50 protein-coding genes (1 of these 50 cut by a window edge) are annotated in these 57,136 nt (G+C 71.6%); 34 read left to right on the top strand and 16 right to left on the bottom strand.

Features of this window, described 5'->3' with window-relative positions; all coding sequences use genetic code 11:
* From Msi02_RS24755 to Msi02_RS24715, 9 genes are all read left to right on the top strand, one after another.
* Positions 1-195: the 3' portion of a tautomerase family protein gene (locus Msi02_RS24755; RefSeq protein WP_143737309.1), read on the top strand. Its footprint begins 30 nt before the window's first position; the window shows 195 of its 225 coding nt (coding positions 31-225); its start codon lies off the left edge, out of view; the stop codon is at positions 193-195.
* Positions 195-2,126 (top strand): serine O-acetyltransferase EpsC, encoded by a 1,932-nt coding sequence (gene epsC, locus Msi02_RS24750; protein ID WP_204050469.1) that lies wholly within the window; start codon positions 195-197, stop codon positions 2,124-2,126. The genes Msi02_RS24755 and epsC overlap by 1 nt, the downstream gene beginning before the upstream one ends.
* Positions 2,123-3,397, top strand: a complete 1,275-nt coding sequence (locus Msi02_RS24745) for an ATP-binding protein (protein ID WP_204050468.1) — start codon at positions 2,123-2,125, stop codon at positions 3,395-3,397. The genes epsC and Msi02_RS24745 overlap by 4 nt, the downstream gene beginning before the upstream one ends.
* Positions 3,394-4,686 carry an MFS transporter gene (locus Msi02_RS24740; RefSeq protein WP_204050467.1) on the top strand — a complete coding sequence of 431 codons (1,293 nt, stop codon included), beginning with the start codon at positions 3,394-3,396 and terminating at the stop codon, positions 4,684-4,686. Before Msi02_RS24745 ends, Msi02_RS24740 begins: the two co-directional genes overlap by 4 nt.
* Positions 4,686-5,366: a TRM11 family SAM-dependent methyltransferase gene (locus tag Msi02_RS24735; RefSeq protein WP_204050466.1), complete on the top strand. Its 681-nt coding sequence runs from the start codon at positions 4,686-4,688 to the stop codon at positions 5,364-5,366. Before Msi02_RS24740 ends, Msi02_RS24735 begins: the two co-directional genes overlap by 1 nt.
* Positions 5,363-6,298 carry a PLP-dependent cysteine synthase family protein gene (locus tag Msi02_RS24730; protein ID WP_239108671.1) on the top strand — a complete coding sequence of 312 codons (936 nt, stop codon included), beginning with the start codon at positions 5,363-5,365 and terminating at the stop codon, positions 6,296-6,298. Before Msi02_RS24735 ends, Msi02_RS24730 begins: the two co-directional genes overlap by 4 nt.
* Positions 6,299-6,395: 97 nt before the next feature.
* Complete coding sequence (locus Msi02_RS24725) at positions 6,396-6,794, top strand: ArsR/SmtB family transcription factor (RefSeq protein WP_373308297.1); 399 nt, start codon at positions 6,396-6,398, stop codon at positions 6,792-6,794.
* Complete coding sequence (locus Msi02_RS24720) at positions 6,727-7,209, top strand: SRPBCC family protein (RefSeq protein WP_204050465.1); 483 nt, start codon at positions 6,727-6,729, stop codon at positions 7,207-7,209. The genes Msi02_RS24725 and Msi02_RS24720 overlap by 68 nt, the downstream gene beginning before the upstream one ends.
* On the top strand, positions 7,196-7,798 hold the full coding sequence (locus tag Msi02_RS24715; RefSeq protein ID WP_204050464.1) for a TIGR03086 family metal-binding protein: 603 nt from the start codon (positions 7,196-7,198) through the stop codon (positions 7,796-7,798). The genes Msi02_RS24720 and Msi02_RS24715 overlap by 14 nt, the downstream gene beginning before the upstream one ends.
* Here the strand turns inward: Msi02_RS24715 and Msi02_RS24710 are convergent.
* Positions 7,762-8,616: a PAC2 family protein gene (locus Msi02_RS24710; protein ID WP_079315266.1), complete on the bottom strand. Its 855-nt coding sequence runs from the start codon at positions 8,614-8,616 to the stop codon at positions 7,762-7,764. The two genes, Msi02_RS24715 and Msi02_RS24710, sit on opposite strands and share 37 nt — an antisense overlap.
* 219 nt (positions 8,617-8,835) lie before the next feature.
* Here Msi02_RS24710 and metH point away from each other — a divergent pair, with 219 nt between their 5' ends.
* The 8 genes from metH to Msi02_RS24670 all read left to right on the top strand — a co-directional run bounded on the left by metH (position 8,836) and on the right by Msi02_RS24670 (position 19,926).
* A complete protein-coding gene (metH, locus tag Msi02_RS24705) occupies positions 8,836-12,300 on the top strand; it encodes a methionine synthase (RefSeq protein ID WP_204050463.1) in 3,465 nt (1,154 codons plus the stop codon).
* Positions 12,301-12,381: 81 nt separating this feature from the next.
* Positions 12,382-13,023 (top strand): HAD family hydrolase, encoded by a 642-nt coding sequence (locus Msi02_RS24700; RefSeq protein WP_079315265.1) that lies wholly within the window; start codon positions 12,382-12,384, stop codon positions 13,021-13,023.
* Positions 13,024-13,092: 69 nt separating this feature from the next.
* On the top strand, positions 13,093-13,572 hold the full coding sequence (locus Msi02_RS24695) for a cellulose synthase (protein ID WP_204050462.1): 480 nt from the start codon (positions 13,093-13,095) through the stop codon (positions 13,570-13,572).
* A 366-nt stretch (positions 13,573-13,938) separates the two neighbouring features.
* Positions 13,939-14,931 (top strand): ABC transporter permease, encoded by a 993-nt coding sequence (locus Msi02_RS24690; RefSeq protein ID WP_079315263.1) that lies wholly within the window; start codon positions 13,939-13,941, stop codon positions 14,929-14,931.
* 53 nt (positions 14,932-14,984) lie between these two features.
* Positions 14,985-16,760: an ABC transporter substrate-binding protein gene (locus Msi02_RS24685; RefSeq protein WP_204050461.1), complete on the top strand. Its 1,776-nt coding sequence runs from the start codon at positions 14,985-14,987 to the stop codon at positions 16,758-16,760.
* Positions 16,761-16,850: 90 nt separating this feature from the next.
* Positions 16,851-17,870: an ABC transporter permease gene (locus tag Msi02_RS24680; RefSeq protein WP_079315261.1), complete on the top strand. Its 1,020-nt coding sequence runs from the start codon at positions 16,851-16,853 to the stop codon at positions 17,868-17,870.
* A complete protein-coding gene (locus Msi02_RS24675; RefSeq protein WP_204050460.1) occupies positions 17,867-18,892 on the top strand; it encodes an ABC transporter ATP-binding protein in 1,026 nt (341 codons plus the stop codon). Before Msi02_RS24680 ends, Msi02_RS24675 begins: the two co-directional genes overlap by 4 nt.
* Complete coding sequence (locus tag Msi02_RS24670) at positions 18,889-19,926, top strand: ABC transporter ATP-binding protein (protein WP_204050459.1); 1,038 nt, start codon at positions 18,889-18,891, stop codon at positions 19,924-19,926. The genes Msi02_RS24675 and Msi02_RS24670 overlap by 4 nt, the downstream gene beginning before the upstream one ends.
* A gap of 211 nt (positions 19,927-20,137) precedes the next feature.
* On the opposite strand, the gene Msi02_RS24665 is transcribed toward Msi02_RS24670, so the two are convergent.
* The 4 genes from Msi02_RS24665 to Msi02_RS24650 all read right to left on the bottom strand — a co-directional run bounded on the left by Msi02_RS24665 (position 20,138) and on the right by Msi02_RS24650 (position 24,092).
* On the bottom strand, positions 20,138-20,821 hold the full coding sequence (locus tag Msi02_RS24665) for a response regulator (RefSeq protein WP_079315259.1): 684 nt from the start codon (positions 20,819-20,821) through the stop codon (positions 20,138-20,140).
* Positions 20,822-20,920: 99 nt separating this feature from the next.
* Entirely contained in the window at positions 20,921-22,135 is a 1,215-nt protein-coding gene (locus tag Msi02_RS24660) for a sensor histidine kinase (RefSeq protein WP_204050458.1), read from the bottom strand.
* 85 nt (positions 22,136-22,220) lie between these two features.
* Positions 22,221-23,081 carry a RecB family exonuclease gene (locus Msi02_RS24655; RefSeq protein ID WP_079315258.1) on the bottom strand — a complete coding sequence of 287 codons (861 nt, stop codon included), beginning with the start codon at positions 23,079-23,081 and terminating at the stop codon, positions 22,221-22,223.
* A 66-nt stretch (positions 23,082-23,147) separates the two neighbouring features.
* Positions 23,148-24,092 (bottom strand): sensor histidine kinase, encoded by a 945-nt coding sequence (locus Msi02_RS24650; protein ID WP_204050457.1) that lies wholly within the window; start codon positions 24,090-24,092, stop codon positions 23,148-23,150.
* Positions 24,093-24,293: 201 nt separating this feature from the next.
* On the opposite strand from Msi02_RS24650, the gene Msi02_RS24645 reads away from it, so the two are divergent.
* Positions 24,294-25,424, top strand: coding sequence for a site-2 protease family protein (locus tag Msi02_RS24645; RefSeq protein WP_239108670.1), 1,131 nt, complete (start codon positions 24,294-24,296; stop codon positions 25,422-25,424).
* A gap of 187 nt (positions 25,425-25,611) precedes the next feature.
* Positions 25,612-27,099, top strand: coding sequence for an FHA domain-containing protein (locus Msi02_RS24640; RefSeq protein WP_204050456.1), 1,488 nt, complete (start codon positions 25,612-25,614; stop codon positions 27,097-27,099).
* Positions 27,100-27,207: 108 nt separating this feature from the next.
* Here the strand turns inward: Msi02_RS24640 and Msi02_RS24635 are convergent, their stop codons facing one another.
* Entirely contained in the window at positions 27,208-27,810 is a 603-nt protein-coding gene (locus Msi02_RS24635; RefSeq protein ID WP_204050455.1) for a TetR/AcrR family transcriptional regulator, read from the bottom strand.
* A 52-nt stretch (positions 27,811-27,862) separates the two neighbouring features.
* On the opposite strand from Msi02_RS24635, the gene Msi02_RS24630 reads away from it, so the two are divergent.
* Both Msi02_RS24630 and Msi02_RS24625 read left to right on the top strand, forming a co-directional pair.
* Complete coding sequence (locus tag Msi02_RS24630) at positions 27,863-28,798, top strand: carbohydrate kinase family protein (RefSeq protein ID WP_204050454.1); 936 nt, start codon at positions 27,863-27,865, stop codon at positions 28,796-28,798.
* A 49-nt stretch (positions 28,799-28,847) separates the two neighbouring features.
* Entirely contained in the window at positions 28,848-30,071 is a 1,224-nt protein-coding gene (locus Msi02_RS24625; protein WP_204050453.1) for an aminotransferase class III-fold pyridoxal phosphate-dependent enzyme, read from the top strand.
* A 125-nt stretch (positions 30,072-30,196) separates the two neighbouring features.
* Here the strand turns inward: Msi02_RS24625 and Msi02_RS24620 are convergent, their stop codons facing one another.
* A complete protein-coding gene (locus Msi02_RS24620) occupies positions 30,197-31,309 on the bottom strand; it encodes a GNAT family N-acetyltransferase (protein WP_204050452.1) in 1,113 nt (370 codons plus the stop codon).
* A gap of 267 nt (positions 31,310-31,576) precedes the next feature.
* Here Msi02_RS24620 and Msi02_RS24615 point away from each other — a divergent pair, with 267 nt between their 5' ends.
* The 4 genes from Msi02_RS24615 (at position 31,577) to dop (ending at position 37,481) form a co-directional block, all read left to right on the top strand.
* Complete coding sequence (locus Msi02_RS24615) at positions 31,577-32,440, top strand: tRNA (adenine-N1)-methyltransferase (RefSeq protein WP_079315254.1); 864 nt, start codon at positions 31,577-31,579, stop codon at positions 32,438-32,440.
* A gap of 205 nt (positions 32,441-32,645) precedes the next feature.
* The gene (gene arc / locus Msi02_RS24610; RefSeq protein WP_079315253.1) at positions 32,646-34,409 is read left to right on the top strand and encodes a proteasome ATPase; all 1,764 of its coding nucleotides are present in this window, start codon (positions 32,646-32,648) and stop codon (positions 34,407-34,409) included.
* A 246-nt stretch (positions 34,410-34,655) separates the two neighbouring features.
* Positions 34,656-35,888, top strand: coding sequence for an acyltransferase family protein (locus Msi02_RS24605; RefSeq protein WP_204050451.1), 1,233 nt, complete (start codon positions 34,656-34,658; stop codon positions 35,886-35,888).
* Positions 35,889-35,963: 75 nt separating this feature from the next.
* Positions 35,964-37,481 carry a depupylase/deamidase Dop gene (gene dop, locus Msi02_RS24600; protein WP_179155174.1) on the top strand — a complete coding sequence of 506 codons (1,518 nt, stop codon included), beginning with the start codon at positions 35,964-35,966 and terminating at the stop codon, positions 37,479-37,481.
* 28 nt (positions 37,482-37,509) lie between these two features.
* On the opposite strand, the gene Msi02_RS24595 is transcribed toward dop, so the two are convergent.
* Positions 37,510-37,989 carry a hypothetical protein gene (locus Msi02_RS24595; RefSeq protein ID WP_204050450.1) on the bottom strand — a complete coding sequence of 160 codons (480 nt, stop codon included), beginning with the start codon at positions 37,987-37,989 and terminating at the stop codon, positions 37,510-37,512.
* Positions 37,990-38,083: 94 nt separating this feature from the next.
* Between Msi02_RS24595 and Msi02_RS24590 the strand changes: the two genes are divergently transcribed.
* From Msi02_RS24590 to Msi02_RS24580, 3 genes are read left to right on the top strand one after another with little or no spacing between them, the layout of a single operon-like run.
* Positions 38,084-38,776 carry a response regulator transcription factor gene (locus Msi02_RS24590; protein WP_204050449.1) on the top strand — a complete coding sequence of 231 codons (693 nt, stop codon included), beginning with the start codon at positions 38,084-38,086 and terminating at the stop codon, positions 38,774-38,776.
* Between the two features lie 4 nt (positions 38,777-38,780).
* A complete protein-coding gene (locus tag Msi02_RS24585; RefSeq protein WP_204050448.1) occupies positions 38,781-40,067 on the top strand; it encodes a sensor histidine kinase in 1,287 nt (428 codons plus the stop codon).
* A 35-nt stretch (positions 40,068-40,102) separates the two neighbouring features.
* Positions 40,103-40,432 (top strand): PepSY domain-containing protein, encoded by a 330-nt coding sequence (locus tag Msi02_RS24580; protein ID WP_079315248.1) that lies wholly within the window; start codon positions 40,103-40,105, stop codon positions 40,430-40,432.
* 100 nt (positions 40,433-40,532) lie between these two features.
* Here Msi02_RS24580 and Msi02_RS24575 read toward each other — a convergent pair whose 3' ends face one another.
* Positions 40,533-41,624, bottom strand: a complete 1,092-nt coding sequence (locus Msi02_RS24575; protein WP_204050447.1) for a serine/threonine-protein kinase — start codon at positions 41,622-41,624, stop codon at positions 40,533-40,535.
* Between the two features lie 304 nt (positions 41,625-41,928).
* Between Msi02_RS24575 and Msi02_RS24570 the strand changes: the two genes are divergently transcribed.
* Positions 41,929-42,138 carry a ubiquitin-like protein Pup gene (locus Msi02_RS24570; protein ID WP_079315247.1) on the top strand — a complete coding sequence of 70 codons (210 nt, stop codon included), beginning with the start codon at positions 41,929-41,931 and terminating at the stop codon, positions 42,136-42,138.
* Between the two features lie 194 nt (positions 42,139-42,332).
* On the opposite strand, the gene Msi02_RS24565 is transcribed toward Msi02_RS24570, so the two are convergent.
* The 7 genes from Msi02_RS24565 to Msi02_RS24535 form a co-directional block, all read right to left on the bottom strand.
* A complete protein-coding gene (locus tag Msi02_RS24565) occupies positions 42,333-45,080 on the bottom strand; it encodes a glycoside hydrolase family 38 N-terminal domain-containing protein (RefSeq protein WP_239108669.1) in 2,748 nt (915 codons plus the stop codon).
* A gap of 10 nt (positions 45,081-45,090) precedes the next feature.
* Positions 45,091-46,305 carry a Gfo/Idh/MocA family protein gene (locus Msi02_RS24560; RefSeq protein WP_239108668.1) on the bottom strand — a complete coding sequence of 405 codons (1,215 nt, stop codon included), beginning with the start codon at positions 46,303-46,305 and terminating at the stop codon, positions 45,091-45,093.
* 66 nt (positions 46,306-46,371) lie between these two features.
* Positions 46,372-47,643: a CehA/McbA family metallohydrolase gene (locus Msi02_RS24555; protein WP_239108667.1), complete on the bottom strand. Its 1,272-nt coding sequence runs from the start codon at positions 47,641-47,643 to the stop codon at positions 46,372-46,374.
* The gene (locus tag Msi02_RS24550) at positions 47,640-48,698 is read right to left on the bottom strand and encodes an ABC transporter ATP-binding protein (RefSeq protein WP_204050446.1); all 1,059 of its coding nucleotides are present in this window, start codon (positions 48,696-48,698) and stop codon (positions 47,640-47,642) included. Before Msi02_RS24550 ends, Msi02_RS24555 begins: the two co-directional genes overlap by 4 nt.
* Positions 48,695-49,519 carry a carbohydrate ABC transporter permease gene (locus Msi02_RS24545; RefSeq protein WP_079315244.1) on the bottom strand — a complete coding sequence of 275 codons (825 nt, stop codon included), beginning with the start codon at positions 49,517-49,519 and terminating at the stop codon, positions 48,695-48,697. The genes Msi02_RS24550 and Msi02_RS24545 overlap by 4 nt, the downstream gene beginning before the upstream one ends.
* Positions 49,516-50,427 (bottom strand): carbohydrate ABC transporter permease, encoded by a 912-nt coding sequence (locus Msi02_RS24540; RefSeq protein WP_239108666.1) that lies wholly within the window; start codon positions 50,425-50,427, stop codon positions 49,516-49,518. Before Msi02_RS24540 ends, Msi02_RS24545 begins: the two co-directional genes overlap by 4 nt.
* A gap of 120 nt (positions 50,428-50,547) precedes the next feature.
* Positions 50,548-51,921 carry an extracellular solute-binding protein gene (locus Msi02_RS24535; RefSeq protein ID WP_204050445.1) on the bottom strand — a complete coding sequence of 458 codons (1,374 nt, stop codon included), beginning with the start codon at positions 51,919-51,921 and terminating at the stop codon, positions 50,548-50,550.
* Between the two features lie 233 nt (positions 51,922-52,154).
* Here Msi02_RS24535 and prcB point away from each other — a divergent pair, with 233 nt between their 5' ends.
* From prcB to Msi02_RS24510, 5 genes are all read left to right on the top strand, one after another.
* Positions 52,155-52,970 (top strand): proteasome subunit beta, encoded by an 816-nt coding sequence (gene prcB / locus Msi02_RS24530; RefSeq protein ID WP_204050556.1) that lies wholly within the window; start codon positions 52,155-52,157, stop codon positions 52,968-52,970.
* 27 nt (positions 52,971-52,997) lie between these two features.
* Entirely contained in the window at positions 52,998-53,828 is an 831-nt protein-coding gene (gene prcA, locus Msi02_RS24525) for a proteasome subunit alpha (protein ID WP_204050555.1), read from the top strand.
* Between the two features lie 126 nt (positions 53,829-53,954).
* On the top strand, positions 53,955-54,641 hold the full coding sequence (locus Msi02_RS24520; RefSeq protein ID WP_204050444.1) for a RodZ family helix-turn-helix domain-containing protein: 687 nt from the start codon (positions 53,955-53,957) through the stop codon (positions 54,639-54,641).
* 69 nt (positions 54,642-54,710) lie between these two features.
* The gene (gene pafA, locus Msi02_RS24515) at positions 54,711-56,069 is read left to right on the top strand and encodes a Pup--protein ligase (RefSeq protein ID WP_079315240.1); all 1,359 of its coding nucleotides are present in this window, start codon (positions 54,711-54,713) and stop codon (positions 56,067-56,069) included.
* 71 nt (positions 56,070-56,140) lie between these two features.
* Positions 56,141-57,103, top strand: coding sequence for an FKBP-type peptidyl-prolyl cis-trans isomerase (locus tag Msi02_RS24510; RefSeq protein WP_204050443.1), 963 nt, complete (start codon positions 56,141-56,143; stop codon positions 57,101-57,103).
* The last annotated feature ends 33 nt before the right edge of the window (positions 57,104-57,136 follow it).

Raw genomic sequence — 57,136 nt, 5'->3', positions numbered from 1 at the left:
CGCCCCCTGACCGGTGAACAGGAGGCCGCGTTGATCGCCGCGGTGAGCGGCGCCATACGGGACACCTTCGAGTGCGACGAGGGCTTCGTCTCGATCGCGCTCGAACCGGTCGCGCAGGAGGAGTGGGACCGGCTGGTCTACCAACCCGAGATCGTCGGACGCGGGCATCTGCTCCGTAAGACCCCGAACTACTGATGAACGACGACCAGGCGCCCGCGCCGCGCGGACAACGACCCCCGGGACTGCTGCGCCTCCTGGCCGAGGACCTGCGGACGATCGTCGAGCGGGATCCGTCCGTCCTCGACCGGAAGGAGGCGTTGCTGCACCCGGTGCTTCCGGCGCTGTGGCTGCACCGGGTCGCCCACCGGCTGCACCGGCGCGGCCGCCGGCTGACGGCCCGGCTGCTGATGCTCCTCGCGCGCGCCGTCACCGGAGTGGAGATCCACCCGGGCGCGGTGCTCGGGCGCAGGGTCTTCGTCGACCACGGCGCGGCCGTGGTGATCGGGGAGACCGCGGTCGTGGGCGACGACGTGACCATCTACCACCAGGTGACCCTGGGAGCGGTCGGCTGGTGGCGCGACAACCTGCGTCCGGACGGGGAACGGCGGCACCCGGTGATCGGGGCCCGCGTGGTGCTGGGCGCCGGCGCGACCGTCCTCGGCCCGGTGCGCGTGGGAGACGACGCCGTCATCGGGGCGCGGGCGCTGGTCGTCGGGGACGTGCCTGCCGGCGCGCGCGCCCTCGCCCCCCTGGGGACCGTTTCCGAGCCTCGCGACAGGGCCGTCCAGGCCCGCCCGGCCCCACTACCTGACGAAAGGAATGGATCGATGAATCCGGACAGCACGGTTCTGATCGTCGGCGCCACCGACGAGACCGTGCGCAAGGCCAAGGAGCTCGGCCTGAGCGTGCTGCTGCTCCAGCACCCCACCAAGGTCAACGCCGAGCAGGAGAGCCTCGCCGACGTCCTGCGCGTCCTGGACTACACCGACTGGGCGGCCGTCGAGCCCGTCGCCAGGGAACTGCGGGAGGAGCCCGGCTTCCGCGTCGCGGTCTCCATCACCGAGCCGGGACTGGAGAACGCGGGGCGGATCAACGACCTGTTCGGCCTGGGCGGCACCGGTTACGAGGTCACCCGCCTGTTCCGCGACAAGCTCGCCATGCGCCGCCACCTGGCCGGCCTCGACCCGTCGGCGGTGGCCGCCGCGCCCCTCCTGCGGCGCGGCGACCTGGACGCCTTCGCGGCCGCCCACGGCTACCCGTTCATCGTCAAGCCGACCGACGCGACCGCCAGCATCGGCGTCTTCCGGGTCGCCGGGCCCGAGGACGCCGAGCGGGTCTGGGTGACCGTGGAGGGACTGCGCGGCACGCGGACCGACCGGGTCTCGACGATGTACCTCCTGCAGGACTTCTTCATGGAGGAGTACGTCGAGGGGCCGGAGTTCAGCGTCGAGGCCTTCAGCTTCGCCGGCCGTCACGTGGTGGTGGCGATCACGGAGAAGTTCGGCCACCACGACAGCTTCGCCGAGCTCGGCCACGCCGTGCCCGCCCGGCTCGCGGAGCCTGAGCAGGAGCGGATCCGCGCCGCCGTCACCCGCTTCCTCGACCAGATCGGCCTCAGGGACGGCGTCACGCACACGGAGGTGCGGCTCGGCGCCCGCGGCCCGGTGATCATCGAGAGCCACAACCGCATCGCCGGCGACATGATCCCCGAGCTCGTGCGCGCCGCGTACGGCATCGACATGATCGAGTACGCGCTCGGGTGGCCGTTCGGGCTGGTTCCTGAGCTGCCGGACCGGCCCGAGGCGCATGCGGGGGCCTGCGTCCGGTCGCTGGTGAGCGAGCCGGGGCGGGTCGAGTCGGTGGAGGGCGTCGCCGACGCCGCGGCGCGGGACGGCGTGCTGGACGTGCGCGTCACCGCCAAGCCCGGCGACACCGTGCACGCGGTGCGCGACAACTGGGACAGGCTCGGCCTGGTGGCCGTGACCGGCCCCGACACCACCGAGGCGATCCACCGCGGCGAGCGGATCGCCGGGGAGGCCATCCGGATCCGGGTGGCCGGCGAGGACGGACGGACCTGGCTCGCCCGCGTGGCCGAGGTCCGCTCGCTCACGGAGGCGCCGGCATGAGTGTCGTGATCCTGCACCGCAACCCGCTGGAGCCGTTCCCGTACGACCGCTGGCTGCGCGACTACGACGGCCCGGTGGTGATCCTCGCCGCCCGCGACAGGTTCGAGCCGTTCGGCGAGCCGATCCCCGAGGGAAACCTCGGCTACACGCACCTGGAGCTCTTCGACCACGACGACGAGGTGCCCGCGCGGATCGCGCGGCTCGCCGCCGAGTACGGCGCCACGCACCTGATCGGGGAGCACGAGGCCGACGTGCTGCGCGTGGCCACGCTGCGCGAGGAGCTCGGGCTGCCCGGTCCCCTGGCCGAAGACGTGCTGCCGTTCCGGGACAAGGCCCTGATGAAGGAGCACGCCGTGCGGGCCGGCGTGGAGGTCGCCCCGCACACCGTCCCGAAGACCGCGGCGGACGCGCTGGCCTTCGCCGACGACCACGGCTTCCCCCTGGTGTTCAAGAACAGGTCCGGCTTCAACTCCATCGGCCTGCGCATCCTGCGCGACCGGGAGGCGCTGACCGCCTTCCTCGCCGAGGCGTACGGCGCGCAGGGGGACGAGCAGCGGGACGACCTGCTGCTGGAGGCGTACGTGCCCGGCCGCATGTGCCACGTCGACGGCCTGGTGGTGAACGGCGAGGTCGTGCTGGCCTGGCCCTCCCAGTACCAGTACGAGCTCGCCTCGTTCGGCACCGACCCCGGCTCCCGGGTCGACCTGGCGCTCGACCCCGGCGACCCGCTCACCGGCCGTCTGCTGGAGCTGACCGGGCGGACGCTGGCGGCGCTGCGGCGGCCCGGCGGCCGGCTGCGCGACCACGCCTTCCACGCGGAGATCTTCCACACGCCCGACGACCGGCTGGTGCTGTGCGAGATCGCCTGCCGGTCCGGCGGCGGGAAGATCCGCGAGGTCTTCCACACGCTGTTCGGGGTCAACCTCGCCGAATGCTCCATCCGGGCCCAGCTCGGCCTGCCGCTGCCCGACGTGGAGCGGGCCGTACGCCCCGGGAGGCGGCCGGAGCCGGCGCGGATGGCGGGTCAGGTGCTGATGATGAAGCGGCCGGGACTGATCCAGGCGCTGCCCGACCCGCCTCAGGAACCCTGGGTGGAGCACTTCTGGCTCTACGCGCGGCCGGGCCAGGTGGTCCCGCCCGCCTCGGGCTCGGCCGACTTCCTGACCGTGGCCATCGCCTCGGCCCCCACCCGCGCGGAGTGCGAGCGCAGGCTCCGCTCGCTCGGCGCGCGGCTCGAGGAGCAGGTGCGGATCGGGGCGGTGCCGTCATGACCCGTCCGTCGACGCGGGTGCGCTACATGGCCGGAATGGTGGTCGACGCCACCGGCAGCGGCATGTACCTGCCCCTGTCCCTGCTGTTCTTCCACCACGTCACCGGGCTGCCGATCGAACGGGTCGGCGTGATCATGACCGCGGCGGCGCTGTTCAGCCTGGTCGGCAACCCCGTCGCGGGCGTGCTGGTCGACCGGTTCGGCGCGCGCGCCGTCGTCGTCGGCGGCTACCTGGTGCGCGCCGCGGGGTTCGCGACCTACCCGCTGGTGGACTCGCCGCTGACGATGTTCCTGGCGGTGGCGCTGGTGGCCTTCGGCGACGGCTCCTATCCGCCGTCGATCCAGTCGTTCGTCGCCGCGATCGCGCGGGGCGCGGACCGGGACAGGCTCCTCGCCGCGCAGCGCAGCCTGCGCAACGCCGGCCTCGGCGCGGGCGGCCTCATCGCGGGCGCGGCCCTCGGCCTGGGCAGCGGCGCCGCCTACCGGGTGATCGTCCTCGTCAGCGCGGCCGCGTTCGTCGGCGCGGCGCTGATCCTCCGTACGATCCCGGTGCCCGGCGGACAGGCGCGCACGGCAGGGCGGGCGGCGGAGACGGCCCGGCCGAGCGGGGGATACCGCCTCGTCCTGCGCGACCGGACGTTCCTCGCGCTGACCCTGCAGAACGTGCCGACCGCCTTCGGCTACATGGTGCTGTCGGTGGCGCTGCCCGTCTACGTCACCCAGGAGCTGGGTGTCCCCGCGTCGCTGGTCGGCGTGCTGTACGCGGTCAACACCGTGGGCATCGCGCTGCTGCAGATCCCGGTGACGCGGCGGCTGATCCGGTACCGGCGCACCCGCACCGTCGCGACGGGCGCCGCCACGTTCGCGGTGTCGTTCGCGGTGTTCGCCCTGCTTGCCGGGGTCACCGTCCAGTCGGTCGCCCTTGCCGGGGTCTTCGCCGCGACGGCGCTGTTCACGCTGGGGGAGATGCTGCACGGCGCGCCGCTGTCCGCGCTCGTGTCGAGCGCGGCTCCCGAGGAGACCCACGGCAGGTACATGGCGGTCTACCAGTTCTCCTGGGCGATCCCGATCACGCTGGCTCCGGCGGTGCTGACCGCGCTGCTGAGCCTGTCGCCGGTCTCCATGTGGCTGCTGCTCGCGGGAGGCGTCGCCTGCTCGGCCCTCACCATGCTCCGCCTGGAGCCCCGGCTGCCCGCCCGGGCCGTCCACGCGCGGACACCCGAAGACCCGGAAGAGACAGACGACCGTCGCGCCGCGGCGGCCGAGACACAGAAGGCTGGTGTGGACTGATGGGCAGATCGAGTTGGCACGTGCTGCAGGGAGAGGACCCCGCGTACGCGCTGCCGGAGGCCGCGGGCCAGTGCGGCTGGGTCAGCCAGCTGAGGCCGCTGATCGTGGAGATGACCGAGCCGGGTGACGTCGTGCTCGACCCGTTCGCCGGCTGGGGCACCACGCTGGTGGCGTGCGCGGTGGAGTCCCGGAAGGGGATCGGCCTGGAGGTCTCGCCCGAGCGCGCGGAGCAGGCGCGAAAGCGCCTGGAGGCCTACCCCGGCCAGACGATGCTGTGCGCCGACGCCCGCAAACCGCCGCTGCCCGAGGAGTCGGTGGACTTCGTCCTGGGAGACCTGCCCTACTTTGGCACCGACCTGGACATCGACTCCGAGGTGGACGGCCAGCTCTACGCCCTGCGCGACTACGAGGACTACCTGAGCGCGCTCGACGACGTCTTCGCCGCGGTGACGAGGGTCATGCGGCCCGGCGCGCGGGCGGTGCTGGCCGTGCAGAACCGCCGCCTGGCCGGCAGGTTCGTGCCGCTGGCCTGGGACGTCGCCCGGGTGCTCGGCCGGCATCTGACCCTCGGCGACGAGCGGATCCACTGCTACCCCCGGCCGGTGAGCGACGACGGCGACCCGATGGTGACCAACCGCTCGCACGAATACCTGCTGGTGGCCGCGAAGGAGCAGGCATGATCCCCCTGATCGGCCGTGAGATCGCGACCAGGATCGACGATCTCATCGGCAACACGCCCCTGCTCCGCCTGGCCCTCGACGGCCTGCCCCCGTCCGCCACCCTGCTCGCCAAGCTGGAGGCGGCCAACCCGTTGTCGAGCATCAAGGACCGGGTGGCGCTGCGCATGATCGAGGAGGCCGAGGCGTCGGGGGCCCTGACTCCCGGCGCGACCGTGATCGAGTCCACCTCGGGCAACACCGGCATCGCCCTGGCGGCGCTCGCGGTCAGCCGGGGATATCCGTGCGTCGTCGTGATGCCGGACAACGCGTCGCGCGAGCGCACGCTGACCCTGCGCATGCTGGGCGCCCGGGTCGAGTTCACCGACCACGTCCTCGGCTTCCAGGGGTGCGTCGACCGGGCGACGGAACTGCACGCCGCCCTCCCCGGCTCCTGGTACGCCCGCCAGCACGAGAACCCCGCCAACGTCATGGCTCACTACACGACCACGGGACCGGAGATCTGGGCCGCCACCGGCGGCGAGGTGGACGTGCTGGTGTGCGGGGTCGGAACCGGCGGCACGCTCACCGGAACGGCCCGCTACCTCCGGGAGCGCAACCCCCGGCTGCGCGTCGTCGCGGTGGAGCCGGCGGGCTCCCCGCTGCTGTCGGGGGGCGCCCCGGGGCCGCACCGCATTCCCGGCCTCAACGGCGGTTTCACCAGTCCGGTCACCGACGTCACCCTCATCGACGACGTGATCACCGTGCCGGACGACGAGGCGGCCGAGATGACCCGGCGCATCGCGGCCACCACCGGGCTGCTGGTCGGGGTCTCCTCGGGCGCGGCGGCGTACGGCTGCGCCGAACTCGCCCGGCGGCGGGACCTGTCGGGGCAGACGATCGTGACGATCTTCCCGGACACCGGCGAGCGCTACCTCAGCTGGTGGCCGGCCTGACCGGCGTACGGCATGAGCAGCGCTTTCAACCGAAGGGTTGACGAAGGGGGGAGCTACGGCCTACGGTCCTTTAAACTATCGGGTTGAAACTGAGGGGGTGTTGGCCACGGACGCGCTGTCCCGGGTCTTCGCGGCCCTCGCGGATCCGACCCGGCGCGACATGGTCGCCCGGCTCTCGGAGGGCGACGCGACCGTGAGCCAGCTGGCCGAGCCGTACCGGATGACGCTGCAGGCCGTCTACAAGCACCTGCGGGTGCTCGAGGACGCCGGGCTCGTCAGCCGGCCGCGCGGGCCACAGCCGCGGCCGGTACGCCTGGAGATCGAGGCCCTCGACCTGATGGACACCTGGATCGAGCGGCACCGGGACCGCGTCGAGCGGCGCTACCGCCGCCTCGACGCCGTCCTGGCGGAGATGAAGAGAGACGAGCATGAAGAGGATCATGGAGGCGGTCATCGAGGCCGACCCGACGCTGCCGGTCATCCGGGTGACTCGTGACTTCGCGGCGACGCCGGAGCAGATGCTGCGCGCCCACACGGACCCCGCGTTGTTCGCCCGGTGGGTGGGTCCCGACACCACGGTCACCCGGATCGAGCACTGGGACGCGCGCACCGGCGGCAGCTGGCGGTACGTCTCGGTGCACGACGGCACGGAGTACGGCTTCCACGGCTGCTTCCACGAGGTACGGCCGGGCCGTATCGTGCAGACCTTCACGTTCGAGGGCGATCCCGACGGAGTCGCGCTGGAGACGCTGTGGTTCGAGGACCTGGGCGACGGCCGTACGCGACTGCGGGCGCAGTCGCTGGTCGACAGCTTCGAAAGCCGCGACGCGTGGCTGCGCAGCGGAATGGAGACCGGCGTCGACGAGGGATACGCGAAGCTCGACCGGATGCTCGCCGATGGCACTGTCTGACCGCCCGGGCGAGCGGCACCGGCAGGTCGCCGGGCTGTTCACCGACCGGGTCCGCGGCGCCCGGTCCTGGGACGCGCCGTCCCCGGTCCCGGGCTGGACCGCCCGTGACGTCGTACGTCACCTGACCGAGTGGCTCCCCGGGTTCCTCGCCTCCGGCGCCGGTGTAGGCCTGCCGCATGGACCGTCCGTGGACGAGGACCCGGTCGCCGCGTGGCAGGTTCACTGCGACGGGGTGCAGGCGGTGCTCGACGATCCGGAGACGGCGCACCGGGAACTCACCAACCCGCACGTCGGCAGCCTGCCGCTGGAGACGGCGATCGACCGGTTCTACACCGCCGACGTGTTCATGCACACCTGGGATCTGGCCAGGGCCACCGGTCAGGACGACCGGCTGGACCCCGGCTTCTGCGCCCGGCTCCTCGCCGGGATGGAGCCGATGGAGCAGACGATCCGCTCCTCCGGCCAGTTCGGCGCCCGGGTCGAGGTGCCCGGCGGCGCCGACGCCCAGACCAGGCTGCTGGGTTTCATCGGCAGGGACCCGTTCTGGCCGGGTCAGCGGTCGGTGCCGCGGTCGCGGCGGCGCAGGTAGCGCTCGAACTCCGCCGCGATGGCGTCGCCGCTGGCCTCGGGCAGCTCGGCCGCGTCCTTGCGCTCCTCGAGCTCCCGCACGTACTCGGCCACCTCGCTGTCCTGGGCCGCCAGCTCGTCCACGCCGTGCTCCCAGGCCCGCGCCTCCTCGGCCAGGTCGCCGTACGGCATCGGGATGTCGAGCATGTCCTCGATGCGGCGCAGCAGCGCCAGGGTGGCCTTGGGGTTGGGCGGCTGGGCGACGTAGTGCGGGACCGACGCCCACAGGGACACCGTCCGCAGCCCGGCGGTGCCGAGGGTGTGCTGCAGCACGCCCACGATGCCCGTCGGGCCCTCGTACTTGGTCAGCTCCAGGTTGAGCGCGCGGGCCATGCCGGGGTCGCTGACCGAGCCGGTGATCGGCACGGGCCGCGTGTGCGGCGAGTCGTTGAGCAGCGCGCCGAGCAGGATGGCCAGCTCGATGCCGAGATCGTGGCAGAGCCCGACGATCTCGGCGCAGAACGACCGCCACCGCATGTTGGGCTCGATGCCGCGCAGCAGCACCACGTCGCGCTTGGCGCCCGGCGGACGGGCCAGCAGCAGCCGCGTCGTCGGCCAGACGATGGAGCGGGTCACGCCGTCGCCGAGCTCGACCACCGGCCGGGTCACCTGGAAGTCGTAGTAGTCCTCCGGGTCCAGCTCTACGAGCGGGGTGGCCTTCCACTCGGACTCGAGGTGCGCGAGCACGCCGCTGGACGCCTCGCCGGCGTCGTTCCATCCCTCGAACGCGGCGATCAGCACCGGGTCGACGAGCTCGGGGAGCCCTTCGAACTCGATCACGCGCCGCCTCCTCACTGGCCTTGTGCAGTATGGCTCAGTCCAAGACTATTCGGTGAGGGGCCCCGAACGTCACCTCCGCCGGGCACCGGCCCGTCGCACGGCCGTGACCTGCGGCGCCGCGCCGGCGGATGTGGGCCCGCCGTCCCCTCGCACAACCGATATTCCCGCTTACCGCGCGCGGACGATATTCCGTTCGGCAGGGCCGATAGGCTTGCCTCCATGACCAGCAGACCGTCGTTCCGAGAAGTGCTGTCCGAGCGAGTCCTGATCGCCGACGGAGCCATGGGGACGATGCTGCAGTCCTACGACCCCACCCTTGACGACTTCCAGGGCCACGAGGGCTGCAACGACGTGCTCAACGTGAGCCGCCCCGACATCGTGCGCGCCGTGCACGACGCCTACCTGGAGGTGGGCGTCGACTGCGTCGAGACCAACACCTTCAACGCCAACCGCGCCGCCCTGGGCGAGTACGGCATCGAGGACCGCATCTTCGAGCTCTCCGAGGCCGGCGCTCGCCTGGCCAGGGAGCGCGCCGACCACTGGTCGACGCCGGACCGGCCCCGGTTCGTCCTCGGCTCGATGGGCCCAGGCACGAAGCTCCCCACGCTCGGCCACCTGCCGTACGAGACGCTGCGCGACGCCTACCGGGACAACGCCGCCGGCCTGATCGCGGGCGGGGCCGACGCCCTGATCATCGAGACCTGCCAGGACCTGCTGCAGGTGCGGGCGGCGGTCGTCGGCGCCAAGCGTGCGGTCGAGGCCGCCGGGCGAGACGTGCCGATCATCACGCAGGTCACCATCGAGACCAACGGGGCGATGCTGCTCGGCTCCGAGATCGGCGCCGCGCTGACCGCGATCGAGCCGCTCGGCGTCGACCTGATCGGCCTCAACTGCGCCACCGGCCCCACCGAGATGAGCGAGCACCTGCGCTACCTGGCCAGGCACTCGCGGATCCCGATCTCCTGCATGCCGAACGCCGGCCTGCCGCAGCTCACCGCCGACGGCGCGTACTACCCGCTGAGCCCGGGGGAGCTGGCGGACGCGCACGAGGCGTTCACCCGCGACTACGGGCTCGCGCTCGTGGGCGGCTGCTGCGGCACCACTCCCGAGCACCTGCGCCAGGTGGTCGAGCGGGTGGGCGGGCGCGCCCGCGGCGAGCGGCGGCCCCGCCCGGAGGCGGGGGCGGCGTCGCTCTACCAGCACGTGCCGTTCCGGCAGGACACCTCCTACCTCGCCATCGGGGAGCGGACCAACGCCAACGGTTCCAAGGCGTTCCGCGAGGCGATGCTGGCGGGCGACTACGAGGAGTGCGTGGAGATCGCCAGGGCGCAGGCCCGCGACGGCGCGCACATGCTCGACCTGTGCGTCGACTACGTCGGCCGCGACGGGGTCGCCGACATGAAGGAACTGGCGTTCCGGTTCGCCACCGCCTCGACGCTGCCGATCGTGATCGACTCCACCGAGCCCGCCGTGCTGGAGGCCGGGCTGGAGATGCTCGGCGGCCGGGCCGTGGTCAACTCGGTGAACTACGAGGACGGCGACGGCCCGGACTCGCGCTACCAGAAGATCATGCGCCTGGTGAAGGAGCACGGCGCGGCCGTGGTCGCGCTGACCATCGACGAGGAGGGCCAGGCCCGCACCGCCGAGGGGAAGGTGCGCATCGCCACCCGGCTCATCGAGGACCTGGTGAACACCTGGGGCATGCGGGTCGAGGACATCATCGTCGACTGCCTGACGTTCCCGATCGCCACCGGCCAGGAGGAGACCCGGCGCGACGCCGTCGAGACGATCGAGGCGATCCGCGAGCTCAAGCGCCGTTACCCGGGCGTGCAGACCACGCTGGGCGTCTCCAACGTGTCGTTCGGCCTCAACCCGGCCGCCCGCATGGTGCTGAACAGCGTCTTCCTCAACGAGTGCGTCAACGCGGGGCTCGACTCCGCGATCGTGCACGCCTCCAAGATCCTGCCGATGAACCGGATCCCGGACGAGCAGCGGCAGGTCGCGCTCGACCTCGTGTACGACCGCAGGCGCGAGGGCTACGACCCGCTGCAGCGGTTCATGGAGCTGTTCGAGGGCGTGGACGCGGCGTCCATGAAGGCCGGCAAGGCGGCCGAGCTGGCCGGGCTGCCGCTGTGGGAGCGGCTCAAGCGGCGCATCATCGACGGCGAGCGCAAGGGCCTGGAGGCCGACCTCGACGAGGCCCTGGCCCAGCGGCCGGCCCTGGAGATCATCAACGACGTGCTGCTCGACGGCATGAAGGTCGTCGGCGACCTGTTCGGCTCCGGTGAGATGCAGCTTCCCTTCGTGCTGCAGTCGGCCGAGGTGATGAAGACCGCCGTGGCCTACCTCGAACCGCACATGGAGAAGGTCGAGGGCAGCAGCAAGGGCCGCATCGTGCTGGCCACGGTCAAGGGCGACGTCCACGACATCGGCAAGAACCTCGTGGACATCATCCTGTCCAACAACGGCTACGACGTGGTGAACCTCGGCATCAAGCAGCCGGTCTCGGCGATCCTTGAGGCCGCGGAGGAGCACCGCGCCGACGTGGTCGGCATGTCCGGGCTCCTGGTCAAGTCCACGGTGGTCATGAAGGAGAACCTCGAGGAGATGAACTCCCGGGGCCTCGCGGAGAAGTACCCCGTGCTGCTCGGCGGCGCCGCCCTGACCAGGGCGTACGTCGAGCAGGACCTGGCCGACCTCTATCGGGGCGAGGTCCGCTACGCGCGTGACGCGTTCGAGGGCCTGCGCCTCATGGACGCCTTCATGGCGGTCAAGCGCGGCGAGGACGGCGCGACGCTGCCGCCGCTGCGCGCGCGGCGGGTGAAGACCGGCGCCGTGCTGAAGCGGACCGCCGAGGAGGACCTGCCGGCCCGCTCCGACGTCGCGGCCGACAACCCGGTGCCCACCCCGCCGTTTCTCGGCGACCGGATCGTGAAGGGCATCCCGCTGGCCGACTACGCCGCCTTCCTCGACGAGCGGGCGACGTTCATGGGCCAGTGGGGCCTCAAGGCCGCCCGGGGCGGCGAGGGCCCGTCGTACGAGGAACTGGTCGAGACCGAGGGCAGGCCCCGGCTGCGGATGTGGCTGGAGCGGCTGCAGACGGAGAACCTGCTGGAGGCGGCGGTCGCCTACGGCTACTTCCGCTGCGTCAGCGAGGGCGACAGCCTGATCATCCTGGACGACGACGGGAAGGAGCGGACCCGCTTCACCTTCCCGCGGCAGCGGCGCGACCGGCACCTGTGCCTGTCCGACTTCTTCCGCTCCCGCGAGTCCGGCGAGACCGACGTCGTCGCCTTCCAGGTGGTCACGATGGGCAACCGGATCAGCGAGGCCACCGCCGAGCTGTTCGCCAAGGACGCCTACCGCGAATACCTGGAGCTCCACGGCCTGTCGGTGCAGCTCACCGAGGCGCTGGCCGAATACTGGCACGCGCGGGTGCGGTCGGAGCTGGGCATCGGCGGCGACGAGTCGCTGGCCGACATGCTCAAGGTGAACATCACCGGCTGCCGCTACTCCTTCGGCTACCCGGCCTGCCCCAACCTGGAGGACCAGGTGCAGGTCATGGAACTGCTCGACCCGGCCCGCATCGGCGTGACGCTGTCGGAGGAGTTCCAGCTCCACCCCGAGCAGGCCACCTCCGCCCTGGTCGTCCACCACCCCGAGGCGAAGTACTTCAACGTCTAGACCGGCCGCATGGGCGTCCACGCGCGCCCCTTACCATGTTGGTCCCCCCTGATCGGGGGTCTCACCGGGGGAAGGGGCCACGTGGACGCCGTGCTGTTCGACATGGACGGATTGCTCGTCGACACCGAAGGGGTGTGGTTCGAGGTCGAGACCGAGGTGGTCACCCGCCTCGGCGGGGCCTGGGGCCCGGAGCACCAGGAGCAGCTCGTGGGCGGTTCCTGGGACCGCACAGTCGCCTACATGCTGGAGCTGACGCAGGCCGACGTCGACCCCGCGGTGGTGGGGGAGTGGCTGATCGACGGCATGGAGAGCCGGCTGTCGACGGGCGTCGAGCCCATGCCGGGAGCCCTCGACCTGCTACGGGGGCTCGGCGACCAGGGCGTGCGCACGGCGCTGGTCACCTCGTCGCTGCGCATCATCGCCGACGCCGTGCTCAAGGCGGTCGGCCGGGAGCACTTCGAGGTCGTCGTGACGGCCGACGACGTCTCGCGCACCAAGCCGCACCCGGAGCCGTACCTGACCGCGGCCGACCTGCTGTCGGTCGACCCGGAGCGGTGCGTCGCACTGGAGGACTCGCCGAACGGCGTCGCCTCGGCGACCGCCGCGGGCTGCCGGGTCGTCGCCGTGCCGGGCGTCCTGCCGATCGCCCAGGCGCCCGGGCGGGTCGTCATGCCCTCGCTGCTCGACGTGGACGTGGACTTCCTGCGGTCGCTCGTCCGGTGACGCGGGCCCCCGCATGATCGCCTGCGGAGTGCCAGGATGGGGGTACGCCGTGGACGAAGGGGACCCGCCATGACATTCAACGACATCGCCTGGCTGCCGCTGTGCGCCGGCCTCACCGCGGTGGGCATCGGACTCAGCTTTCTGGCCTTCCGGCGCAGGGGGGTGACCGCCGGTCTCCGGGCCACCGCGTGGTCCCTGCTGCCGCTGGCCGCCTACCTCACCGGCGCGCTGCAGACGCTCTGGAACATCGGCGCGGCGGCGGTGGGCTTCGTGACCGGCCTGGTCCTGTCGCCCGCGGTGTGGGCCGGGGTGGTCCTGGCCGGGCTGTCCGCGCTGCTGTTCGTCGTCTCCGGCACGCTGCGCGGTCGCACCCTGTCCCGGGCCCGTACGGCACGGCCGGAGGCGGGTGGCGCCACCGCGGCGCCGGAACGGTCTGCCACGCCTAAAACGGCACAGACCGGGAAGGCGGCACCACGGCAGGTGGAACAGCCCGCCGGGGATGATTTCTCCGACATTGAGGACATCCTCAAGCGCCGGGGGATCAGCTGAACATCCCACATCGTGGGACCAAGTTACCGGTCAGTGCAATGTTACGGTTCCAGGACATAATCGAAACGGGACGCGGACAAACCCTTCAAGATCAACACGAATGAGTTTCGCGTGAATCACAGTTGAGCCACAGGGCACCTCTGGGGACTGGTCAGCCCAGCTCAGACCATAGATTCTGCCTCCGGGGGTCGCACACCACGCGACCCCTTCGGACAATGTCGTCTGGGATCCAGGGGGCCTGCACCAAATGGCCGTGCGAGGCAAGGTCGTGAGCGGCCGCCGCTTCTCTGTCGCCGGATCGATCCCGGGCTACCCCGAGCGCGTCACCGCGGGTGCGGTCCGCTCGGGCAGGGCGAAGGAGGATCGATGACCGCGCCGATGGACGTCACCGGTGGGGACACGCAGGCCACGCCGGAGGCCGTCGTCGACGCGTCGGGCGGCAAGGCGATCCAGGGCCGCTCCCTCGGCCAGATCGCCTGGATGCGCCTCAAGCGCGACAAGGTCGCCCTGGCCGGCGGACTGATCGTCATCCTCCTGATCCTGATCGCCGTCTTCGCGCCGGTGATCGTCGGGGCGTTCGGGCAGGACCCGACGCAGTTCAACTCCGACCTCATCGACTCCTCCACGATGGCGCCCAAGACGGGCACCGGCATCAGCGCCGAGCACCTGTTCGGCCTCGAGCCGGTGAACGGCCGCGACATCTTCAGCCGGGTCGTGTACGGCGCGCGGATCTCGCTGCTCATCGCCTTCCTGGCCACCCTGCTCTCGGTGGTCATCGGCACCCTGCTCGGGGTCACCGCCGGATATTTCGGCGGCCTGGTCGACTCGATCATCAGCAAGACCATGGACGTCTTCCTGGCGTTCCCGATCCTGGTCTTCGCGATCGCGCTCGCGGGCATCGTCCCCGACTCGGCGTTCGGCCTGACCGGCGACACACTGCGCGTCTCGCTGCTGGTCTTCATCATCGGCTTCTTCAACTGGCCGTACATCGGGCGGATCATCCGGGGGCAGACGCTGTCGCTGCGCGAGCGGGAGTTCGTGGACGCGGCGCGCAGCCTCGGGGCGCGCGGGCCGTACATCATCTTCCGCGAGCTGCTGCCGAACCTGGTCGCGCCGATCCTCGTCTACGCGACGCTGCTGATCCCCACGAACGTCCTGTTCGAGGCGGCGCTGTCGTTCCTCGGCGTCGGCGTGCGCCCGCCCACCCCCACCTGGGGCGGCATGCTGTCGGACGCGGTGCGGTTCTACACGATCCCGCACTTCATGTTCTTCCCCGGCATGGCGATCTTCATCACGGTCCTGGCGTTCAACCTGTTCGGCGACGGCCTGCGGGACGCTCTCGACCCGAAGGCCCGCTGAGCCCCTCCCTTCCCCGTAAAAGTCCCCCGGCTCCTATCACCAAGGGGTTTGCAATGCTAAGAAGAAGACTGGGTGTGGCGGCCACCGGCGCCGTGCTCGCCCTCGCCGTGGCCGCCTGCGGCGGCGGTTCGGGCAGCAGCACGCCGTCGTCGTCCGGCGGCGCCGCGGCCGGCTCCGACTCCAAGGCCGAGTTCAACGCCGCCCTGACGCAGGTGGTCAACCCGTCGGACAAGAAGGGCGGCATCCTCAAGTTCGCCAACGGCGGTGACTGGGACTCCCTCGACCCGGGCGACACCTACTACGGCTACTCCTGGAACTTCATCCGGCTGTACGGCCGGTCGCTGCTGATGTTCAAGTCCGCCGTGGGCAAGGAGGGCAACCAGCTCGTCCCCGACCTCGCCGAGGACATGGGCACGCCGAGCGACGACGCCAAGACCTGGACGTACAAGCTCAAGAAGGGCATCAAGTTCGAGGACGGCACCCCGGTCACGTCCAAGGACGTGAAGTACGCCGTGGAGCGGTCGTTCGACAAGGAGGTGTTCCCCGACGGGTACACCTACTTCAACGATTTCCTCGACTGGCCGAAGGGCTACAAGGGCGCGTACAAGTCCAAGGACGTCAACACCGACAGCGCGATCGAGACGCCCGACGACTACACGATCGTCTTCCACCTCAAGCAGCCGCTGAGCAACTTCGACTACTTCGCCCAGCTTCCCGCCACGATCCCGGTCCCCAAGGACAAGGACACCGGCGCGAAGTACAAGGAGCACATCATCTCCACCGGGCCGTACAAGTTCGAGAAGAACGAGATCGGCAAGGGCTTCACGCTGGTCCGCAACGACAAGTGGGACCCGGCGACCGACCCGAACCGCAAGGCGCTGCCGGACGGCTACGAGGTCTCCACCAACGTCAACGCCGACGACATCGACAACCGGATCATCGCCGGCGACCTCGACGTCGACGTCGCGGGCATCGGCGCGCAGCCGGCGGCCCTCGGCCGGCTCCTGTCCGACCCCGCGATGAAGGCGAACACCGACAACCCGACCAGCACCCGCCTCTGGTACACCTCGATCAACGGCAACGTCCCGCCGCTCGACAACATCGAGTGCCGCAAGGCCGTCGAGTACGCCGCGGACAAGGTGGCCCTCCAGACCGCCTGGGGCGGCGAGTTCTCCGGCGGGCAGATCGCGACCAGCATGCTGCCGCCGGCGATCCCCGGCCACGAGGACTTCAACCTCTACCCGCCGGGCGCCGACAACAAGGGCGACCTGGCCAAGGCCAAGGAGGCGCTGGCCGCCTGCGGCCAGCCCAACGGCTTCGAGACCAACATCTCCTACCGCGCCGAGCGGCCGAAGGAGAAGGCGGCCGCCGAGGCGCTGCAGCAGTCGCTCGGTCGGGTCGGCATCAAGCTCACGCTCAAGCCGTTCCCGCAGGCCGACTACTTCGCCCTGTACGCCGGCAAGCCGGGCTACGCCAAGGAGAACAAGATCGGCCTGGCCCAGAACGGCTGGATGTCCGACTGGCCCGACGGCTTCGGCTTCCTGCAGCAGATCGTCGACAGCCGCGTCATCCGCGACACCGGCGGCTCCTCCAACATCAGCGTTCGCGACCCCGAGGTCGACAAGCTCATCGACCAGGCGATGAAGGAGACCGACACCAACGCCCGCAACGCGCTCTGGACCCAGATCGACAAGAAGGTCATGGAGGGCGCCTACGTCCTGCCGAACGTGTGGACGAAGACCCTGCTCGTGCGCAGCAAGAACGCGACGAACATCTTCGTCAACGAGGCGTACGGCATGTACGACTACCTCGGCATGGGCGTCAAGTAAGCGTCCGCCGAGACCAGACAGATCCGATAGACGCGTGAACGCGGCAAGGGGGCCGGTCCCACCGGGCCGGCCCCCGGAGCCGGGGGGACTGTGGTCACATACATCATCCGGCGGCTGATCTGGGCGTTCGTGATGCTCACCATCGTGAGCATCGTCACGTTCGCCATCTTCTTCCTGGTGCCCCGCCTGGCCGGCGCCACCTCGGAGAGCCTGGCCGCGCGCTACGTGGGGCGCACCGCCTCCGCGGAGCAGGTCAAGATCGCGGCCGAGAAGCTCGGCTTCAACGATCCGCTGGTCGTGCAGTACGGGCGGTTCGCCAAGGGCATCGTCGCCGGCGCCGACTACGACTACGGCCCCGGCGTGGAGCACTGCCCCGCGCCCTGCTTCGGATACTCCTTCCTCACCCGGCTCCCCGTCTGGCCCGACCTGATGGACCGGCTGCCCGTGACGATCTCGCTGGCCATCGGGGCCGCCGTCATCTGGGTGATAGCCGGTGTGGCTACCGGCGTCCTGTCCGCGCTGAAACGTGGCAGCGTGTTCGACCGCGCCGCGATGAGCGTCGCCCTGGCCGGCGTGTCACTGCCGATCTTCTTCACCGGCATCGTCTCGCTGGTCGTCTTCAGCTACGGCACGCCGTTCCGCATCACCGCCCCGGGCGGCAGCTTCACGCCGTTCGACGAGAACCCGGCGATGTGGGCCTACAACCTGATCCTGCCGTGGATCACGCTGGCCTTCCTGTACGCCGCCGGCTACGCGCGGCTCACCAGGGCGGGCATGCTGGAGACGATGAACGAGGACTACATCCGCACCGCCCGGGCCAAGGGCCTGAACGAGCGGACCGTCGTGGTCAAGCACGGCCTGCGCGGCGCGCTGACCCCGATCCTCACGATCTTCGGCCTCGACCTCGGCCTGCTGCTCGGCGGCGCCGTGCTCACCGAGAGCACCTACTCGCTGCCCGGCATGGGCAAGTACGCGATCGACGCGATCCTCGCCCAGGACCTGCCGAAGGTCATGGGCGTGACACTCGTCGCCGCGTTCTTCGTGGTCTTCGCGAACCTGATCGTCGACCTCCTGTACGCCGTCGTGGACCCGAGGGTGAGGCTGGGATGAGCTTCCTGGAACTGAAGGACCTGCGGATCCACTTCCCGACGGACGACGGCCTGGTCAAGTCCGTCGACGGGCTGTCGTTCACCCTGGAGCGGGGCAAGACGCTCGGCATCGTCGGCGAGTCCGGCTCCGGCAAGAGCGTGACCAGCCTCGGCATCCTCGGCCTGCACAAGGGCGGGCGCGCCCGCATCTCCGGCGAGATCTGGCTGGACGGCGAGGAACTCGTCGGCGCCAGCCAGGAGCACGTCCGGACGCTGCGCGGCAAGAAGATGGCGATGATCTTCCAGGACCCGCTGTCGGCGATGCACCCGTTCTACACGGTGGGCGACCAGATCATCGAGGCCTACCGCATCCACAACGACGTCAGCAAGAAGGTCGCGCGCAAGCACGCGATCGACATGCTCGGCCGGGTGGGCATCCCCCAGCCGGAGCGCCGCGTGGACAGCTACCCCCACGAGTTCTCCGGCGGCATGCGGCAGCGCGCCATGATCGCGATGGCGCTGAGCTGCGATCCCGAGCTGCTGATCGCCGACGAGCCGACGACCGCGCTCGACGTGACCGTGCAGGCGCAGATCCTCGACCTGATGCGCGACCTGCAGCGCGACTTCAACGCCGCGCTGATCATCATCACGCACGACCTCGGCGTCGTCGCCGAGCTGTCCGACGACATCCTCGTGATGTACGGCGGCAAGTGCGTCGAGTACGGCACGTCCGACGACATCTTCGAGCGGCCCGAGCACCCCTACACGTGGGGCCTGCTCGGCTCGATGCCGCGGCTGGACCGCGAGCCGACCGAGCGGCTGATGCCCATCAAGGGCTCGCCGCCCTCGCTGATCAACGTGCCGTCCGGCTGCGCCTTCCACCCGCGCTGCGCCTTCGAGGAGCGTACGGGCGGGCGGGCCGCCACGCAGGTCCCCGAGCTGCTGGAGACCGAGGGCGGCCACCTCGTGCGCTGCCACCTGCCGCGCGAGCGGCGGCGCGCCATCTGGGAGAACGAGATCAAGCCGAACCTGGAGGCTTCGTGAACGAGGAGCCCTTGCTGTCCGTACAGGGGCTGGAAAAGCACTTCCCGGTCACGAAGGGCCTGCTCAAGCGGCAGGTCGGCGCGGTCAGGGCCGTCGACGGCATCAGCTTCGACGTGAAGAAGGGCGAGACCCTCGGCCTGGTCGGCGAGTCGGGATGCGGCAAGACCACCACCGGACGCCTCATCACCCGGCTGATCGAGCCGACCGGCGGGAAGATCCTGTTCGAGGGCAACGACATCACGCACATGTCCCAGGGCCGGATGCGTCCGCTCCGCAGGGACGTGCAGATCATCTTCCAGGACCCCTACAGCTCGCTCAACCCCCGGCACACGGTGGGCGCCATCGTGGGCGCGCCGTTCCGGATCCAGGGCATCAAGACCGAGCAGGGCACCAAGAAGGCGGTCCAGGAGATCCTCGAACTGGTCGGCCTCAACCCCGAGCACTACAACCGCTACCCGCACGAGTTCTCCGGCGGTCAGCGGCAGCGCATCGGCATCGCCAGGACGCTCGCGCTCAAGCCCAAGCTGATCATCGCGGACGAGCCGGTGTCCGCGCTCGACGTGTCGATCCAGGCCCAGGTCGTCAACCTGCTCGAGGACCTGCAGAGCGAGCTCGACCTCACCTATGTGGTGATCGCGCACGACCTGTCGGTGGTGCGGCACATCAGCGACCGCGTCGCGGTGATGTACCTCGGCAAGATCGTCGAGATCGCCGACCGCAAGGGCCTGTACGAGTCGCCGATGCACCCGTACACCAACGCGCTGCTGTCGGCGGTCCCGATCCCGGACCCCAAGCGGCGCAAGGAGCGGGAGCGCATCCGGCTGCAGGGCGACGTGCCCTCCCCGCTCAACCCGCCGCCCGCCTGCCGGTTCCACACCCGATGCTGGAAGGCGCAGGAGATCTGCAAGCAGGTCGAGCCGCCGCTGGAGACGCTCGCCCCCGGCCACCAGGTGGCCTGCCACTTCCCCGAGAACGCCCCCTCCGGCGGCGCGGCCGCGGCCCCGCAGCAGACGGCCGCCGCGCCCGCGGACTGAGTCTTTCCGCCGGTACGGCCCCCGCCGTCTTTCCCCCCAGACGGTCCGCGGGAGCCGTACCGGCGGGGCGTGTTCCGCCACCTCGGCCACGCCCCTGTCACGACGGTATCGGGACGCGTCCCGGCCCGGCATCGGCCTTCCGTACGGCTCTCGCCCACGCCCACGGGATGACCGGGCCCGCCCCGCTCCTCCCGTGGTCGTAGGCCGAAGGTCAGGAGAAGGCGCCGGGGACGATCAGGCCGGTCTCGTACGCGAGCACGACCGCCTGGACGCGGTCGCGCAGCCCCAGCTTGGTCAGCACGTTGCCCACGTGGGTCTTCACGGTCGTCTCGCTGACCACGAGCTGGGCGGCGATCTCGGCGTTCGACATGCCCTTCGCGATCAGGCGCAGCACCTCAAGCTCGCGCTCGGTGAGCCGGTCGAGCCGCGCGGGGGTGGCCTGCTGGTGGGCGGAGGGCAGCCGGGTGGCGAACCTGTCCAGCAGCCGCCGGGTGACGCTCGGCGCCACGATCGCGTCGCCGGCCGCGACCACGCGGATCGCCTGGACCAGCTCGTCCGGCGGCACGTCCTTGAGGAGGAACCCGCTCGCGCCCGCGCGCAGCGCCTCCACGATGTACTCGTCCAGGTCGAACGTGGTCAGCACGAGCACCTTCGGCACGTGGGCGCTCGGCGCGGCCTCCCGCACGATGCGGCGGGTCGCCTCGATGCCGTCGGTGCCGGGCATGCGGACGTCCATGAGCACCACGTCGGGCAGCAGGGCCCGGGACTGCTCCATGGCCACCGCGCCGTCGCCCGCCTCGCCCACGACGGTGACGTCGGGCTCCGCCTCCAGGATGAACCGGAACCCGGTGCGCAGCAGCGGCTGGTCGTCGACCAGCAACACCCGGATCGTCATGATGCGTCCGTCCTGGGATGGGCGGCGGGCCGCCGGGTGGAGGGGGACACCCTGATCGTCATGGTCTGTCCTTGAGGGGGCTCTGCTTGAGGGGCTCTTCTACTTGAGGGGGCTGTGATTGAGGGGGAAACGGGCGCGGACCTCGAACCCGCCCCCGGCGCGGGGACCGATCCGCAGAACTCCACCATAGAGCGCCACGCGCTCGCGGATGCCGACGAGGCCGTGTCCCTTGCCCCCGATCCGGACCGACTCCTCCGCCGCGCCGCGCCCGTCGTCCTCGACGTGGATGCTCAGCTCGTTCGGCTCGTGCCGTACGGTCACCCAGGCGCGGGCGGCGGGCCCGGCGTGCCGCAGGCTGTTGGTCAGCGCCTCCTGCACGAGCCGGTAGGCGGCCAGATCCACCCCGGGCGGCAGGCCGCGCCGCTCGCCCTCGATCCACAGCTGGGTCCGCAGCCCTGCCTCGCGCATCTGCTCCACCAGCGTGGGCAGGTCGTGCATGCCCGGCTGCGGCCCGCGCTCGGCCGGGCCGTCGGTGCGCAGCACGCCGACGATGCTGCGCATCTCCGCCATCGCCGTACGGCCCATCTCCTCGATGGCGGTGAGGGCGTCCCGCGCGACGTCGGGCTTGGTGTCGAGCATCTTGCGGGCGGCGGCGGCCTGGACCGTCATCACGCTGACGTGGTGGGCCACGACGTCGTGCAGCTCCCGGGCGATGCGGGAGCGCTCCTCGGCCCTGGCGGCCCTGGTGTCGGCCTCCCGCGCCCGCTCCAGCCGGTCGGCCCGCTGCACCAGCTCCGCGAGGTAGGCGCGGCGCAGCCGCACCGCCCGGCCGCACACCCAGCACAGCAGCAGGACGGCGGTGACGACGACGTGGTCGGTCCAGGACGGGGTGATGACCCCGGCGACGGCGCCTGCGGCGTAGGAGGAGAAGGAGACGACGAGGGCGGCCAGGCTCAGCGCCAGCCCCCGGCAGACGGCCACGGAGTAGAGCAGGACGAGCCCGCCGAACTCGCTCAGGCCGGGGTCGTAGTGGAGCGCGTCGAGCGCCGCCTGAGGGACGCAGGTGGCCACCAGCAGCACGAAGGGCCGGCTCCGCCGCAGGGCCACCGGCAGCGTGCAGGCCGCCGCCAGGATCAGGTTCAGCGCGTCCGCCGGGCGCGGCGGGACGGACCGCAGCCACCCGGCTCCCTCATCGAGGCCGGTCGAGGCGATCCACCACAGGGACGCGGTCGTCAGCACCACCGCGAGGATCGAGTCGGAGACCAGGGGACGAGCCCGAAGCCAGGACCGCGTACTGCCGGGGGTGGTGCGCACGAACCAAATCTAGGCGTTCGCCGCCCGCGTCCACCCTGCCCGGGACGGATATCCGGCCTCCTCCCCACGGAGGAGTCCCCCGGGGTCACAGTTCGTCGCTGGCCGACCTTCTGCTGACGCGGGCGGACAGCCCGGGCTCGCGGTCGGGCACGGGCGGCGGGGTGCCGCCGAACTCCGGGCACAAGGCCTGGTGGTCGCACCAGTCGCACAGCCGCGAGCGGCGGGCGCGCCACTCCCGGGTGCGCACGGCGCGCTCGATGGCCGCCCAGAGCGCCTCGACCTTGCGCTCGGTCGCCCGCAGGTCCGCCTCGTCCGGGACGTAACGGACGATCTCGCCGTTGCCCAGGTACATGAGCTGGAGCATCCGGGGGACCTGGCCGCTGCGCCGCCACAGCGCGAGCGCGTAGAACTTCATCTGGAACAGCGCCTTGGCCTCCCACTCGCGTCCCGGCGCCGTGCCCGTCTTGTAGTCCACGACCCGCATCTCGCCGGTCGGGGCCACGTCGAGCCTGTCGATGTAGCCGCGCAGCAGCAGCCCGCTGTCGAGCACGACCTCGACGTACATCTCCCGCTCGGCGGGCTCGAGCCGCCGGGGGTCCTCCAGCGTGAAGTAACGCTCGACCATGCCGCGGGCCTGCGTCAGCCAGGCGTCCCGCTCCTCGTCGTCCTCGAACAGCCCCGCGTAGTCGGGCTCCTCGGAGAGCAGCCGCCGCCACTGGGGCTCAAGCAGGTCCTGGGCGGCGGCGACCGTCCGCGCCTCCGCGGGCAGGTCGTAGAGCCGTTCCAGCACGGCGTGAACGAGCGTGCCCCTGACCGCGGCGGCCGAGGGCCGCTCGGGGAGCTGGTCGATCACCCTGAACCGGTAGAGCAGGGGGCAGGTCATGAAGTCACCGGCCCGGGAGGGGGAAAGCGCCCCGATGACGGCGCGCTCTTCGGCGAGGGTCATGCCGGAACTGTAGGACACCGGGCCGACAGAACGCTCCCGCCCCTCGCCGCGCGCGCCGTCGCGGGCTCAGGCCGAGCCCGCGCCCGCGGCGGCGAGCACCGGCACATCACGCCTGATCGGATCGATGGCGGGCAGCCGGACCACGAAGCGCGCGCCGCCGGCGTCGGAGTCCTCGATGTGTATGGTGCCGCCGTGCGCCGAGGCGATCTCCCGGCAGATCGCGAGACCGAGCCCGGCGCCGTGAGGATCGACTCGGAGCGACTTCTCCGACCTGACGAACCGCTCGAAGAGCCGCTCCCGATCGGCGGGCGGCACCCCGTCCCCGTCGTCGTCGACGGCCATCTCGGCGATGTCACGATCACGCCGTACGGTGACGACGATCGATCGCCTGGCGTGCCGCTGGGCGTTGCTCAGCAGGTTGAGCAGGATCCGGCCGAGCTGCGTCGGCACGCCGTTCACGCACACCTCGGGCTGGAGCCGGAGCAGGACCGGGACGGGCCCGCTCTGCCGGGAGACGTGCTCCTTCACCACCGCGGAGACGTCGACCGGGCCAGGCCGGGTGGTCGCGATCCCCGCCCGCAGCCGGCACAACGTGAGAAGGTCGTCGATGATGGATTCCAGCCGGTCGATGTCCCGCAAACCCTCGCGGAGCAGTTCGTCGAAATCGGTCTCCGGAATGTGAAGCTGCGCCTCCTCGAGTTTCACGCGGAGGGCGGTGAGGGGGCTGCGGAGCTCGTGTGAGACGTCGGAGGCGAACCGGGAGCACCGAGCGGCGTGGTCGAGGGTGGCGTTGATGCTCTCGGCCAACGGGGCCATTCCCGTGTGGTGCTCCGGCTTCTGGATCCGCCCGCTGCCGTCACCGCTGTTGATCTCGTCGAGGCGCCGGCGGAACTGCTCGACGAGGGCGGGCTCGGGCCGGACGAGCCGATGCGCCAGCCATCCCATGCGCATGAGCAGTGCCGTCATCAGGGCGCTGGTCATGCCGTCGAACAGCCGCGCGCGCAGGCCCATGTCGCCCGACTACCCAGGTGGGCGGGAGAATGACCCACCGGGGCGAAAGTATGTGCGAATTTTACGATGCGTATCGGTCGCGCGCCGGCCTTGCCCGCGCGCCGGGACGATCACCCGGTGCGCGACGGTGGGGCGAGCTCTTAGGCTGACCTCACGGCCCGGCGCGTAGCATCGAGGGGCGTGGGAGGGGAAGGCGGCCACATGAGCACACCGGTCAAGGAGTCCACCGGACTGCGGATGGGACGGCCGTTCGGCATCCCGGTCTACGTCTCACCCACCTGGCTCATCGTGGCGGCGTTCATCACGATCAGCTTCCAGCCCCAGTTCGCCGACATGCTGCCCGGCTACAGCGAGGCCGCGGCGTACGTCGTCGCGCTGGCCTTCGCCGTCCTGCTGTACGTCTCCGTCCTGCTGCACGAACTTGCGCACTGCGTCGTGGCCAAGCACTACGGCCTGCCGGTGCGCCGGATCACCCTTTACATGCTCGGCGGCGTCTCGGAGATCGAGCGCGAGCCCGAGACGGCGGGCAGGGAGTTCGCCGTCGCCTTCGCCGGGCCGCTGCTGTCACTGGGGCTGGCCGGGATCGGGGCGCTGGCGGAGGCGTTCGTCGTGCCGCCTGGCGGGCTGGCGCAGGTGCTCGTGTGGCAGCTGTGGCTGTCCAACCTGATCGTCGGGCTGTTCAACCTGCTGCCCGGACTGCCGCTCGACGGCGGGCGGATGCTGCGGGCCGCCGTGTGGAAGGTCAAGCGCGACGCGGGCACCGGCACGATGGCCGCCGCGTGGGTCGGCCGCGGCGTCGCGATCGCGGTGGTCGTGGTGCCGCTGCTGATGAACCTCATGGCCGGCCAGGAGCCCGGCATCGGGAGCATGCTCTGGACGGTGGTGCTGGCGTCGTTCATCTGGCTCGGGGCCTCCCAGTCGCTGCGGGTGGCCCGCGTACGGGCCCGGCTGCCGCAGTTGCGGGCCCGGGTGCTGGCCCGCCGGGCGATCCCGGTCACCGCCGAGGTGCCGCTGTCGGAGGGCCTGCGCCGGGCGCGGGAGGCGGGAGCGGGCGCCATGGTGGTGGTCGACCACGACGGGCGGCCGGTCGGCATCGTCAACGAGGCGGCGGTCAACGCCACTCCCGAGCAGCGCAGGCCGTGGGTGAACGTCGGCGCCCTGTCCCGCGCCCTGGAGCCCTCCCTCGTGCTCGGCGCCGATCTGGAGGGGGAGTCCCTGCTCGACGCCATGCGGGATACCCCGGCGCCGGAATACCTGCTCGTCGAGCGGGGCGGCGAGATCTACGGCGTGCTCGCCACCGCCGACGTCAACCGCATGTTCAGCGGCGTGTGAGCGCGACGTCGCCGGGGACCGGGGTGCTGATCGAGACCGGGGCCGGGTGCCGTCCGGCCGCCCGCCGCGGGCTCCGGCAGGCCGGTTCACCACTCTTTTTTGCTACTTTCTGGGGTGATCGATCCGGCACATGGCGTGCCGGCGATGGTGCCGGTCATCCGGTGGCGTTTCCGGAGGGAGAACTTCTGTGACGGAACAGGGCGTGGGGGTGGTCCGCCCGCTGCCGGGGGAGGGCGTGGTCGCCCATCTGAACGGTTTGCTGCTCGTGTGCGCCACCGGCGGCGACCAGCCGGTCGAGGACCTGCTGGGCGCGCTGAGCGAGACCGCCACGACGGGCGGGGACGGCCGGGCGCTGGCCCGGCGGGTGGCCCAGGTCCTCGCGCGCGCCATGGACAGGTCGCTCGGCGGGGAGCCGGTGGCCTGCGCGGTCGCCGGGCCGGCCGGGGGCGGCGTGGCCGTGCTGGTCAGCGGGGCCGCGTACGCGACCGTGTCGGGCGGCCCGGACGGCGAGGTCCGCCTCGCCGGGCACGACGCGCTGACCTGGACCGACCGTCTCGTCAACGGCCCGGTGTCCCGGGTGGAGCTGCGCCTGCCCGGAGCGGGCCCGTCGAGCCCGTACGCCAGGCTGGACGGCGGTGTGGTCACCGGGGCAGGGCTGGAGTGCGACTTCACCCGGCACGGCGACCTCGCCTTCCCGCCGCTGCCCCCGCGCCCGCCCCAGCCGCAGCAGGGTCAGCAGCAGGGCGTCCAGCCCCCGCCCATCGGCGCTCCGGAGCCGATCGCCCCGCGCGGGCCCGTGGTGCCGTCGCCCACGCCGTCGCCCGTGCCGCCGCCGCCCGTGCCGCCGTTCCCGTCCGGTCCGATGCCCGGTGGCGGGCCGTCGGGGGAGCAGGGGGCGCCGTCCACGGGATCGTCCCAGCCGCTCGCGCCGCCGCCCGTACAGCCGCCGTCCCACGTCTCCCAGCCGCTGCCGCCGCTGCCGCCCGCCCTCTCCGACCCGGGGCCCGCGCACCATTCGGGACCGCAGCCGCTGCCCCCGCTGCCCGAGCCGGCCGAGGATCGTGACCTGGGCGGGCCGCACGACCTGGGCGGGCCGGACGGCCCGCCGAGCGGGCCGTTCGAGCCGGTGCCGCACGCACCCGCCGACGAGGAGCCGGGCGAGGCGACCCAGATGGACGCGGCGCCCGAGCCGGAGCAGCGGCCGATGGTCTACGGCGTCGACTGCAAGAACGACCACTTCAACGATCCGCGCGCGCCCTACTGCGCGGTCTGCGGCATCCCCATCGACCAGCGGGCGGTGGTGCCGTACAAGGGGCCACGGCCGCTGCTCGGCGTGCTGCTGCTCGACGACGGCATGGCGCTGCCGCTGGAGGCCGACTACCTGCTGGGCCGCGACCCCGAGCGCGCGCCCGAGGTGCAGTCGGGCGAGGCCAGGCCGGCCAGGGTGACCAGCCCCGACGGCTCGGTGTCGCGCCGCCACCTGCGGGTCTTCCTGGACAACTGGGACGTCAACCTGCTCGACCTGGGCTCGGTGAACGGCACCCAGATCCAGCCGCCCGGCGACCCCAACTTCTACGACATCCCGCCGAACGAGCCGGTGCCGATCCTGCCCGGCACGACCGTGCGTGTCGGCGTCTCGCGCACGATGCGGTACGAGGCGCACCGCAACGCCTGACGATCCCCGAGGCCGCCGGGGCCACCTGGTCCCGGCGGCCGGATCAGGGAGTGTCTGACGAATGCTGCCCGTCGCGAGCCTGGGCCACGCGCGGCAGGGCTTGATTCGTCAGACACGACCTTGAGGGCGGAGCCGGTCGATCTCGCTCAGGATCAGCCGTTCCAGCCGCTCGCCGGTGACGTGCGCCGGATACAGCAGCCGATGGACGCTCAGCCCGTCCACGAGCGCCAGCAGCCGTTCCGCCACGTCCTCCAGGTCCTCGTCCGTACGGATCTCACCGGCCTCGGCGGCGCACCTGAGCAGGCTCGTCACCAGATAGCGGAGCTCGGCGGCCTCCCGCCGCTGGACCTCAAGCAGCGCCGGGCTGGTCAGGCTGCGCCCCCAGAAGCCCACCTCCAGCCCGGTCTCCCCGGCCCGCTCGTCGTCGAGGGGCACGTTGTCGAGCAGCAGCTCGCGCAGCGCCGCCAGCCCGGTGCGGCCCGACAGCTTCTCCCGCAGCCGGTCGGCGATCCGGCGATGGGACGCCTCCAGGGCCGAAAGCAGGATCTCGTCCTTGTCGGCGAAGTAGTGCGTGAGCACCCCGTTGGAGTAGCCGGCCTCCTTGGCGATGGCCCGCGTCGTCGCGGCCTCGATGCCCTCGCGCAGGATGATCCGGCGGGCAGCAGCGACGACCTCGCCCCTGCGCTCCTCGTGATTGACGATCTTCGGCATGGCCCACCACCTCGGTTGACATTTTAGTCGGGCGCCCGTCTATTATCCGCTCATGACGGTAGTGACGGTCGGCGTGCATATCGTCGACGTCCTGGCCCGCCCGGTCGAGTCCATCCCGGCCGGTCAGGACACCCACCTGCTCGAGCAGATCCGCATCACCGCGGCCGGCGCGGCCGCGGGCACGGCCGTGGCCCTGGCGAAGATCGGCGTGCCGGTCGCCTCGATGGGCGCCGTCGGCGACGACGAGCTCGGCGACTTCCTCCTGATGATCATGGCGCGGCACGGCGTGGACGTGAGCGGCGTGGTGCGCAGGCCGGGGGAGCAGACGGCCGCCTCGATCCTGCCCATCCGTCCCGACGGCGGACGGCCCTCGTTCCACGTGCCCGGGGCCAACCTGGGCCTGGCGACCGCCGACCTCGACGCGGACCGTCTCACCGGTGCGAAGGTGGTGCACCTCGGCGGGATGGACGTCACCTGGGGCCTGCACGACCCCGCCTTCTTCGCGCTGCTCGACAAGGCCCGCGAGGGCGGCACGACCGTCACGCTGGACCTGCTGTCGAACATGCCCGACCTCATGCCGGGCGTCCGCGCGTTCCTGCCCCACGTCGACTACCTCCTGCCCAACGAGGAGCAGGCCCTGATGCTCAGCGGGGCGCCGACGCCGGAGGAGGCCGCGGCCGCGCTGCTCGCCGAGGGCCCGAAGGGCGTGATCGTCACCCTGGGGGCCGTCGGCAGCCTCGTGGCCACCGCCGCCGGAGTCACCCGCGTGCCCGCCCTGGACGTGCCGGTGGTCGACACCACGGGCTGCGGCGACGCGTACTGCGCCGGATTCGCCGCGGGTCTGCTGCGCGGCCGGGACGTCCTCGGCGCGGCCCGCCTCGGCACCGCCGTCGCCGCCCGGGTCGCGGGCGGCCTCGGCTCCGACGCCGGTCTCGACGGCTCCGTTCCCGGCGACTCCGTTCCCGGCGACCCTGGCCCGGACGCCTGACCCCGGCCCCCCACCTCCCCGATTTCCCCCGATATCAGGAGTGCCGCCCATGTCCCTCGACGCCTCCCTGCGGGCCCGTGCCGCGAAGGTCATCCCCGGTGGCATGTACGGCCACCTGAACGCGGCCCTGCATGGGGACCGCTATCCCCAGTTCTTCGTCCGTGCCGAGGGCGCCCGGCAGTGGGACGCCGACGGCCGTGAGTACGTCGACCTGATGTGCAGTTGGGGGCCGATGATCGTCGGCCACCGCAACCCGCGGGTGGAGGCCGCCGCCGCGGCGCAGCAGGCGGAGGGCGACTGCCTGAACGGCCCCGGCCCGGTCATGGTGGAGCTCGCCGAACTGCTGGTGGACCTCATCCCCTCCGCCGACTGGGCCATGTTCTCCAAGAACGGCACCGACGCCACCACCCAGGCGCTGATGGTGGCCAGGGCGGCGACGGGCAGGACGAAGGCGCTGGTCGCCCACGGCGCCTACCACGGCGCCGACCCCTGGTGCACGCCCGGCCTGTCCGGGGTCACCCCCAACCAGCGGGCGGACACGATCGAGTTCACCTACAACGACCTCGCCAGCGCCGAGGCCGCCGCGGCCCAGGCGGACGGCGACGTCGCCGCCATCCTGGTCACCCCGTTCAAGCACGACTCGTTCGAGGACCAGGAGCACGCCGACGCGGAGTTCGCCCGGGGCGTGCGGGCGCTGGCCGACCGGATCGGCGCGGCGCTGGTCATTGACGACGTACGCGCCGGGTGGCGGCTGGACCTGCGCGGCTCGTGGGAGCCGCTCGGCGTGCGCCCCGACCTGACGGCCTGGAGCAAGGCGATGGCCAACGGCTTCCCCATCGCGGCGCTCACCGGCACCGACGCGCTGCGCGGGGCGGCTCAGACGCTGTATTCGACCGGTTCCTTCTGGTTCTCCGCCACCGCCATGGCCGCCGCCAAGGCGACGATCGAGATCCTGCGCGAGACCGACGGCGTCGCGCTCATGCACCGGGCCGGGACCCGGCTGCGCGAGGGCCTCGCCGCCCAGGCGGCGGCGCACGGCTTCGTGGTCCGCCAGACCGGCCCGGTGCAGGTGCCGTGGCTGTCCTTCGAGGGCGACGACACCCTGGAGAAGGGCATCGCCTGGGCCGGAGCCTGTCTGGAGGAGGGGGTCTACCTCCATCCCTGGCACAACTGGTTCCTGTCGGCCGCCCACACCGACGAGGAGATCGACCGGGCCCTCCAGGGCACCGACGCCGCCTTCGCCAAGCTGAGGGCCGCGTACGGAGCCGACTGAGGGGGCGGCCGGCACCGGCGTGGCCGGGACGCCCGACGGGCGTACCGCGCCGCGGACGGTCCCGCGCTCGGGCACCGGGTTCCGGGCGGCGCCCGAGCGCGGGAGGTCCGTTCCGCTCTGAGGCCTCAGGGGCGTGTCCTGGCCCACTGGACGTCGTCAACGCGGGTGCCTCCGGGGCCGGGCAGCAGCCCCTCGACGAGGTACTCCCGGGTGAAGCCCGCCCGTTCGAGCACGCGGTGCGACGAGACGTTGTCCGGCGTGGTCCCGGCGATGATCCGGCGCAGCGGCGTGTTCGCGAACGCCCACTCGATCAGCAGGTTCGCCGCCCGGGTCACCAGGCCCCTGCCGCGGAACTCCGGACGGAGGCTGTAGCCGAGCATCGCCTGGCCGAGATCCGGGATGATGCCGGTGAGCTGGATGTCCCCGGCGTACTCGCCGGTCCCCGCGTCCCTGATGGCGATGTCCGCCCGCTGCCCGGTCAGCCACCGGTGCCCGGCGTACCGGCAGACGACCTCGCTGTCCGCGTACTCCGGCTGTCCGGGCGGCACGTGCGAGTCCATCACGTCCGGCACGGACGCCAGCGCGAAGTAGCCGGCGGCGTCGGCGGTGGTCAGCGGCGTGAGCCGGACGACGCCGTCGCTGAGCGAGCCGCCGGGGAACCCTCCGGGGAAGAACGGCAGGAAGGGCGTGATCGGGTCGCCGGGGTCGGTGCTCAGCCGCCCGAACGCGGCGATGTCGCCGGGGGTGCCGCCCCGGGGAGCGCCGGCCCCGCGCAGCACGCCCTCGTAGGCGAAGCCGCACCGCAAGGCGACCTGCTGGCTCCCGACGTTCTCCACGTCGGCGAGCAGCCCGATCCTGGGGACGCCCCGGGCGAAGGCCCGCTCGGCGAGCGTCCGCACGGCGGCCGTGGCGACGCCGCGCCCCCGGGCCCACGGTGCCAGCCAGTAGCCCACCTCCGAGGCGCCGAAGCGGTCCGGCGGCTTGAGCCCCGCGGTCCCGAGGATCTCGTCCGTGACCGGGTCGGCGGCGACGAAGCCGGCGCCGCCGTTCTCCCACATCTCGGGCACGGTCTTGGTGATCCACGCCAGCGCGTCGTCCCGCGAGTACGGCGAGGGGAGGAAGGGGATGAACCTCGCGATATCGGGGTCGGCGCAGGCTCGGGCGATCTGGTCGGCGTCCCCTTCGACCGGCAGGCGCAGAACGGCCGGCCCGGCGGGGATCGCCTCTTGGGGCAACATGTCCCATTGTTACCAGCAGTGACACCGCACCGGCCAGGTGTTTTCCCCGCCCTTCGCCGCTCCCGTCCGGGCAAATCTCGTCGGTCGCGGCACCCGTGCCCCTCCCTCCGATCTTTGCCCCGGCGCGTCGCCCAGAGCGGCACCTCGCTGCGTTCTCGTCGTCGCCCATAGCTCCGCTATGGCCTCCTCCTCCGCCTTGCGATGCACCACTCTGGACACCGCACCGTCCGGGCAAATCTCGTCGGTCGCGGCACTAGCCTTTTCCGCATGGGTTTTCGCAGGCACGGCCCGTTCCGGGCCGGAGATCAGGTCCAGCTCACCGACCCCAAGAACAAGCGGCACACGGTGACGCTGAAAGAGGGCGGCGTCTTCCACACGCACAAGGGGTCGATCCCGCACGACGACCTGATCGGGCAGCCCGAGGGCTCCGTGGTGCGGTCCTCCGGCGGCACGGCCTACCTGGCGTTCCGGCACCTGCTCGCCGACTACGCGGTGTCGATGCCGCGCGGCGCCGCGGTGGTCTACCCGAAGGACGCGGCGCAGATCGTCGCCATGGCCGACATCTTCCCCGGCGCGCGGGTGGTCGAGGCCGGCGTGGGGTCCGGCGCGCTCACCTGCTTCCTGCTGCGCGCGGTCGGCCCGGAGGGGAAGGTCACCTCCTACGAGCGGCGGGCGGACTTCGCCGAGGTGGCCACCAAGAACGTGGAGAAGTTCTTCGGCGGCCCGGTGGGGCAGTGGCGCCTGGTGGTCGGCGACTTCGTCGACGCGCTGGACGAGGCGGACGTGGACCGCGTCGTCCTGGACATGCTCGCGCCTTGGGAGTGTGTTGACGCGGCGGCGAAGTCCCTTACCCCCGGGGGAGTTATTTGCTGCTATGTTGCGACAACGACCCAGATGTCCAGAACGGTGGAAACCCTGCGGGAGCACGGGAGTTTCACCGAGCCTCACGCGTGGGAGACCCTGGTTCGCGACTGGCATGTCGAAGGTCTCGCCGTACGGCCCGACCACCGGATGGTCGGCCACACGGGATTTCTCGTCACGGCCCGTCGCATGGCGGACGGCGTCACGCCCCCGCCGCGGCGCAGGCGCCCCGCCAAGGGGGCGTATGGAGAGGGGATCGAACAAGTGTGACGATTCGGCCACAACCCGGCAAAGCCGCGTGACACGGGAACATATGGGTGTGTTCCTAATGGTGACCCGAACAATCGGTCCATAAGGTATCAAACGCCGAACACCCAACGTAACTACACGAACACTGCCCGGCCAGGTTACGTACAGCGCCAAGATAGGTAGGGTCTTGAGTAGTCGTTCTCGACGGGGAAGGAGGTGACGGGGCGTGGCAGCTCGCGACGACGCTGAGGCTCGAGCCGCGCAGCGCGAACGGGAGGTCGCGGATCTCACAACACAGGTCTCCTTCCTGCAAGAGGAGATCACCGCGTTGCGCCGGAAGCTGGCCGAGTCTCCCCGGCAGGCCAGGGTCATCGAGGAGCGTCTCCACGAGGCGCAGGCACAGGTGGCCGCCCTCACAAGCCAGAACGAGCGTTTGGTCTCCACCCTCAAGGAGGCCAGGGACCAGATCGTCGCCCTCAAGGAGGAGGTCGACCGGCTGGCACAGCCGCCGTCCGGATTCGGTGTTTTCCTCGAGGCCAGGGATGACGGCACGATCGAGGTGTTCACGGGCGGGCGCAAGCTCCGGGTGAACGTCAGTCCGGCGGTCGACGTCGACTCGCTCAAGCGTGGCCAGGAGGTCATGCTGAACGAGGCGCTCAACGTCGTCGAGGCCCTCGGCTACGAGGACGTCGGCGAGATCGTGATGCTGAAGGAGTTGCTGGAGAGCGGCGACCGCGCGCTCGTCATCTCGCACGCCGACGAGGAGCGGGTCGTCAAGCTCGCCCACTCGCTGCTGGACCAGCCGCTGCGGGCCGGTGACTCCCTCCTGCTCGAACCCCGTTCCAACTACGTCTACGAACGCATCCCCAAGTCCGAGGTGGAGGAGCTCGTCCTCGAGGAGGTCCCCGACATCTCCTACGAGGAGATCGGCGGCCTCAGCCGGCAGATCGAGCAGATCAGGGACGCCATCGAGCTGCCCTACCTGCACGCCGACCTGTTCCGCGAGCACAAGCTCCGGCCGCCGAAGGGCGTGCTGCTGTACGGCCCGCCCGGCTGCGGCAAGACGCTCATCGCCAAGGCGGTGGCCAACTCCCTGGCCAAGCAGGTCGCGGAGAAGACCGGCCAGTCCGGCAAGAGCTTCTTCCTGAACATCAAGGGCCCCGAGCTTCTCAACAAGTACGTCGGTGAGACCGAGCGGCACATCCGCCTGGTCTTCCAGCGGGCGCGTGAGAAGGCGTCCGAGGGCACCCCGGTGATCGTGTTCTTCGACGAGATGGACTCGATCTTCCGCACCCGCGGCTCCGGTGTGTCCTCCGACGTCGAGAACACCATCGTTCCCCAGCTCCTTTCGGAGATCGACGGTGTCGAGGGCCTGGAGAACGTCATCGTCATCGGCGCCTCCAACCGCGAGGACATGATCGACCCGGCGATCCTGCGGCCCGGCCGCCTGGACGTCAAGATCAAGATCGAGCGGCCCGACGCCGAGGCGGCCAAGGACATCTTCTCGAAGTACATCGTCAGCGACCTGCCGCTGCACCCGGACGACCTGGCCGAGCACGGCGACAGCCGCGAGGGCACGATCGCCGCGATGATCCAGCGGGTCGTCGAGCGGATGTACGCCGAGAGCGAGGAGAACCGCTTCCTCGAGGTGACCTACGCCAACGGCGACAAGGAAGTCCTCTACTTCAAGGACTTCAACTCCGGCGCCATGATCCAGAACATCGTGGACCGGGGCAAGAAGATGGCCATCAAGGAGTTCCTCGAGACCGGGCAGAAGGGCCTGCGGATCTCGCACCTGCTGGCCGCCTGCGTGGACGAGTTCTCCGAGAACGAGGACCTGCCCAACACCACCAACCCCGACGACTGGGCCCGCATCTCCGGCAAGAAGGGCGAGCGGATCGTCTACATCCGCACCCTCGTGCAGGGCAAGCAGGGCACCGAGGCCGGGCGGTCGATCGACACGGTCGCCAACACCGGCCAGTACCTGTAACACCCCGGCTCCGGCCGGACCGGTGCCATCGAGGAGCGGCGCGATCCCGGATCGCGCCGCTCCTCCGGCTTTCCGGGGCCTTCCGACGCCGGCATGCGGACAGGGCGGCAGCAGGTGGGCCAAAAGTGACCTTCCGTGACGATCGTGATCCGAGGGAACCGAAACCCGGAGTGATCACGTCAAAGAGGGCATGATCTTCCTTGACGCGCGCGGGTGACCGCTGTGGGGCAGCCTGTGAGACAGCCTGTGAGACAGCCCGCGCGGCAGTCCGATCCGGCCTCGCCCGCGCCGGACGCGGTCCCGGCGCGGGGCGCCGCCGCGGCCGCCAAGGGCCGCCGCCTGGTCGAGCTCGACGTCCTGCGCTTCGTGGCCGCGTTCGCCGTCATGGCGTTCCATTTCATGGCGGCCAGCAAATCCCTGTGGGACGAGTACCCCACCAAGCTGTTCGAGCCGGTCGCGCGCCTCACCACGCTGGGCATCCTCGGCGTGGAGCTGTTCTTCCTCATCAGCGGGTTCGTCATCCTGATGAGCGTCTGGGGGCACACGGTCGGCGAGTTCGCCGTCTCCCGGGTGTCGCGGCTGTACCCGGCGTACTGGTTCGCCGTGCTGGTGATCTTCATCATGTACCGCTTCAGCGGGGTCGCCGGATTCGACCCCAAGCTCGAAGACGGCGAGTACCTGCTCAACCTGACCATGCTCCAGGGGGCGTTCGGCGTGGGCCACGCCGGCGGCGTCTTCTGGTCCCTCTGGGTGGAACTGCGGTTCTACGTCCTCGTGGCGCTGTTCTCCCTCGTGGGGATCACGCTGCGGCGCTGCCTGGTGTTCCTGGCGGCCTGGTTCGGCCTGGCGCTGCTGGCCGAGTTCACCCAGAACGAGGCGCTCATCTTCGTCTTCATGCCGCGGCAGGCGCCGTACTTCATCGCGGGCATGGCCTTCTTCCTGATCCACCGCTTCGGGGTGCGTTCGGGGGCTCTCGTCCCGTGGCTGCTGGTCGCCGCCGGCTACGGGATGTCCCTGCACGCCGCCATGGAGCGCGTGGGGGAGCGGGTGCGCCTGGTCGGCATCGCGCGCTACCCGGCGCCCCCGGAGGCCGTCGTCGTCGCGATCACGGTCGTCTACCTCCTGATGGCCGCGGTCGCCCTCGGCTGGCTGCGGTGGGTGCGCTGGCGTCGCCTGGTCACCCTCGGGGCCCTCACGTATCCGCTCTATCTCCTGCACCAAACGGTCTCGGCCGTCGTGATCCCCGCGTACCGGGACGTGATCGACCCGTGGGCGCTGGCCGCGATCACGATGGCGGTCTCGATCGGGATCGCGTATCTGATCTACCGTATGGTCGACAAGCCCGGCCAGCGCTGGCTACGCGCCAGGCTGGGGGCCCTGCTCGACCGCTCCCGGAGGTCCCGTCCCCGGGGCCGCGGGGGTACCTCCCGGACTGCGACGGCCATTCCGGCGCAAAGTCCCGAGGCATCTGTGCCGTAACTGTTCGGTAGCAGGGCATAGAGAAAGGGCTAGGCTCGGATATGACTACGACGGCCTGAAACAGGCGGGGTGCGAATGACGGTTCGGCGGGTGATGGGCATCGAGACCGAGTACGGCATCGCCGTGCCCGGTCAACCGGGAGCGAACGCGATGGTGACCTCCTCACAGGTCGTCAACGCGTACCTGGCGGCGTCGGCCGCCCGGGCTCGCCGGGCCCGGTGGGACTTCGAGGAGGAGAACCCGCTCCGCGATGCCCGGGGATTCGACCTGGCCCGTGAGGTGGCCGACCAGAGCCAGCTCACCGACGAGGACCTCGGGCTCGCCAACGTGATCCTCACCAACGGGGCGCGCCTGTACGTCGACCACGCGCACCCGGAGTACTCCACGCCCGAGTGCACCAACCCCCGGGCCGCGGTGATCTGGGACAAGGCGGGCGAGCGCGTGATGTACGACGCCGCCGTGCGGGCCTCCTCCATGCCCGGCAACGCCCCCATCCAGCTCTACAAGAACAACACCGACGCCAAGGGCGCGTCGTACGGCTGCCACGAGAACTACCTCATGCGCCGCGCGACGCCGTTCGCCGACATCGTCAGGCACCTGACGCCGTTCTTCGTGTCGCGGCAGGTCGTCTGCGGCGCCGGCAAGGTCGGCATCGGCCAGGACTCGCGTGGCGAGGGCTTCCAGATCAGCCAGCGGGCCGACTTCTTCGAGGTCGAGGTCGGGCTGGAGACCACGCTCAAGCGGCCGATCATCAACACCCGGGACGAGCCGCACGCCGACCCGGAGAAGTACCGGCGGCTGCACGTGATCATCGGCGACGCCAACATGTCGGAAATTTCGACATATCTGAAGCTCGGCACGACGGCGCTGGTCCTGGCGATGATCGAGGAGGGGTTCCTCACCATCGACCTGACCCCCGAGTCGCCGGTCGCGGCGCTGCGCGCGGTCTCCCACGACCCGACCTGCAAGTACGAGATCGCGCTGCGCAACGGGCGGAAGATGACCGCCGTGCAGTTGCAGATGGAATACCTGGAGCAGGCCCGCAAGTACGTCGAGGACCGCTTCGGCTCGGGCGTGGACGACCTCACCAAGGACGTGCTCAACCGCTGGGAGTCGGTGCTCACCCGGCTCGCGGAGGACCCGATGCAGCTGTCCCGGGAGCTCGACTGGGTCGCCAAGCTGGAGATCCTGGAGGGCTACCGCACCCGCGACAACCTGCCGTGGTCGCATCCGCGGCTGCAACTGGTCGACCTGCAGTACTCCGACATCCGCCCCGACCGCGGCCTGTACAACCGGCTGGTCGCCAGGGGCCGCATGCAGCGCCTGGTGACCGACGAGGACATCGACCGGGCGGTCGAGATGCCGCCCACCGACACCCGGGCCTACTTCCGCGGCCGGTGCCTGCGGCAGTACAGCGAGTCGGTCGCCGCCGCGTCCTGGGATTCGGTCATCTTCGACATCCCGGGCCGCGAGTCGCTGCAGCGGGTGCCGACCCTGGAGCCGCTGCGCGGCACCAAGGCGCACGTGGGCGACCTGCTCGACCGGTGCCGTACGGCCGCCGACCTCGTCGCCGCCCTCACCGGTGAGGGCTGAGAGGAAGCGGCGCCGGCCGGTGACCCGGTCAGTCGTCGTGCCGGGTGATCCGGGGGACCGGCACGCCGCCGGCGCAGCGCACCTCGATCTCGAGCCTGCCCTCGTCCGACTCGAACTTCACCCGGGCGCGGTCGTCCGGCCCCGGGTCGACGTCGTCCACCTCGAAGCCCTGCGCCGGCGTCCACGACTGGAGCCGGACCAGCCCGCCGTCGCACCGGGCGATCAGGCTGCCCGCGCCGGTGGAGACGAGCCTGCGTCCGGTCGCGGCGTCCGGCGTCTCGCCGCCGGATGAGCCCGCCGGGGTCGCACCGGCGGGGGTGGAGGCCGGGGAGGGCGGGCCCGGGGTGTCCCGGGCGAGTGCGAGGCGGATCTCCTCTGCCGTCATCGGCCGCTCCGCCGGGCCGGTGAGCGGCCGGCCGAGCAGGCCGAGCACCGCGACGCCCGTGCCGGTGGCGAGGGCGGCGGCCAGGAGCCACCCGGCGACGGCGAGTACGAGGCGGCTGTTCACGCCGCCCACTCTCCCACCGCGAACGCTAAGGGATTGCTAAGGCCCGGATAACGGACTTATGCCGCTTTCCTTGGACGGCTACCGTAGCGCTCAAATGCCAAGCGTGCTGCTCATCGAAGACGACGCCCCCATCCGCACCTCCCTCACCCGGAGCCTGCGCGATCGCGGCCATGCCGTCTCCTCCGCCTCCACCGCCCTCGACGGCCTGCGATCGGCCGTCGAGGACCGCCCCGACCTGATCGTGCTCGACCTCGGCCTCCCCGACATGGACGGCGCCGACCTGCTGCGCATGCTCCGCGCGGTGAGCCGCGTCCCGGTCATCGTCGCCACCGCCAGGGACGGGGAGGCCGACATGGTCCGCCTGCTCGACGCCGGCGCGGACGACTACGTGGTCAAGCCCTACAGCGCCGCGCAACTCGATGCACGCATCCGCGCCGTGCTGCGCCGGATCGACACCGGGCGTACGGACACCTCCCTGACGGTCGGGACGCTGCGGGTGGACCCGGGCAGCAGGGAGGCGACGCTCGACGGCGCGGCACTGGACCTGACGCCGCGGGAGTTCGACCTGCTGCACTATCTGGCGGCCCGGGCCGGCCAGGTCGTCACCAAGCGTGAGTTGCTCACCGAGGTCTGGCGCATCCCCTACGGGGGCACCGACAAGACGGTCGACGTCCACCTGTCCTGGCTGCGCCGCAAACTCGGCGAGACCGCCCAGCGGCCGCGCTATCTCCAGACGGTCCGCGGGGTGGGCGTGCGCCTGACCGCGCCGCCTTCGCCCGGAGAGTGAGCCGATGAGGCGCTGGCTCGCGGCCCTCGTCGCGGCGACCACGTCGCTCGTCCTGGTGTCGCTGCTGGTGCCGTTGGCGTTGCTGGTGCGGTCGGTGGCGCACAGCGAGGCAGTCGCCTCCGCGACCCGGGCCGCCGAGTCCGTCGCGGTGGCCGTCGGCGCGGTGGACGAGGAGACGCTGCGGCTGACCGCCGAGCAGGCGGGCGCGTCGAGCGGGCACCCCGTCACGGTCTTCCTCGCGGACGGCCGCGTGCTCGGGGCCGTGGCGGCCCGCACCCGCGCCGTCGACCTGGCCGCACGCGGCCGGAGCCTGACCGCCGCCGTGCCGGGCGGCAGGGAGATCCTGGTGGCGGTGCAGGGGGCGCCGGGCGGCACCGCCGTCGTCCGTGCCTTCCTCGGCGACGACGACCTCGACCGCGGCGTCCACCGGACGTGGCTCGCGCTGCTGGTCCTGGGGGTCGCCCTGGTGGGGGTCGGCATCCTGGTCGCCGACCGTCTCGCCCGCGCGGTCGTGCGGCCCACCACCGCGCTCGCCCAGGTCTCCCACCGCCTCGCGAAGGGCGACCTGACCGCCAGGGCGGCCCCGCAGGGCCCGCCCGAGGTCCGTACGGCGGGCCTGGCCCTCAACCACCTCGCGGGACGCATCTCCGACCTGCTCGCCGAGGAGCGCGAGATGGTGGCGGACGTCTCCCACCGGCTCCGCACCCCTCTGACCGGCCTGCGGCTCGAAGCGGAGTCGCTGACCGACCCCGGCGAGGCGGCCAGGATGGAGGCCCGCGTCGACGCGCTGGAGCGGGCGGTCACGGCCGTGATCAACGATGTGCGGCGGCGGTCGCGGGAACGGGCCTCCTGCGACGCCGTCGCGGTGGTGCGCGACAGAGTGGAATTCTGGTCGGTGCTGGCGGAGGACCAGTCCAGGACCTTCGCGCTCGACCTCGCGCCCGGCCCGCTGCCGGTGGCGGTCCCGGCCGAGGACCTGGCCGACTGCGTCGACGCGCTCCTCGGCAACGTCTTCGCGCACACCCCCGACGGGACGTCCTTCCGCGTACGCCTGGCCTCCGGGCCGGGTGGGGCGGTGACCCTGACGGTCTCGGACGCCGGACCCGGCTTCGGCCCCGGCGATCCGCCGCGACGCGGGGAGAGCGGCGCGGGCTCGACGGGGCTCGGGCTGGACATCGCCCGCCGCGTGGCCGAGGACTCGGGCGGCTCCCTGGCCGTCGGCCGATCGGACCTCGGGGGCGCCGAGGTGCGCCTGCTCTTGGGCTCAGGCCCTGTTTTAGGGATCTCTTAGCGCGGCCCTAGCATGATCGCTGCGAACCTCGGGGCATGAGAAAGACAACGAAGATCGCTCTCGCCGCCGCCGTCACCGTCGCCGCTCTGGCCGCCGGGGGAACCGCCGTCGCCGCCGCCGTGCCCGCCCCTCTCTCCGCGAACGCCTCCGCTTCCGTCTCCCAGACTTCGGTCACCCGGAGCCAGGCGATCGCGATCGCGACGAGGCGGGTGCCCGGCGCGCGGGTGACCGAGGTCGAACGCGAGTGGGAGCACGGCCACCGCACCTGGAAGGTCGAGCTGCGCAAGAGCCACCGGGAGTACGAGGTCTACGTCGCGATCGCGACCGGGCGGATCGTCAAGTTCCGCGCCCACCACGACGACTGATCACAGGGAGGCGGGCACGGGCGGCTTCCCCGGCCGCGAACCCGGGGGAGTCGCCCGGCGCGTCCCGCCCCGCGAAGCCGGAGGCCCGGCGGCCCGGAGGCTACGGGAGGCGTGGCGGTCCGGGCCGGCGGGGCCCGGTCGTGGGGGTGGGCCAGTAGGGATTGTCCCGGCGACGTGAATCCGCGTCGTGGAAGCGCCCGGTGGTGAGTTCTCCGGGCGCTGCGAGTTCCCCGGGTGCAAGGGGCCACCCGTGGCCGGAGGAGCGGCCAGAGGGGTGCGCTCCGCTCGTTTTGGGCGCCGTGTCGGGCGCCGTGTTGGGCGTGGTGCGGCTGGGCAGCTCGCCTGCCGTACGGCCCGGCGTCGCCGCCGGGATGCCCTGCCGCCGCAACACGTCCACGAGCACGTGCATCGCCTGATCGATCGTGAGCCGTTCGTCCGGGTCGTGCCGCAACAGGCCCTCGATCAACGGCCGCAGCGGACCCGCCCGGCGCGGCGGCTCCGGCTCGCGGCCCAGCACCGCCGCGGCCGGCAGCGGGCCCGAGGTCGGGTACGGCGGCCGCCCCTCGACCCCGCAGTACAGCGTCGCGCCGAACGACCACAGGTCGGCGGCGGGGGCCAGACCCTTCCCGCGCAGCCGCTCCGGGGCGAGATAGGCGCCCGACCGCGCCACGGGCACCGTCGTCGACCCGGCGGGATCGCGGTCGAAGGCGGCGATGCCGAAGTCGGTCAGCACGACCCGGTCCTCGGTCAGCATGACGTTGGCGGGCCGGATGTCGCCGTGGACGACGCCCATCGCGTGCGCGTGCCGTACGCCCGACAGGAGTTGGAAGCCCACCCAGGCGGTCCAGTGCACCGGCAGCCGGCCGAGGTGGCGGACGGTGTCGCCCAGCGTGAGGCCCTGCAGGAGCTCGGTCACGATCCAGAGGCGGCCCTTGTCCTCCAGCAGGTCGTGCACCGTGATGACGGCCGGGTGGCTGAGCCGGGCCGCGGAACGGGCCTCTCGCAGGGCCTGCCGGCGGGCGGCCGGCAGGTCGGCCACGTCCACCCGGTACGGCGGCTGCACTTCCTTGATCGCGACGTCGCGCTTGAGGCGAAGATCGTGTGCCTGCCACATGATCCCGCCGCCGTCGCGCCGGAAGGGCGTCAGCAGTTTGTACCGATCCGCCAGCAGTTGCCGTGCGTGCGATGCCATCGACCACCCGTGCGCTAGGTCGTGCCGTGATCCATCAATTGTCGTCCCGGACGCGGTCGCTCTGTGCCGAAAGGCGGCCACGAAGAGTGTGACCTCGATAACGATCCGGTCTAACGCGCGCGGTTCCGGCGGGCCGGGGTGCCCGCCGCCGGGCCGGACACCGCGCGTTTGCCTTCCCGGCGCTCACCGGGTTGTCTGGCCACAGCGGACGGGCCGAAGATCGCGCGCTCTTTCGCGCGCATTGTCGGTCGGTTCGGGGAAGATATGGGGAGAGGCGTCCCCCCGAGCAGCGGAGGTGTCAGGGATGGCGACCAAGGAGACCGGCGGCCAGAAGCAGACTGGGCGACAGGAGCACGAAGTCGAAGAGACCGAGGCGCAGGCGTCCCCGGACGTCCAGGAGCGTCACGAGAAGCTCACCGACGACGTGGACGCGATCCTGGACGAGATCGACGAGGTCCTCGAGGAGAACGCGGAGGAGTTCGTCCGTTCCTACGTGCAGAAGGGCGGGCAGTAGCCCCGGCGGGAGGCGTCCGGGCCGGTGGTGGCCGCGCCGGGGGGACCACTCCCCCGGCAGGGCCGCCGTCGGGCCCGGAAACTCCCGTCGGACGCACCGCCGCCACCGCGCCGCGATGAGGGCGTGTACGAAGCCGCCCTGACGATTCAGTGAATCCACCGGCCCGTTGACGGCCGGCTCGTCGGGCTGAGGCGTCAGGCTCCGCCGAGATGAACGGTCGCGATCTCGAAGGGCTTCAGCGGGACGCGCACCGTCCGCCACGACGCCGCGGGCCCCTGTCCGTCGGCCCCAACGTTCGGCGACACGTCTGGCGACACGTCTGGCGACACCTCGTCGCGGGACACCTCCAGAGGGCTCAGGGGAGAGCCCAGCACGCCGGCCGTCCAGGCCGCGGTGAAATCTCCCCGGACGACCGCCTCGGTGGCCGTGGGATGCTCGGCCACCAGGCGGACCTCCAGCCGTCCGTCCCGCTCGCGCAGGGCGGCCATCACGACGCCGTTCCCACCGATAGCGAGGCGACCGCCTGCGACCGGGCCGTCCGCACCGGCGGCGCCTGCGCCCGGTACGGCCAGCAGATCGTGGCGGAACTCCTCGGCGAGCCTCGGCAGCCCGGCCTCGTGCCACTCACCCGCGTACGGCAGGACGGCGAAGCGCACGGTCAGCGGCCCCTGGCACTGGGCGGCCGGGGTGGGCACCTCGGGCCCGGCGGGCTCGTCGCGGTAGGGGTTGCGGTTCCTGGACAGATAACCGACGGACCGCACGAGCGTCAGCGCCATCCCGGTCCCGTCCCCGCTGATCTCGTCCCTGATGATCTCGTACTCGGTGACGTGGTCGAGCAGCACGGCCAGGCCGCCCGCGGCGGCGAAGGACTCGGCGGGGAAGGTCGGGATCGGCCGCTCGCCGCCCCCGCCCTCGGCCGCCAGGCCACGCCGCACCACGGCGAACTGCCCTTCGGCGTACGACTCTGCCGCCGCGCGGGGCAGCGGCGCGTGCCAGCGGACGCGGTGGTCGCGGCAGCGCACGTCCATGGTGATCTCACACCGCGCGAACGGCTCGCCCGCCCTGAGCTCCACCCGGGTCGTGACGGCCGTCGGCACGGTCTCGTCGTCGCCGAGCCCGGCCGGCCAGTCGTACACCCGCGTGATCTCGTACGCGCCGGTCAGCGGGCCGGAGCAGATCTCCTCGACGACGACCCGGGAGGGCCGGTCGAGGAGCCGGTCGTCCGGCGGGGGCGCGTGGTTGTAGGTGTCCCCGGCGTCCCCGCCGTGGACGATCCGCCCGACGCCGTGGACCTCGGCCCCGTCCGCGCCGCGCAGCGAGAGCGTCCCGTCGTCGGCCACCCGCACCCGCAGCAGCCCGTTGTCCAGCACCGGCTCGAACCCGTACGCGTCGGTTCGCAGGGCGTCCGCGACGGGGGCGGGCCGGCCGGACGCGGGCGGACGGGCGGTGAGGACGGCCCGGCCGAGCGGTGGCACGGTGACCAGCGCGGCCACGGTGACGACGGGCTCTGCCACCGTGCGGACCACCCACGGCCCGGGACCGGCCTCCAGGACGGCCCGGCGCAGGTCCTCGTAGGCGTACGCGCCAGAGGCGTACCGGCTCACGGTGACGGTGAACACGCCGTCCCCGGCGTGCCAGGAGACGATCTCGTGGCCGTACAGTTCCCGCTCGTGGACGCGCCCCAGAAGCTGCGAGAGGTCGTCCATGACGGTCTCGTCGAGCAGTGTGGGAGCGTGTTCGAGCCGCTGCAGCGGGACGGGACGCCCCCGGCCGTCCGCCAGGGACGCGCGGTCCTCCGGCAGGTCGGCGAGCACCAGGCCGGTCCGCTCGAACGGGGACGGGTTGACGACCACGAGCGCGCCCTTCGGCGCGGCCTCGGCGAGGGACGCCGCGACCAGGTCCACGACCGCCTGGGCAGTCTGCCCGGCCTCGGCGATCCGCGCGGCCACCTGCTGGGCGGTCTCGTCGGAGCCGCACCCGGTGACCGAGTCGTGTCCGCTGCAGGCGATCACCGACCGCCAGGCCATGTCGACGAGGCGCTCGCAGGCGGACCGGTCGGCGAGCCACAGCGCGGACATCGGCTCGGCGTAGCGGGTGAGGACCCGCTCGGCCCGCGCCATGGCCTGCTTCAGCGGCACCCGGGCCGAGATCACGCCGGGCAGGATGTTGGCCCGCGCGTGCGAGCGCAACTCGCCCACCACCCGAGGCAGCCCGTCGCCGGGCCCGTCACAGCCGGCCAGAGCCTCGGCGAGGGTGGCGACGCGGAGCCCCGAGGTGGTGATCTCGCGGGCCGGTGCCGAGTGGTCCGCGCCGTACATCGCCAGCAGCGTCCTGCCCGTCGCCCAGCCCTCCGCCGTGGAGACGAAGGCCGTCACGCGGTCGGGCATGCCCTCGGCCGGGCCGGTGAACAGGCCGAAGGCGTTGCCGTACCCGCCGGGCAGGTAGATGGTCCTGATCGTGGTGCCGTCTGCGCCGGTCCAGTCGAAGGCGTCGCGGTCCACGTGCGCGGGCACGCCGCGCCACAGGCACGCCAGGCGCAGCCCCGCCAGCGACAGCATCTGCGGCATCTGGGCGCAGTGGCCGAACTGGTCGGGCAGGTAACCGACGGGCATGGCGCCGCCGAGCGCGGCGGCGCCGCGCATGCCGTACTCCAGGTTGCGCAGCAGGGTCTCGCCCGAGCACAGGAACTCGTCGGCGAGGATCAGCCAGGGCCCGACGGCCAGCCGTCCCTCGGCGACGAAGCGGGCGACGTCGCCGCGCCGCGCGGGCCGGATCTCCAGGTAGTCCTCGATCGCCGCGAGCTGGCCGTCCATCGTGAAGCGGTAGGCGGGGTCGGCGGCCATGGCGTCCAGGACCTCGTCGAGCGCCCGCACCAGCCCGACCCGGAACCGCTGGAAGGGCAGATACCACTCGCGGTCCCAGTGCGTGTGCGGGACCACCACGATCCTGTCGCTATCTGCTGAGGCTCTCCTCGGCGTGACCGCTGGCTCCACTCCCGCCCTCCTCGGCGTAGCTGCTGACGTCGGCCCCGGCGGTCGCCTCCCGCGGCGCGCCGGTGACCTCCTGGGCGCACTCCCCGCCGATGGGGATGCCCGCCCACCGCGCGTACCGGTGCACGATCCGCTGCGCCGTGACGATATCCTCCAGAGCCCCGTCGAGTCCGGTGAGCGGCGGTTCTTCCTGGGTGACGAAGCGGTGGAAGGCGCGCAGCTGGCGTTCGAACGCCTCGGCGACGTCCTCGTTGACGACCGTCCGCTCGGTGGTGCCGATCCGGCAGGTGACCGTCAGCCGGGTGGGCGCGTTCAGCAGATAGGGGGAGGGGAAGCGCAGCTCCAGCGAGCCGTGCTCGTGGTGCAGCGTCATGACCTCGTGGTAGGCCGGGTAGCTCGGCAGGTAGTGCCAGCGGATGCCGTACCTGCCGGAGCACTCGCCCCCGAGCGTTCCGCTCACCTCCAGGGACGGCGGGAACGCCTCCACCGGCCACACGGCCACGTGGTCCACCGTGTCGGGAGACCCGGTGAACAGCCGCATCAGCGACAGCTCATGGCACATGCTGCTCAGCAGCACCTCCGCGTACAGCCGCCGCAGCCGCTCGGACGACGTGCCGAGCGCGGCGGTGAGGGCCCGCTCGTCGGCCTCCGCGTAGGGGGCCACCCGTTCGGGCGCGGGCCGTCCGGGCCGCGCCCGGGCGAACAGCAGCTGCGACTCCTCCGAGGGATGCAGCACGGTGGCGTCCAGGTGGCGGACGACCTCCGGCCCGCCGGCCTCGTGCAGCGCCTCCACGAGCCGCTGGGAGGCCGGGTCGTACTGCTTCATGTAGCCGGCCATCAGCCGTTCGCCGGAGAACCCGCTCAGCTCGGCCCGGCTGTAGGCGACGGGCTTCTCGCACAGCACCCACAGGCCGCGTTCGAGGGCGGCCCGCACCAGCGGCCCGTGGGACCCCGGCGTGAGCACGATCAGCGCGTCGAACCCGCCCCTGTCGAGCATCGTCAGCGGGTCGTCGTACGCCGGGACGCCCGCCTCCCGGCCGACCGTCTCCGCGTGCCCGCGGTCGAGGTCGCACACGGCCGCGACCCGGAACAGGTCGCGCCGCCGCGCCAGCAGGGGCAGGTAGACGACCTGCGCGACCACGCCAAGCCCGGCGATCCCCACCTTCACCGTCTCCACGTCCTCACCCTCCTCCGCTCGGCGACCTGCCCTGCACCTCCCCATCGGTGGCGGAGCACAACCCCGTCACGTGCAGACGGCCATCACCTCGTTGGCGGGCGTCTCCAGCCGGTGCACCCCGGGCCGGGCCGGCAGGAGGGCGAGGTCTCCGCGGACCACCCGCCGGGTCTGCGGGCCCCACAGCACCAGCCCGTCGGCGTCCACGGCGAGGAACTCGTCCTCCAGCCGCAGCAGCAGCGGGGCCCCGGGAGAGGCCGACACCGCCGTCCGCCCCTCCGCCACGGCCCGTACGACCGCCCCGGCCGCCTCGGAGCCCCGGCCGTCGCCCTCGGCGAGCACCCACGTCGTCGGCGCGCCGGGCAGGTGACCCTCCTCGGGCCGGTGGTAGTCGCCGCCGCCCACCACCACGAGGTCGCCGGCCGGGTCGCCGGTCGAATCGTGCGTCCAGGCCTGCGACCAGGCCAGCGGCGCGCCCCAGGTGCGGTCCCACCAGCTCCAGTGCCACAGCTCGACGACCCGCGGCCGGTCGGTCATCGGGTGCCGCCAGGCGCAGTCGGCCGCCACCGGATGGTTGACCGACAGCACCCCGCCCCGGTCGCGTACGGCCTTCGCCCACTCGTCGGGGGGCCGCCGGAAGTCGATCCAGCCGACGTCCCCGAGCGCGGCGGCGTGCCCGAGGTCGGTGGTCACCTCCTGCCCCGGAACGAGCACGAGACCGGCCAGCGCCGAGGCCGCCGCGAGTTCCGCGTGATGGCTGACGGTGTTGTGATCGGTCACCGCGAGGAAGTCCAGTCCGGCCGCGGCCGCCACGCAGGCCAGTTCGTAGACGGTCAGTGTCCCGTCCGAGTGGTCGGTGTGCGCGTGCAGGTCCCCGGCGAGCCAGCGGTATCCCGGCGGCGACGGCAGGCGGCGCCGTACGGCGGCGGGCTCGGGCGGGACGGGCCCCGGCACGCGGGAGAAGCGGGTGCGGCGCCGACGCGGCCGGACGGGCGGCCGCACGTGCCTGATCACCCTGATCTCGTACGGCAGGCCGCCGAGGGGCACCCGGTGCAGCCCGACCAGCACCCGCCACACCCCGGGCTCGATCTCGCCGGGCAGGTAGCCGGGGGTGGCCCAGGAGGGGGTGATGGTGTACTCGGAGCGCGCGCCGCCCGACCAGCCGCGGAACCCGGCCGGCCCGGCGCAGCCGAGGTCGAGCACACCGGCCGACCGGTCGTAGGACAGGCGCACCGTGAGGGCGGCCGTGCCGGGCCGCACCTCCACCGGCACCTCGGCCACCGGCCCGGCCAGCCGGTCGTCCAGCGTCCACGTCCCGCTGATCGCGGCCCTGGTCGTCACGCGCCACCCACCAGGGTGTCGTCGCGGTAGAGCAGCGCCCGGCCCGGGCGGGGCACCACCCAGGCGGCCGTCCCCGGCGGGGGCTCGGCCCCCTCGGGGACCACCACCTGGAGCAGGTGGTCCGCGCACTCCAGCGTGACGAGATGGGCCGTGCCGAGGTTCTCCACCACCGCCACCTTCCCGGAGAACGCCCCCTTCTCCCCGGGCTCCCGGGTGGTCAGGTCGGCGTACTCGGGCCGCAGGCCGTACAGGACCTCGCCCTCGGGCGTGCCGTCCGGCAGGGGGAACTCGGCCCCGGCCACCCGCAGCGCGCCGTCCCCGGCGACGCCCGGCAGCAGGTTCATCGGCGTGGATCCGATGAAGGAGGCCACGAACGTGGTGGCCGGGCGGCGGAACACCTCGGACGGCGTGCCGAGCTGCGTGATCCGCCCGGCCGACATGACCGCGATGCGGTCGGCCAGCGCGAGCGCCTCGCTCTGGTCGTGTGTGACGAAGACCGTGGTCACCGCCAGCTCGCGCTGCAGGCGCTTGAGGAACGTGCGGGCCTCCAGGCGCAGCCGCGCGTCCAGGTTCGACAGCGGCTCGTCGAACAGGAACGCCTTCGGACGGCAGGCGACCGCCCGGGCGAGCGCCACCCGCTGCTGCTGCCCGCCGGACAACTGCCCGGGCCTGCGGTCCAGCAGCTCCGACAGGCTGAGCCGGGACGCGGTCTCGGCGGCCTTCGCCTCGCGCTCGGCCCGGGGGACCTTTCTGATCCGCAGCGGATAGGCGATGTTGGCGGTCACGTCCATATGCGGGAACAACGCGTAGTCCTGGAAGACCATCGCGACGTCCCGCCGTCCCGGAGGCGTCCCGGTCACGTCCACGCCCCCGATCTCGATCCGCCCCGAGGTGGGGGTCTCCAGTCCGGCGATCGTCCGCAGCAGCGTCGTCTTGCCGCAGCCCGACGGGCCGAGCAGCGCGAAGAACTCGCCGTCGCCGATCTCCAGGTCGAGCGAGTCGACCGCCCGCACCCCGCCGGGGAACTCCTTGGTCAGGCCGCGCAACGCGATCACCGCTTGATCCCCCCGTGGAAGCGGAAGCCGTACCTCCGGCTGACGAACACGTACATCACCACCACCGGCAGCGAGTAGAGCAGCGAGAACGCCGAGATCACGTCGAGGCGCGGCGCGCCGCCCTCGGTGTAGAGCGTGTAGAGGATGACCGCGCCCGGGGCCTTGTCCGGGTCGCGCAGCAGGATGAACGGCTGCAGGAAGCTGCCCCAGACGTTGGCGACCGCCCACACCGCGATCGTCGCCAGACCGGGCCGCACCAGCGGGATCACGACGTGCCGCAGCACCTGTCCCGGCGACGCGCCGAAGACCCGCGCCGACTCCTCATAGGACGTGGGCGTGGCGTCCATGAAGTCCTTCAGGATGAAGATCGCGGCGGGCAGCAGGCCGCCCGACAGGGTGAGCACGACGCCGAGGTGGGTGTCGATCAGGTTCAGCCGGGTCGCCAGCTCGAACAGCGGCACCATCGCCGCCGTCCCCGTCACCACCGACGACAGGAGCAGCAGCACGTACAGCAGCGCGTCGCGGCCGGGCACCCGCGCCCGCGACAGCGCGTACGCCGCCAGCGCGGCCAGCGTCACGACCAGGGCCGCGCTGCCGCACGCCTGGATCAGCGAGTTGCGCAGCGAGCCCAGCGCGTACGGGTTGTCCAGCAGCGCCCGGAAGTTCGCCAGCGTGAAGTCCGGCACCGATGCCGTGATCGACGGATGCGCGTCGAACGGCGCCGAGGCCAGCCACAGCAGCGGCAGCGCGAAGAACCCCAGCACCAGGGCCAGGAAGGTGGCCCGCCCGAGGGTCCCCAGCACGTGACGCACCGGCGTCATGACGGCCTCACCTCCCCCCTCGACCGCAGAAGGCGCAGGTAGGCGAACGCCAGGACCAGGTTCACCACGAGGACGAGGAAGGAGACCGCCGCGCCGAAACCGAGCCTGCCGCCGCTCATCGCGACGTTGTAGATGTAGACGGGCAGGATCTCCGACCGCCCGTCGGGGCCTCCGGCGGTGAGCTGGAAGGCCGTGAAGTCGTTGAACGTCCACAGCGTGATCAGCAGCAGGTTCGTCAGCACGTGCCCCTTGATGTGCGGGAGGACCACGTCCCTGAGCTGCTGGAGCGTCGAGGCGCCGGCGAGCCGGGCGGTCTCCAGATGCGACGGCGGCACGTTCTCCAGCGCCGCGCCGTACAGCATCATCGAGAACGCCGTGCCCCGCCAGACGTTGAACACGATGATCGACGCCATGGGGTGGTCGAGCAGCCAGGCGAAGCCGGGCGTGTGCAGGATCGCGTTCAGCGTCCCGCCGTCGCGGTCGAGCAGCGCGATCCACAGGAACGCGACGACCGACGACGGCAGGATCCACGCGAGCAGCACCAGCCCCTCGGTGACGCTCTTCAGCGGCCCCCGCCGGTCGCGCAGCGCCCACGCGATCGCGAACCCGAGCACCGCCTGCCCGAGCACGGCCGAGCCGAGCACGAACTGCACGGTGAGCCACAGCGACGTGCGGAACCGCTCGTCGCCCAGCGCCTCGGCGTAGTTGGCCGCCCCGACCACCCGGGGATCGGCCGCCGCCAGGCCCGTCAGACGGTAGTCCGTGAGGCCCAGGTAGACGGTCCACAACGCGGGGAAGACCAGGAACACCCCGATCAGCACCAGCGCCGGCACCACGAACGTCAGGCTGTGTTTCCCGCTCACCATCGGGGCGCTCATATCCGCGCGGTCGTGCCGGAGGCGCGCCATGACACCCCCTCGTCGCTGCTTGGTCGCTTCGCTCCCGCGCATCTCCTCAGTCCAGATCGGCGGCGCGCCCCTCCGGATCGCTCGGTTTTCCCACTCATCATCGGGGCGCCACCGGGTACCTCAGGACGAGACATGGGCGGGGCCGCCGACGAGGGACTCGACCTTGCGCTGGTAGGCGGCGGCCGCCTCGTCCACGCTCGTGCCCGACACGACCGCGGCCGTGGCCTCCTGCAGGGCGACCGACACCTGCGGATAGACGGCCAGCGGCGGCCGGTACGCCGTGAGGGGCAGGACCTCGTCGGAGACGAACTTCAGCATCGGGTCGGTCCCCAGCACCGTGTCGTTCACGTCCTTGCGCGCGGTGATCCTGGCGGCCCCGGCGAGCTGCGACGTGGTGGCCTCGGCCGAGTGCATGAACGACAGCAGCTCCCAGGCCAGCTTCGGGTTCTTGGAGTTGGGGTTGAGCACGCGTACGGCGCCGCCGGACATGCTGACGAAGTCCTGGCCCCGGATGCCGGCGCCGGGGCGCTGGGCGGGGATCAGGGCGTATCCGACGACGGAGTCGCGGTCCTTCATCGGGGCGACCCCGGCCTTCGGCTCGATCACCGACCGCCAGAAGTAGTCGCCCTCCGCCAGGATCCCGATCCTGCCCTCGGCGAACTGGGCGAACGACTTGTCCCGTCCCCGCGCCTCCTGCTGGAGCCTGGGGTCGCCGAGGCCGCCGGAGTAGACCTGCCGGTAGAAGTCCAGCACGTCCCTGAGCGCCCGGGAGGCGCCGGTCCACTTGCCGTCGGCGTAGATCTGCGCCCCCGCGCCCGCCAGCAGCGGCAGCGCGCCCTGCATGCTGGTCGCCTCGCCCATGGCGGTGCCGGCGTCGATCTGGATCGGGACCGGCACCCCGGCCCTCCTGAGCGCCGCGCCGGCGTCGAGGATCTCCTGCCAGCTCCGCGGCTGCCAGCGGTCCGGCAGGCCGGCCTTGCGGAACAGGGTCTTGTTGTAGAACAGCACCCGCCCGTCGGTGCCCTGGGGCAGGCCGTACCTCCTGCCCTCGAACGTGCCGAGGCCCTGCACGGCCTGCGGGATCTGGCTCCAGCCCTCCCAGGAGTCCGCCTCGGGACCGGCGACCTCGGCGAGCGGCTTGATGTACCCGGCCTGGGCGAACTCGCCCACCCAGATGCCGTCGAGGTCGATGACGTCGGCGCCCGCCCGCGACTTGAGGTCGAGGGCGACCTTGGTCTTGTACTGCTCGTCGTCCACGCCGCTCGGCTGGAACACCACGCGGACGTCGCGGCCCTTGGCCTTCTGCGCGGCCTCGAACCGGGGGATGACCCACGTGGCCGTCCAGTCGGCGGTCTCGGCGTTCTTGCCGCCGGAGATCGCGTTGGCCGTGATGGTCAGGGTGACGTCCCCGTCTGCGGAATCGCCGGAGCCGCCGGTGCCGCACGCGCCCAGAGCCAGCAGGGCCACCGCCGCCACCGCGAGCGCAGGTCTCATGATCGACCTCCCCGTAAGTCCTGACGTACGGACAAATCGACCCTCGCACGCGATTACCGACACGTAAAGAAACGGTTTGGTGAACGAGTAAGGGACGCACGCCCGGCCTCTTGCGGGATGTCTGGTTCGCGCTGAGCTGATCGGGAAGAGTGCAACCAGTGCTGAGACCTGAGTATGGTCGGGCGTAACAACGCACGCTTGGAGGGAGTCGCGTGGCATCTCAGCCAGCCTGGATGAACAGCCTCTTCACATATACGGGATCGTCGTCGTTCTCGGAGTTCCTAGGCGTGCACGCGCCGAACCTGCTGCCCGCCCGCAACGAGTCGCTGGCGGCGCCGGTGGGAGACGAGATCCCGCACGCGACCACCATCGTCGCGGCGACCTGCGCCGGCGGCGTGGTGATGGCGGGCGACAGGCGTGCGACCTCCGGGAACATCATCTCGCAGCGGGACATCGAGAAGGTGTTCCGCACCGACGACTACTCCTGCATGGGCATCGCGGGCACCGCGAGCACCGGCCTGGAGCTGGCCCGGCTCTACCGGGTCGAGCTGGAGCACTACGAGAAGACCGAAGGTCGCTCGCTGTCGACCGAGGGCAAGGCGCACCGCCTGGCCACCATGATCCGCGGCAACCTGCCCATGGCCATGCAGGGCCTCGTGGTCGTGCCGCTCTTCGCGGCCTACGACCCGTCCCACGACACCGGGCGGATCTTCAGCTACGACGTGGGCGGCGGGCCGTACGAGCAGAAGGAGTTCCACTCGATCGGCTCGGGTTCGATCTTCGCCCGGGGTTCGCTCAAGAAGCTCTACCGGGAGAACTCCAGCCCGCAGGACACCGTCCTGGCCTGCCTGCACGCCCTGTACGACGCCGCCGACGACGACTCGGCGACCGGCGGCCCCGACGTGATGCGGAAGATCTGGCCGGTCGTGGCCGTCATCACCGCCGACGGCTTCCGCCGCCTCCCGGACGACGAGGTCGCGGAGTTCGTGGAGTCCATGCTGGAGAGGCGGATGACCGCCCCCGAAGGCCCGACCGCGCCGCTGCGCTAACCCAAGAGAGGATCACCCCCGGTGTCCATCCCCTTCGGAGGATATGCCTCGCCCGAGCAGATCATGCGGGACAGGGCGGAGTATGCCCGCAAGGGCATCGCTCGCGGTCGCAGCGTGGTCGTGATGCAGTACGCCGACGGCATCCTGTTCGTGGCGCCCAACCCGTCCAAGGCGCTGCACAAGATCAGTGAGATCTACGACCGCATCGGCTTCGCCGCGGTGGGGCGCTACAACGAGTTCGAGTCGCTCCGCCTGGCCGGCATCCGCTACGCGGACATCAACGGCTACACGTTCAACCGCAGTGACGTCACCGGCCGCGGTCTGGCGAACCTGTACGCCCAGCACCTCGGCATGATCTTCACCGAGTCGATCAAGTCGTTCGAGGTGGAGATCGTCGTCGCGGAGGTCGGCGACGCCCCCGAGGACGACCAGATCTACCGGATCACCTTCGACGGCTCCGTCTTCGACGAGCAGGGCATGGCCGTGATCGGCGGCCAGGCCGACGCCGTCGGAGGACGCCTGAAGGAGCGCTACAGCGAGGGACTGCCGCTGCCGCAGGCCCTCGACGCCGCGCTGGCCGCCCTGACCGAGCCGGGCGGGGAGCGTCCCCCGGTGACCCAGATCGAGGTCGCCGTCCTCGACCGGGGCAGGGAGCACCGCAAGTTCCTGCGCCTGACCGGCCCCCGCCTGGAGAAGCTCCTGGAGGCCGCCAAGGAGGGCCAGGAGGGCGCGCAGCAGCCCGCCGAGCAGGCCCCGGTGGAGCAGGCACAGTCCGAACAGGACCAGGCCGGGCAGGCTCCCGGCGCCACCCCGCCGATCGCCCCCGAGGGCGACATCGACACGGGCTCCGGCGAGTAGCCCCGTCCCTTCGTCCGTACGGCCGCGGCGCCGCGCCCTCGTCGGGGGCGCGGCGCCGCCGTCTCGTGGGGCCCGCTCGGGCGTTTCGGCTCAGCCCAACTCCGATTTCGCTACTCTCATCCGGTTATGACGACTCTTGATCTCTTGCGGCGCGCGGGCGTTCCGGCCGCCGCCGTCGCCCTCCTGTCGCTGAGCGCGTGCTCCGGAGCCTCCGGCACCTCGGCCTCGCCCACCGTGACCGCCACCGTGACGGTGACGGCTCCGGCGTCGCCCGCGGAGCCGTCCGCCGACCCGGCGGCCTCCGGCACCCCGACGGCGGACATGCCCACCGGCTCGGCCACGACCGCGCCGACGCGGAAGCCGGGCAAGGCCGGGCCGCCGATCACGGACAAGGCGCCGGCCCCCTTCGGCGGGACCCTCCAGTCGGACCCCGGGCACGACTTCACCAAGGGGCTCAGCCCCAGCAGGGACGGTGTCGTACGCGGCCAGCTTGTCGCCATGCACGACGAGAACGTGGCGGAGTATCGGCCCGTCAAGTTCGTCAAGGAGTACGGCGGCAGCACCAGCGGCCACTTCGAGGGGCCGCCGGAGGGCGACGGGATGGCCTTCGCCGCGCCCATCGCGAAGAACGTGGTGTTCCTCAGCGCGCTCGGCTGCGACGGCAAGGACCAGACCATCGACAGCCAGTACCTCGGCACCCAGCGCTGCTCTCGTGACAAGCTGATCCTGCGGGCCGACGCGGGCGACCTGCGGGCGCTCATCACGGTCCGGGGCGGGCAGATCGTCAAGGTGACGGAGATTTACGCCGCCTGACCGCTCCTTCTCGTCATTCCCCCGCCTGATCACTGTTCGGCCGCCGGTTTATGGGAATAGTGTGAGGTGATGGATCGACGCATATTCGGGCTGGAGAACGAGTACGGCGTCACCTGCACGTTCCGCGGGCAGCGGAGGCTGTCGCCGGACGAGGTGGCGCGGTACCTGTTCCGGCGAGTGGTGTCCTGGGGCCGATCGAGCAACGTCTTCCTGCGTAACGGCGCACGTCTCTACCTGGACGTGGGCAGCCATCCCGAGTACGCCACCCCTGAGTGCGACAACGTCGTGGAGCTGGTCACCCACGACAAGGCGGGGGAGCGGATCCTGGAGGGCCTCCTCGTGGACGCCGAGAAGCGGCTCCGCGAGGAGGGCATCGCAGGAGACATCTACCTGTTCAAGAACAACACCGACTCGGCCGGCAACTCCTACGGCTGCCACGAGAACTACCTCGTGGGCCGGCACGGGGAGTTCGGGCGGCTGGCCGACGTCCTGATCCCTTATCTGGTGACGCGCCAGATCATCTGCGGCGCGGGCAAGGTGCTGCAGACCCCGCGCGGAGCGGTCTACTGCGTCTCCCAGCGGGCCGAGCACATCTGGGAGGGCGTCTCCTCGGCGACCACCCGGTCCCGGCCGATCATCAACACCCGTGACGAGCCGCACGCGGACGCCGAGCGGTTCCGCCGGCTGCACGTCATCGTGGGCGACTCGAACATGAGCGAGACCACGATGCTGCTCAAGGTCGGCGCCACCGACCTGGTGCTGCGGATGATCGAGGCGGGCGTGGTGATGCGCGACCTGTCCCTGGAGAACCCCATCAGGGCGATCCGGGAGGTGTCCCACGACATGACGGGCCGGCGCAGAGTGCGCCTGGCCAACGGCCGCGAGGCCTCGTCGCTGGAGATCCAGCAGGAGTACCTGACCAAGGCGCAGGACTTCGTCGACCGGCGCGGCGGGGACGCCACCGCCAAGCGGGTGCTGGAGCTGTGGGAGCGCACGCTGCGGGCGGTCGAGACCGGCGACCTCGACCTCGTCTCGCGGGAGATCGACTGGGTCACCAAGTACCAGATGATTGAACGTTACAGACAGAAGTACGACCTGCCGCTGTCGTCGCCGCGCGTCGCGCAGCTCGATCTGGCCTACCACGACGTCCACCGCAAGCGCGGGCTGTTCTATCTCCTGCAGAAGCGGGGGGCCGTCGAGAGGGTGGCCGACGACGTCCGCATCTTCGAGGCCAAGTCGGTTCCGCCGCAGACCACACGGGCCAAGCTGCGCGGCGAGTTCATCCGCAAGGCCCAGGAGAAGCGGCGCGACTTCACCGTCGACTGGGTGCACCTGAAGCTCAACGACCAGGCCCAGCGGACGGTGCTGTGCAAGGATCCGTTCCGCAGCGTGGACGAGAGGGTCGACAAGCTCATCGCGGGCATGTGATCTCTTACACCGCTCTGACGGCGGGTTCGGGTAGCCTGGCCCGGACCCGCTGTCTGTTTGAGGATTCCCATATGCGCCGTCGTACGGCACTCGTCGCCGCCCTACCCCTGTTGCTCGCCGCCGCCTGCGGAACCGCGCAGAAGAGCGCGTCCAGCGCGAGCCCCACCTCCAGTGGCCAGGCCGCCGCCTCGGCCATCAAGGTGACGGGAGAGGCCGGCAAGAAGCCCACCCTGACCTTCCCGGCGGGCAAGCCCTCGCTCACGTCCGCCTCCATCAAGGTCATCGAGGGTCAGGGCACCCCGGCCAAGGACGGCGACGTCCTCACCGCCAACGTCACCGTCTACAACTGGGACGGCAAGGAGAACAAGGCGGCCGGCTCCGACTACGACCAGGGCAAGTCGGAGTTCGTCTCGGTCAGCCCGCAGCTGCCCAAGGCGCTGCACGAGGCGCTCGTCGGCGCCAAGCCGGGCGGCCGGGTGATGGCCGTGGTCGCCAAGGACAACCTGAGCGCGGAGCAGCTCGACCAGGCCAAGCAGCAGGGCCAGGACTTCAACACCACGTCGCAGGTGCTGGTCATCGACGTGCTGTCGGCGGCGCTGAAGTCCGTCCAGGGCACCGCCGTCGACCCCGGCGTCACCGGCGTCAAGGTCGAGAACGCCGGCGGCGACAAGGCCCCGACGCTGACCACCAAGACCAGCGAGAAGGCGCCCAAGAAGCTGGTCGTCAAGACCGTGATCAAGGGGAACGGCCCGGAGGTGAAGGCCGACCAGACGGTCCTCGCCCACTACGTCGGCAAGATCTGGGGCACCGACAAGCAGTTCGACTCCAGCTGGGAGCGCGGCCAGCCCGCCACGTTCGCGCTCAACCAGGTCGTCAAGGGCTGGGCGCAGGGCCTGACCGGCGTCCCGGTCGGCAGCCGCGTGCTCATCTCGATCCCGCCGGACCTCGGCTACGGCAAGGAGGGCAACGCTCAAGGCGGCATCAAGGGCACCGACACGCTCGTCTTCGTCGTGGACGTCCTCGGCGCGGCCTGACAGCCGCGGGAAGCAGGGGCCCCTCTCACCGTT

It is taken from the genome of Microbispora siamensis, from assembly GCF_016863095.1.
Classification (GTDB): domain Bacteria; phylum Actinomycetota; class Actinomycetes; order Streptosporangiales; family Streptosporangiaceae; genus Microbispora; species Microbispora siamensis.
Note: the sequence above shows the minus strand (reverse complement) of the source record. Positions and strands in the feature narration are given on the sequence as shown.

Bases quoted from the DNA above. Each gene is read 5' to 3' on its own strand.
- prcB (WP_204050556.1), top strand. From the start codon at position 52,155: ATGAACAGCCTCTTCACATATACGGGATCGTCGTCGTTCTCGGAGTTC.
- Msi02_RS24540 (WP_239108666.1), bottom strand. From the start codon at position 50,427: ATGGCGCGCCTCCGGCACGACCGCGCGGATATGAGCGCCCCGATGGTG.
- Msi02_RS24635 (WP_204050455.1), bottom strand. From the start codon at position 27,810: ATGCCGAAGATCGTCAATCACGAGGAGCGCAGGGGCGAGGTCGTCGCT.
- Msi02_RS24590 (WP_204050449.1), top strand. From the start codon at position 38,084: ATGCCAAGCGTGCTGCTCATCGAAGACGACGCCCCCATCCGCACCTCC.
- Msi02_RS24730 (WP_239108671.1), top strand. From the start codon at position 5,363: ATGATCCCCCTGATCGGCCGTGAGATCGCGACCAGGATCGACGATCTC.
- Msi02_RS24630 (WP_204050454.1), top strand. From the start codon at position 27,863: ATGACGGTAGTGACGGTCGGCGTGCATATCGTCGACGTCCTGGCCCGC.
- dop (WP_179155174.1), top strand. From the start codon at position 35,964: ATGACGGTTCGGCGGGTGATGGGCATCGAGACCGAGTACGGCATCGCC.
- Msi02_RS24520 (WP_204050444.1), top strand. From the start codon at position 53,955: ATGACGACTCTTGATCTCTTGCGGCGCGCGGGCGTTCCGGCCGCCGCC.
- Msi02_RS24585 (WP_204050448.1), top strand. From the start codon at position 38,781: ATGAGGCGCTGGCTCGCGGCCCTCGTCGCGGCGACCACGTCGCTCGTC.
- Msi02_RS24740 (WP_204050467.1), top strand. From the start codon at position 3,394: ATGACCCGTCCGTCGACGCGGGTGCGCTACATGGCCGGAATGGTGGTC.
- Msi02_RS24545 (WP_079315244.1), bottom strand. From the start codon at position 49,519: ATGACGCCGGTGCGTCACGTGCTGGGGACCCTCGGGCGGGCCACCTTC.
- pafA (WP_079315240.1), top strand. From the start codon at position 54,711: ATGGATCGACGCATATTCGGGCTGGAGAACGAGTACGGCGTCACCTGC.
- Msi02_RS24625 (WP_204050453.1), top strand. From the start codon at position 28,848: ATGTCCCTCGACGCCTCCCTGCGGGCCCGTGCCGCGAAGGTCATCCCC.
- Msi02_RS24570 (WP_079315247.1), top strand. From the start codon at position 41,929: ATGGCGACCAAGGAGACCGGCGGCCAGAAGCAGACTGGGCGACAGGAG.
- Msi02_RS24735 (WP_204050466.1), top strand. From the start codon at position 4,686: ATGGGCAGATCGAGTTGGCACGTGCTGCAGGGAGAGGACCCCGCGTAC.
- Msi02_RS24695 (WP_204050462.1), top strand. From the start codon at position 13,093: ATGACATTCAACGACATCGCCTGGCTGCCGCTGTGCGCCGGCCTCACC.
- Msi02_RS24675 (WP_204050460.1), top strand. From the start codon at position 17,867: ATGAGCTTCCTGGAACTGAAGGACCTGCGGATCCACTTCCCGACGGAC.
- Msi02_RS24620 (WP_204050452.1), bottom strand. From the start codon at position 31,309: ATGTTGCCCCAAGAGGCGATCCCCGCCGGGCCGGCCGTTCTGCGCCTG.
- Msi02_RS24510 (WP_204050443.1), top strand. From the start codon at position 56,141: ATGCGCCGTCGTACGGCACTCGTCGCCGCCCTACCCCTGTTGCTCGCC.
- Msi02_RS24720 (WP_204050465.1), top strand. From the start codon at position 6,727: ATGAAGAGGATCATGGAGGCGGTCATCGAGGCCGACCCGACGCTGCCG.
- Msi02_RS24685 (WP_204050461.1), top strand. From the start codon at position 14,985: ATGCTAAGAAGAAGACTGGGTGTGGCGGCCACCGGCGCCGTGCTCGCC.
- metH (WP_204050463.1), top strand. From the start codon at position 8,836: ATGACCAGCAGACCGTCGTTCCGAGAAGTGCTGTCCGAGCGAGTCCTG.
- epsC (WP_204050469.1), top strand. From the start codon at position 195: ATGAACGACGACCAGGCGCCCGCGCCGCGCGGACAACGACCCCCGGGA.
- Msi02_RS24650 (WP_204050457.1), bottom strand. From the start codon at position 24,092: ATGGGCCTGCGCGCGCGGCTGTTCGACGGCATGACCAGCGCCCTGATG.
- Msi02_RS24575 (WP_204050447.1), bottom strand. From the start codon at position 41,624: ATGGCATCGCACGCACGGCAACTGCTGGCGGATCGGTACAAACTGCTG.
- Msi02_RS24655 (WP_079315258.1), bottom strand. From the start codon at position 23,081: ATGACCCTCGCCGAAGAGCGCGCCGTCATCGGGGCGCTTTCCCCCTCC.
- Msi02_RS24645 (WP_239108670.1), top strand. From the start codon at position 24,294: ATGAGCACACCGGTCAAGGAGTCCACCGGACTGCGGATGGGACGGCCG.
- Msi02_RS24615 (WP_079315254.1), top strand. From the start codon at position 31,577: ATGGGTTTTCGCAGGCACGGCCCGTTCCGGGCCGGAGATCAGGTCCAG.
- Msi02_RS24690 (WP_079315263.1), top strand. From the start codon at position 13,939: ATGACCGCGCCGATGGACGTCACCGGTGGGGACACGCAGGCCACGCCG.
- Msi02_RS24665 (WP_079315259.1), bottom strand. From the start codon at position 20,821: ATGACGATCCGGGTGTTGCTGGTCGACGACCAGCCGCTGCTGCGCACC.
- Msi02_RS24715 (WP_204050464.1), top strand. From the start codon at position 7,196: ATGGCACTGTCTGACCGCCCGGGCGAGCGGCACCGGCAGGTCGCCGGG.
- Msi02_RS24535 (WP_204050445.1), bottom strand. From the start codon at position 51,921: ATGAGACCTGCGCTCGCGGTGGCGGCGGTGGCCCTGCTGGCTCTGGGC.
- Msi02_RS24745 (WP_204050468.1), top strand. From the start codon at position 2,123: ATGAGTGTCGTGATCCTGCACCGCAACCCGCTGGAGCCGTTCCCGTAC.
- Msi02_RS24580 (WP_079315248.1), top strand. From the start codon at position 40,103: ATGAGAAAGACAACGAAGATCGCTCTCGCCGCCGCCGTCACCGTCGCC.